The sequence below is a fragment of the Cytobacillus sp. IB215316 genome (genome assembly GCF_033963865.1).
Taxonomy (GTDB): Bacteria; Bacillota; Bacilli; order Bacillales; family SM2101; genus Nanhaiella; species Nanhaiella sioensis.
In genome coordinates, this window is sequence record NZ_JAXBMC010000015.1 from 1 (window position 1) to 57,671 (window position 57,671).

General features: G+C 35.0%; 62 protein-coding genes, 1 pseudogene and 1 riboswitch (1 of these 64 running past the window's edge). Of the genes and pseudogenes, 48 read left to right on the top strand and 15 right to left on the bottom strand.

The genetic code is table 11. The features are described from left to right. Positions 1-592 precede the first annotated feature (592 nt). The 3 genes from SLH48_RS18295 to SLH48_RS18305 all read left to right on the top strand — a co-directional run bounded on the left by SLH48_RS18295 (position 593) and on the right by SLH48_RS18305 (position 4,553). Positions 593-2,089: a Vps62-related protein gene (locus SLH48_RS18295; protein WP_320259328.1), complete on the top strand. Its 1,497-nt coding sequence runs from the start codon at positions 593-595 to the stop codon at positions 2,087-2,089. 304 nt (positions 2,090-2,393) lie between these two features. Further along, positions 2,394-2,855, top strand: coding sequence for a MarR family winged helix-turn-helix transcriptional regulator (locus SLH48_RS18300; RefSeq protein ID WP_214484406.1), 462 nt, complete (start codon positions 2,394-2,396; stop codon positions 2,853-2,855). 447 nt (positions 2,856-3,302) lie between these two features. After that, a complete protein-coding gene (locus tag SLH48_RS18305; protein WP_320259329.1) occupies positions 3,303-4,553 on the top strand; it encodes an MFS transporter in 1,251 nt (416 codons plus the stop codon). Positions 4,554-4,660: 107 nt separating this feature from the next. Here the strand turns inward: SLH48_RS18305 and SLH48_RS18310 are convergent, their stop codons facing one another. The 3 genes from SLH48_RS18310 to SLH48_RS18320 all read right to left on the bottom strand — a co-directional run bounded on the left by SLH48_RS18310 (position 4,661) and on the right by SLH48_RS18320 (position 8,274). Continuing rightward, positions 4,661-5,227 (bottom strand): histidine phosphatase family protein, encoded by a 567-nt coding sequence (locus SLH48_RS18310; RefSeq protein ID WP_320259330.1) that lies wholly within the window; start codon positions 5,225-5,227, stop codon positions 4,661-4,663. Positions 5,228-5,634: 407 nt separating this feature from the next. Then, positions 5,635-6,927, bottom strand: coding sequence for an MFS transporter (locus SLH48_RS18315; protein WP_320259331.1), 1,293 nt, complete (start codon positions 6,925-6,927; stop codon positions 5,635-5,637). Between the two features lie 99 nt (positions 6,928-7,026). Continuing rightward, on the bottom strand, positions 7,027-8,274 hold the full coding sequence (locus SLH48_RS18320; RefSeq protein ID WP_320259332.1) for a MerR family transcriptional regulator: 1,248 nt from the start codon (positions 8,272-8,274) through the stop codon (positions 7,027-7,029). A 150-nt stretch (positions 8,275-8,424) separates the two neighbouring features. Further along, positions 8,425-8,625, top strand: a riboswitch (cobalamin riboswitch). Between the two features lie 228 nt (positions 8,626-8,853). On the opposite strand from SLH48_RS18320, the gene SLH48_RS18325 reads away from it, so the two are divergent. From SLH48_RS18325 to SLH48_RS18415, 19 genes are all read left to right on the top strand, one after another. Continuing rightward, positions 8,854-9,627 (top strand): energy-coupling factor ABC transporter permease, encoded by a 774-nt coding sequence (locus tag SLH48_RS18325; RefSeq protein ID WP_320259333.1) that lies wholly within the window; start codon positions 8,854-8,856, stop codon positions 9,625-9,627. Between the two features lie 234 nt (positions 9,628-9,861). Then, positions 9,862-10,167 carry an energy-coupling factor ABC transporter substrate-binding protein gene (locus SLH48_RS18330; protein ID WP_320259334.1) on the top strand — a complete coding sequence of 102 codons (306 nt, stop codon included), beginning with the start codon at positions 9,862-9,864 and terminating at the stop codon, positions 10,165-10,167. Continuing rightward, positions 10,154-10,930, top strand: coding sequence for a cobalt ECF transporter T component CbiQ (gene cbiQ, locus SLH48_RS18335; RefSeq protein ID WP_320259335.1), 777 nt, complete (start codon positions 10,154-10,156; stop codon positions 10,928-10,930). The genes SLH48_RS18330 and cbiQ overlap by 14 nt, the downstream gene beginning before the upstream one ends. A 15-nt stretch (positions 10,931-10,945) precedes the next feature. Further along, a complete protein-coding gene (locus SLH48_RS18340) occupies positions 10,946-11,779 on the top strand; it encodes an energy-coupling factor ABC transporter ATP-binding protein (RefSeq protein ID WP_320259336.1) in 834 nt (277 codons plus the stop codon). Positions 11,780-11,801: 22 nt separating this feature from the next. Beyond that, positions 11,802-12,182, top strand: a complete 381-nt coding sequence (locus SLH48_RS18345; RefSeq protein WP_320259392.1) for a (2Fe-2S) ferredoxin domain-containing protein — start codon at positions 11,802-11,804, stop codon at positions 12,180-12,182. 23 nt (positions 12,183-12,205) lie between these two features. Next, positions 12,206-13,795, top strand: a complete 1,590-nt coding sequence (gene cobJ, locus SLH48_RS18350; RefSeq protein ID WP_320259337.1) for a precorrin-3B C(17)-methyltransferase — start codon at positions 12,206-12,208, stop codon at positions 13,793-13,795. Between the two features lie 14 nt (positions 13,796-13,809). Continuing rightward, on the top strand, positions 13,810-14,703 hold the full coding sequence (locus SLH48_RS18355) for a sirohydrochlorin chelatase (protein ID WP_320259338.1): 894 nt from the start codon (positions 13,810-13,812) through the stop codon (positions 14,701-14,703). Continuing rightward, positions 14,700-15,473, top strand: a complete 774-nt coding sequence (gene cobK, locus SLH48_RS18360) for a precorrin-6A reductase (protein ID WP_320259339.1) — start codon at positions 14,700-14,702, stop codon at positions 15,471-15,473. Before SLH48_RS18355 ends, cobK begins: the two co-directional genes overlap by 4 nt. Positions 15,474-15,486: 13 nt before the next feature. Next, a complete protein-coding gene (locus SLH48_RS18365) occupies positions 15,487-16,134 on the top strand; it encodes a precorrin-8X methylmutase (protein ID WP_214484393.1) in 648 nt (215 codons plus the stop codon). A gap of 2 nt (positions 16,135-16,136) precedes the next feature. Beyond that, a complete protein-coding gene (locus SLH48_RS18370) occupies positions 16,137-17,249 on the top strand; it encodes a cobalt-precorrin-5B (C(1))-methyltransferase (RefSeq protein ID WP_320259340.1) in 1,113 nt (370 codons plus the stop codon). Continuing rightward, on the top strand, positions 17,233-18,450 hold the full coding sequence (gene cbiE / locus SLH48_RS18375) for a precorrin-6y C5,15-methyltransferase (decarboxylating) subunit CbiE (protein ID WP_320259341.1): 1,218 nt from the start codon (positions 17,233-17,235) through the stop codon (positions 18,448-18,450). The genes SLH48_RS18370 and cbiE overlap by 17 nt, the downstream gene beginning before the upstream one ends. 7 nt (positions 18,451-18,457) lie before the next feature. Next, entirely contained in the window at positions 18,458-19,159 is a 702-nt protein-coding gene (gene cobI, locus SLH48_RS18380; RefSeq protein WP_320259342.1) for a precorrin-2 C(20)-methyltransferase, read from the top strand. Continuing rightward, positions 19,156-19,929, top strand: coding sequence for a precorrin-4 C(11)-methyltransferase (gene cobM, locus SLH48_RS18385; protein WP_320259343.1), 774 nt, complete (start codon positions 19,156-19,158; stop codon positions 19,927-19,929). Before cobI ends, cobM begins: the two co-directional genes overlap by 4 nt. Continuing rightward, complete coding sequence (locus tag SLH48_RS18390) at positions 19,926-21,050, top strand: cobalt-precorrin 5A hydrolase (RefSeq protein WP_320259344.1); 1,125 nt, start codon at positions 19,926-19,928, stop codon at positions 21,048-21,050. The genes cobM and SLH48_RS18390 overlap by 4 nt, the downstream gene beginning before the upstream one ends. Before the next feature lie 230 nt (positions 21,051-21,280). Next, complete coding sequence (locus SLH48_RS18395; protein ID WP_320259345.1) at positions 21,281-21,454, top strand: hypothetical protein; 174 nt, start codon at positions 21,281-21,283, stop codon at positions 21,452-21,454. Positions 21,455-21,718: 264 nt separating this feature from the next. After that, positions 21,719-23,089, top strand: a complete 1,371-nt coding sequence (locus tag SLH48_RS18400; RefSeq protein WP_320259346.1) for a cobyrinate a,c-diamide synthase — start codon at positions 21,719-21,721, stop codon at positions 23,087-23,089. 314 nt (positions 23,090-23,403) lie between these two features. Next, positions 23,404-24,447, top strand: coding sequence for a nicotinate-nucleotide--dimethylbenzimidazole phosphoribosyltransferase (gene cobT / locus SLH48_RS18405; protein ID WP_320259347.1), 1,044 nt, complete (start codon positions 23,404-23,406; stop codon positions 24,445-24,447). Between the two features lie 141 nt (positions 24,448-24,588). Next, positions 24,589-25,344: a uroporphyrinogen-III C-methyltransferase gene (cobA, locus tag SLH48_RS18410; RefSeq protein WP_320259348.1), complete on the top strand. Its 756-nt coding sequence runs from the start codon at positions 24,589-24,591 to the stop codon at positions 25,342-25,344. Between the two features lie 831 nt (positions 25,345-26,175). Then, positions 26,176-27,342, top strand: a complete 1,167-nt coding sequence (locus tag SLH48_RS18415) for an ABC transporter permease subunit (RefSeq protein ID WP_320259349.1) — start codon at positions 26,176-26,178, stop codon at positions 27,340-27,342. A 95-nt stretch (positions 27,343-27,437) separates the two neighbouring features. On the opposite strand, the gene SLH48_RS18420 is transcribed toward SLH48_RS18415, so the two are convergent. After that, positions 27,438-28,421 (bottom strand): methyl-accepting chemotaxis protein, encoded by a 984-nt coding sequence (locus tag SLH48_RS18420; RefSeq protein WP_320259350.1) that lies wholly within the window; start codon positions 28,419-28,421, stop codon positions 27,438-27,440. Between the two features lie 169 nt (positions 28,422-28,590). Between SLH48_RS18420 and SLH48_RS18425 the strand changes: the two genes are divergently transcribed. Continuing rightward, positions 28,591-28,719, top strand: a complete 129-nt coding sequence (locus tag SLH48_RS18425) for a hypothetical protein (protein ID WP_320259351.1) — start codon at positions 28,591-28,593, stop codon at positions 28,717-28,719. Between the two features lie 408 nt (positions 28,720-29,127). On the opposite strand, the gene SLH48_RS18430 is transcribed toward SLH48_RS18425, so the two are convergent. Both SLH48_RS18430 and SLH48_RS18435 read right to left on the bottom strand, forming a co-directional pair. Further along, a complete protein-coding gene (locus SLH48_RS18430; RefSeq protein WP_320259352.1) occupies positions 29,128-29,784 on the bottom strand; it encodes a Type 1 glutamine amidotransferase-like domain-containing protein in 657 nt (218 codons plus the stop codon). A gap of 309 nt (positions 29,785-30,093) precedes the next feature. Then, a complete protein-coding gene (locus tag SLH48_RS18435; protein ID WP_320259353.1) occupies positions 30,094-31,035 on the bottom strand; it encodes a YafY family protein in 942 nt (313 codons plus the stop codon). Between the two features lie 110 nt (positions 31,036-31,145). On the opposite strand from SLH48_RS18435, the gene SLH48_RS18440 reads away from it, so the two are divergent. The 10 genes and pseudogenes from SLH48_RS18440 (at position 31,146) to arsC (ending at position 39,547) form a co-directional block, all read left to right on the top strand. Continuing rightward, positions 31,146-31,484: an SH3 domain-containing protein gene (locus SLH48_RS18440; RefSeq protein WP_320259354.1), complete on the top strand. Its 339-nt coding sequence runs from the start codon at positions 31,146-31,148 to the stop codon at positions 31,482-31,484. A 514-nt stretch (positions 31,485-31,998) separates the two neighbouring features. Beyond that, on the top strand, positions 31,999-32,499 hold the full coding sequence (locus SLH48_RS18445) for a GyrI-like domain-containing protein (RefSeq protein WP_320259355.1): 501 nt from the start codon (positions 31,999-32,001) through the stop codon (positions 32,497-32,499). A 495-nt stretch (positions 32,500-32,994) separates the two neighbouring features. After that, on the top strand, positions 32,995-33,471 hold the full coding sequence (locus SLH48_RS18450) for a DinB family protein (RefSeq protein WP_320259356.1): 477 nt from the start codon (positions 32,995-32,997) through the stop codon (positions 33,469-33,471). Positions 33,472-33,557: 86 nt separating this feature from the next. Then, complete coding sequence (locus SLH48_RS18455) at positions 33,558-34,046, top strand: GyrI-like domain-containing protein (RefSeq protein ID WP_320259357.1); 489 nt, start codon at positions 33,558-33,560, stop codon at positions 34,044-34,046. Positions 34,047-34,517: 471 nt separating this feature from the next. Beyond that, positions 34,518-35,276 carry a methyltransferase domain-containing protein gene (locus SLH48_RS18460; protein WP_320259358.1) on the top strand — a complete coding sequence of 253 codons (759 nt, stop codon included), beginning with the start codon at positions 34,518-34,520 and terminating at the stop codon, positions 35,274-35,276. A gap of 153 nt (positions 35,277-35,429) precedes the next feature. Further along, on the top strand, positions 35,430-36,131 hold the full coding sequence (locus tag SLH48_RS18465) for an SMI1/KNR4 family protein (RefSeq protein ID WP_320259359.1): 702 nt from the start codon (positions 35,430-35,432) through the stop codon (positions 36,129-36,131). A gap of 24 nt (positions 36,132-36,155) precedes the next feature. After that, positions 36,156-36,643 (top strand): annotated as a pseudogene (locus SLH48_RS18470) (GNAT family N-acetyltransferase). Positions 36,644-38,060: 1,417 nt separating this feature from the next. Further along, on the top strand, positions 38,061-38,444 hold the full coding sequence (locus SLH48_RS18475) for a metalloregulator ArsR/SmtB family transcription factor (RefSeq protein ID WP_320259360.1): 384 nt from the start codon (positions 38,061-38,063) through the stop codon (positions 38,442-38,444). Between the two features lie 30 nt (positions 38,445-38,474). Further along, the gene (locus SLH48_RS18480; protein WP_214484792.1) at positions 38,475-39,113 is read left to right on the top strand and encodes an aquaporin; all 639 of its coding nucleotides are present in this window, start codon (positions 38,475-38,477) and stop codon (positions 39,111-39,113) included. A gap of 14 nt (positions 39,114-39,127) precedes the next feature. Beyond that, on the top strand, positions 39,128-39,547 hold the full coding sequence (gene arsC / locus SLH48_RS18485; protein ID WP_320210911.1) for an arsenate reductase (thioredoxin): 420 nt from the start codon (positions 39,128-39,130) through the stop codon (positions 39,545-39,547). 28 nt (positions 39,548-39,575) lie between these two features. Here arsC and SLH48_RS18490 read toward each other — a convergent pair whose 3' ends face one another. Further along, entirely contained in the window at positions 39,576-40,778 is a 1,203-nt protein-coding gene (locus SLH48_RS18490; RefSeq protein ID WP_320259361.1) for a cytochrome P450, read from the bottom strand. 213 nt (positions 40,779-40,991) lie between these two features. On the opposite strand from SLH48_RS18490, the gene SLH48_RS18495 reads away from it, so the two are divergent. Together SLH48_RS18495 and SLH48_RS18500 are read left to right on the top strand one after the other, a co-directional pair. After that, positions 40,992-41,405, top strand: coding sequence for a MarR family winged helix-turn-helix transcriptional regulator (locus tag SLH48_RS18495; protein ID WP_320259362.1), 414 nt, complete (start codon positions 40,992-40,994; stop codon positions 41,403-41,405). Further along, positions 41,396-41,731 (top strand): DUF3147 family protein, encoded by a 336-nt coding sequence (locus tag SLH48_RS18500; protein WP_320259363.1) that lies wholly within the window; start codon positions 41,396-41,398, stop codon positions 41,729-41,731. The genes SLH48_RS18495 and SLH48_RS18500 overlap by 10 nt, the downstream gene beginning before the upstream one ends. Before the next feature lie 188 nt (positions 41,732-41,919). Here SLH48_RS18500 and SLH48_RS18505 read toward each other — a convergent pair whose 3' ends face one another. After that, complete coding sequence (locus SLH48_RS18505) at positions 41,920-42,597, bottom strand: hypothetical protein (protein ID WP_320259364.1); 678 nt, start codon at positions 42,595-42,597, stop codon at positions 41,920-41,922. Between the two features lie 202 nt (positions 42,598-42,799). Between SLH48_RS18505 and SLH48_RS18510 the strand changes: the two genes are divergently transcribed. From SLH48_RS18510 to SLH48_RS18520, 3 genes are all read left to right on the top strand, one after another. Next, positions 42,800-43,054: a DUF1871 family protein gene (locus SLH48_RS18510; protein WP_320259365.1), complete on the top strand. Its 255-nt coding sequence runs from the start codon at positions 42,800-42,802 to the stop codon at positions 43,052-43,054. Between the two features lie 233 nt (positions 43,055-43,287). Further along, positions 43,288-44,049 carry a hypothetical protein gene (locus SLH48_RS18515; protein ID WP_320259366.1) on the top strand — a complete coding sequence of 254 codons (762 nt, stop codon included), beginning with the start codon at positions 43,288-43,290 and terminating at the stop codon, positions 44,047-44,049. A 40-nt stretch (positions 44,050-44,089) separates the two neighbouring features. Further along, positions 44,090-44,893 (top strand): hypothetical protein, encoded by an 804-nt coding sequence (locus tag SLH48_RS18520; RefSeq protein ID WP_320259367.1) that lies wholly within the window; start codon positions 44,090-44,092, stop codon positions 44,891-44,893. An 83-nt stretch (positions 44,894-44,976) separates the two neighbouring features. Here SLH48_RS18520 and SLH48_RS18525 read toward each other — a convergent pair whose 3' ends face one another. The 4 genes from SLH48_RS18525 to SLH48_RS18540 all read right to left on the bottom strand — a co-directional run bounded on the left by SLH48_RS18525 (position 44,977) and on the right by SLH48_RS18540 (position 47,160). Next, positions 44,977-45,600, bottom strand: a complete 624-nt coding sequence (locus tag SLH48_RS18525; protein ID WP_320259368.1) for a nitroreductase family protein — start codon at positions 45,598-45,600, stop codon at positions 44,977-44,979. A 144-nt stretch (positions 45,601-45,744) separates the two neighbouring features. Beyond that, the gene (locus SLH48_RS18530; protein ID WP_320259369.1) at positions 45,745-46,230 is read right to left on the bottom strand and encodes a Crp/Fnr family transcriptional regulator; all 486 of its coding nucleotides are present in this window, start codon (positions 46,228-46,230) and stop codon (positions 45,745-45,747) included. Positions 46,231-46,302: 72 nt separating this feature from the next. Further along, complete coding sequence (locus SLH48_RS18535) at positions 46,303-46,728, bottom strand: RrF2 family transcriptional regulator (protein ID WP_214484412.1); 426 nt, start codon at positions 46,726-46,728, stop codon at positions 46,303-46,305. A 66-nt stretch (positions 46,729-46,794) separates the two neighbouring features. Continuing rightward, positions 46,795-47,160: an IDEAL domain-containing protein gene (locus SLH48_RS18540; protein WP_320259370.1), complete on the bottom strand. Its 366-nt coding sequence runs from the start codon at positions 47,158-47,160 to the stop codon at positions 46,795-46,797. A gap of 368 nt (positions 47,161-47,528) precedes the next feature. Here SLH48_RS18540 and SLH48_RS18545 point away from each other — a divergent pair, with 368 nt between their 5' ends. From SLH48_RS18545 to SLH48_RS18565, 5 genes are all read left to right on the top strand, one after another. Continuing rightward, positions 47,529-48,767 (top strand): aminopeptidase, encoded by a 1,239-nt coding sequence (locus SLH48_RS18545; protein ID WP_214484414.1) that lies wholly within the window; start codon positions 47,529-47,531, stop codon positions 48,765-48,767. Positions 48,768-48,782: 15 nt separating this feature from the next. After that, a complete protein-coding gene (locus SLH48_RS18550) occupies positions 48,783-49,238 on the top strand; it encodes a DUF4275 family protein (protein WP_320259371.1) in 456 nt (151 codons plus the stop codon). Between the two features lie 153 nt (positions 49,239-49,391). Further along, on the top strand, positions 49,392-49,799 hold the full coding sequence (locus SLH48_RS18555) for a GNAT family N-acetyltransferase (RefSeq protein WP_320259372.1): 408 nt from the start codon (positions 49,392-49,394) through the stop codon (positions 49,797-49,799). 227 nt (positions 49,800-50,026) lie between these two features. Further along, positions 50,027-50,209: a hypothetical protein gene (locus tag SLH48_RS18560; RefSeq protein WP_320259373.1), complete on the top strand. Its 183-nt coding sequence runs from the start codon at positions 50,027-50,029 to the stop codon at positions 50,207-50,209. Positions 50,210-50,235: 26 nt separating this feature from the next. Then, the gene (locus SLH48_RS18565; protein WP_320259374.1) at positions 50,236-50,475 is read left to right on the top strand and encodes a GNAT family N-acetyltransferase; all 240 of its coding nucleotides are present in this window, start codon (positions 50,236-50,238) and stop codon (positions 50,473-50,475) included. Between the two features lie 155 nt (positions 50,476-50,630). Here SLH48_RS18565 and SLH48_RS18570 read toward each other — a convergent pair whose 3' ends face one another. The 3 genes from SLH48_RS18570 to SLH48_RS18580 are packed head-to-tail and all read right to left on the bottom strand — an operon-like array spanning position 50,631 to position 52,221. Next, the gene (locus SLH48_RS18570; RefSeq protein WP_320259375.1) at positions 50,631-51,062 is read right to left on the bottom strand and encodes a DMT family transporter; all 432 of its coding nucleotides are present in this window, start codon (positions 51,060-51,062) and stop codon (positions 50,631-50,633) included. A gap of 15 nt (positions 51,063-51,077) precedes the next feature. Then, entirely contained in the window at positions 51,078-51,776 is a 699-nt protein-coding gene (locus SLH48_RS18575; protein ID WP_320259376.1) for a Crp/Fnr family transcriptional regulator, read from the bottom strand. A 19-nt stretch (positions 51,777-51,795) separates the two neighbouring features. Then, positions 51,796-52,221, bottom strand: coding sequence for a DMT family transporter (locus tag SLH48_RS18580; RefSeq protein ID WP_214484420.1), 426 nt, complete (start codon positions 52,219-52,221; stop codon positions 51,796-51,798). A gap of 336 nt (positions 52,222-52,557) precedes the next feature. Between SLH48_RS18580 and SLH48_RS18585 the strand changes: the two genes are divergently transcribed. The 5 genes from SLH48_RS18585 to SLH48_RS18605 all read left to right on the top strand — a co-directional run. Beyond that, the gene (locus tag SLH48_RS18585) at positions 52,558-53,133 is read left to right on the top strand and encodes a metalloregulator ArsR/SmtB family transcription factor (protein ID WP_214484421.1); all 576 of its coding nucleotides are present in this window, start codon (positions 52,558-52,560) and stop codon (positions 53,131-53,133) included. 500 nt (positions 53,134-53,633) lie between these two features. After that, positions 53,634-54,209, top strand: a complete 576-nt coding sequence (locus SLH48_RS18590; protein ID WP_214484422.1) for a hypothetical protein — start codon at positions 53,634-53,636, stop codon at positions 54,207-54,209. Between the two features lie 671 nt (positions 54,210-54,880). After that, entirely contained in the window at positions 54,881-55,858 is a 978-nt protein-coding gene (locus SLH48_RS18595; RefSeq protein ID WP_214484443.1) for a tripartite tricarboxylate transporter substrate binding protein, read from the top strand. A 188-nt stretch (positions 55,859-56,046) separates the two neighbouring features. After that, positions 56,047-56,505, top strand: a complete 459-nt coding sequence (locus SLH48_RS18600; protein ID WP_214484423.1) for a tripartite tricarboxylate transporter TctB family protein — start codon at positions 56,047-56,049, stop codon at positions 56,503-56,505. Between the two features lie 18 nt (positions 56,506-56,523). Next, on the top strand, positions 56,524-57,671 hold the 5' portion of the coding sequence (locus tag SLH48_RS18605) for a tripartite tricarboxylate transporter permease (RefSeq protein ID WP_320259377.1). The gene runs 358 nt beyond the window's last position; only the first 1,148 of its 1,506 coding nucleotides appear in the window; it begins with the start codon at positions 56,524-56,526; its stop codon lies off the right edge, out of view.

The following is a 57,671-nucleotide window of genomic DNA, read 5'->3' on the forward strand; positions in this document are numbered from 1 at the left end:
ATTAGCACCTTGGGTAGCAGGAGCAGCTATGGCATTTAGCTCAGTATCAGTTGTGACAAACTCACTTCGCTTGAAGAGAGTCAAAATCTAACGATACTTATGTGGAGATTTTGTTTAGTATTTATTGATGAGATCTTTAGCGTTATCCAATAAGATTCTATGTTGTTACTAAACTATGTTCACATGATATCTAGTGTCGTGCATCTTTCCTACCTTAAAGGACGAGGCTTGGATAAAACCATAATAATAACAACAAAGTTTAAGAAAGAAGCTTTAATTAAAGAAATTCTGGCTATGGAGCTACCGCTACCTACCAATAATCAATGATATTGTAACCTCGTCATCAGCTAATGACGAGGTTTATTGTGTTAGTCAAAATATATAGGAAAAATAAATATGTTGATTTACAACTATAAAAAAGCTCGAGTGGCTAAGGAATATTCAGAATATATTGTCGAAATAGGGTGATAGATGTCATTCTGTAAGTTTGATAAAAGATAAAATTCTTGTAGTATACAAGAAACTAGAATTGCTAGCGATCATAGTCAATAGCATGGTCTAGAAAAATATGTGAAAAGGGAGTGGAAGTGAAATGGTCAATAAAAGTAAAAAAACCTTCATTATTATGTTAATTGTTCTACTGTTCTCTCCTTTTGTAACCTTCAATACTGCCAATGCAGCAGAATCTGATCAATACCTTAAGATGGACCCTAGTATCTTTGTTAGAATGGGTAACTTACAAACAGCAAAAGCGTATGTCCAAGTTCTAGAATATGAAGATTATATAGGTTTAAACTACCGCTTTTTTTATCCATATAATGGTAGTATAGGAGGGCTAGGTATTATTCCAAGTGGTGCTCATGCTGGTGACTGGGAAGGGGTAAAGATACTGGTTAATAAAGACACAAGCGAAATTGAAAGTATACTTCCTTCAGCTCATGATAATGAACATGATTGGACTGACTCATCTAAGTTTGAATTTCAAAATGGTCCTACTCACCCTGTTATATATTCTGCTGAGCAAAGTCATGCAAACTATTGGACTGAAGGGAAGCATAGTAGATTAAGTGGGTTTGGAAATGATTATACAAATAGAGGACATAAATGGGATATCGCTGACGATAACTTTATTATTTTCAATCAACAAAATACGCCATGGATGGATTTTAAAGGAAGATGGGGTGAAAGTGGAACGTCTGATGCCGTGGATCTGTGCAATCTTTCGTGCCCAGATAGTCCAAAAGGGCCAGGAGTGTCAAAAGGGTGGTTTAGGGATGTGACAGGTGCAAGTCATAATAATGATATTACGGACTTAGGAGCGAATCCAGAAAAATTACAAAAAGCAGAAGAATATGCTGAAAAATACGCTCCTACAGTTTATTTGCATAGTAATGAACTATACTTTCCTTCAACAGTAGAATGGCTTCTTCCTCAAGTGCAATTAAAAGAAAACGGAGAAGTACTATTGGACAAAGGACAAGTTACACCATGGACTATCGTCGGCAAAGAACCACCTGCAGCAATGATTACGGATTTATCTCATACTACTAGTATGATGAAGCTGAATTTTGCAGTAAGCATAAGCGGTGGCGATACTGTGACCTTAAGACGTGAAAAATTATATGAAGATGGGATATGGCGTTATACTGATTATGACGTGACTGGTAAATCAACTTGGGAAAGAGAATCTGTATGGGATACGCAATACAGAATGAAACTAACGATTACAAATTCAGTGGGTAGTGAGAAATATGCTTCGCCTTGGAGCTATTATCTAATGCCAAAACCAGTTGAAATTAAGGGGATCTATAGTAGCGGTAATCTAATGATTGTTGATTTACTCGCAAATGTTGACGATGTAGGTGGCCCAGAGTATGTTTATTTACGACGTGAGAAGTTATATCCAAATGGACAATGGGGTTACACGGATTATAAACTTTTAAACCCGACTGATTGGAATGATGTTTGGACAAAAGAAGCGGATTTTGACACAGAATATCGAGTTAAAATGCTTGTTAAATGGGGGATAACTCAAGACCAAATTACTTATGAATCAGACTATGTTTACTTTACAATGCCTTCAGAATAAGTTCATACTAAGTAAAGAGCGTAAAACCGTAGATAATGCTCATCTACGGTTTTTCCATGTATAAAAAAGATTAACTTCAATTTTATTTTAATTTAATTAATATTTAAGGTTGCTTAATTATTTGTGTTAGTTTATAATAAAGGTGAAATTAAAAAGATCTTTTCGTAAGCTTTATCGCTATTGATAGTAAATTAGCATTGTAAACAATGAGGCTATTTGAGAGACCATGCACTCTTTATGGATGAAAAGAGTCTTAGTACGAAAACAACAATAAAAGTCAATTTCAAACTTCAAAGGTGATTATATGGATGACATTACTGCTATTTATTATAAAAAATTGAAACACTCTTCAGATGCTTTAAATACTATATTTTTGGAAGAATATCATGGATTTGCTAATAAAGAATTTCTAAATTTAACTACAAAGCAAAGTATCTTATTGGAACTGTTAAACGCAAATTCACTAACAAACAATGAGATTTCAAACCATTTTTCCATCACACCTAGTGCCGCAACTCAACTCGTAAGTAAACTTGAGAAAAAAGGCTTTTTGAAAAGAGAGATCAATGTTAATAACCGAAGAGAAATCATTGTCCATCTTGACGAGAAAGGAAAAGAATACAATCAAATAATGGCTAATTTCGAGTTATATATCATCAAAAAATATTATTCAAAACTAAATGAAAATGATTTAGAAAATTTAGTTGATTTACAACAGAAGCTTTACAATATTGCTACAGAAATTCAACAAAAAGAAAAATATTAACTATATATTTTTATATTATAGTTAAGTATAATTAAATATTTATATAATTTAAATTTTAAGTTACTTAGGCTTTTTGCCCGTCGATTGTTGTTTTTGGTGATTTGGCTCATATATAACTAAGTATTTGACCTGTAAATATTGTGATTTGACCCATATAACTAAGTAATTGACCCGTAAAAATTGTAATTTGACCCATAAATGTGGTAAGGAAAAAACACGTGCAAACTAGAGTTCCTGGCATCTTTCTTCTGTAACATGATGACTCACTTATAAAGCCACTTCTTATAGTACATAAGTGGTCATAATAGCAACAAGTCTTACAAAAATAGCCTTTAGTTTCAATAAATGTTGGTCAGAAATTAATAATTTACAATTTTTTTCATTAAAATTTAAGTATACTTAAATTTTAATATAATTAAACAATTAAATTATAGGAGGTTTTTATTTATGAAGTTATTATCAAATAGAGTTTTCCAAATCATTCTTTTCACGGATTTAATTCAGCAATGTGCTATTTGGATTAGAAACATTGCATTATTGTTTTTTGTAATGGAATTAACTGATAATAATGCAATTTATGTTTCATTGCTAACTGTGATTGAATACACCCCGATTTTTCTTTTTTCTTTTGTTGGAGGAGCGTTAGCAGACAGGTGGAATCCTAAAAAGACAATGATCTTAGGGGATTTCGCTAGCGCTTTATCCATATGCATCATCATCTTATTTGTGAATAACGGAAATTGGCAGGTTATTTTTCTAGCTACACTTGTCTCTAGTGTTGTTAGCCAAATATCACAGCCTTCATCTTCCATAATATTCAAAAAACATATTCCAGAAGATATGGTTGCTCCTGCAATAGGAATTATTCAAAGCTTGCAAGCACTATTTTTAATCATTGGTCCAATTATCGGAACGTTAATCTACAGTTGGTTTGGCATTACCGCTTCCTTAGTAAGTATCACGATTGCATTTTTCATTTCGTCTATCACATTATTGTTCCTACCAACACCGCATAAAGAGCACTCACATAGCTCTTCTAGGTTTATTAAAGAATTGAAAGATGGAGTTCGATACGTAAAGAACTCAAGAAATTTAAGTATTATTGCAATTGCTTTTGTTTTCATTGGATTAGGAGCAGGTATTGTTCAACCGTTGGACATTTTCATTGTTATTGATCGTTTAGGCCTGGATAAAGAGAGTATTCAATGGCTTTATATGCTAGCCGGCATAGGAATGTTTGTTGGAAGTATTATGGCTGCTATATTAGGCAACAAGTTTAAGGTGAAAAGGGTAATTGTCGGAGGGTTATGTTTCTTGTCTTTCTCACTTATCATAGAGGTTTTGTCTGTATGGTTTGTATTAACAGCGACAATGAATTTTATAACAGGCTTAATATTAGCCATGTGGCAAACGATGCTTGGAATGCTCATCATTAAAATGATAGATGAAAAGTATATAGGGAGAACAAATGGAATATTAACTCCATTATTTATTGGAGGAATGCTAGTGGGATCGGCTGTTGCTGGACCTTTGGTCACTTACACATCATTAATCGTTACTTATTTTACAGCTGCAATCATCATAATAGTCGGTGCTATGGTTAGCATTAAGCTTAATTTAACGAACTTATCTGTTAATCAGCCAAATGAATCTAAAGAATTACCTTATGAAACTAAAATTAGTAATGAGTTCAATTAACAAATGCTCATGTTTTAGTAAATAACCGTAGATACAAATGCATCTACGGTTTTCATCTCTTTTGATACAACGGGTGAGGCAGCGAGTCTATTTAATGAGGGATCCTGTTAATGATTTTGAGAACTCCACAATCTATAGACATCTACTAACTCATGTCCATCAAAGGATAATTTATAAATATCTGGCATGGTGAGTTGTTTCCAAAAGGCAAAATCAAATTGTGGGTCAAAGTAATTCATGATTAATACCATAATATTGCCATGTGTACCGACGACTATATTTTTACCTTCATATTTTGATAATATCTCTTTAGTTACCTTTACACCTCGTGCCTGAGCAATTATATTTGATTCCCCACCTTTGAATGAAAGCTGCTCATTTTCCCAAACGGCTGTTATAGCCTGTAGGAAGTTATCAACTGGTCCGTCAGACAATAATCTCTCCATAAAGTCGTCTTTTAGTACTATCTCCATATCTCTAAGCTGGGCAATACCGTCAACTGTTTGTATCGCTCTTTTGTAAGGGCTAGATATGACGATATCGATTTTTTCGTCTTTAAGAATGGATGTTACGTTAGTTGCGTCAAATAGACCTTGTTTAGACAGAGGCCTACTTAATTCATCAGGTGTATAAGTAGCATGAGCATGGCGCACAAAAAATAAGTTTGTTTTCATATAATCACCTTTATTTATGTTTGATATTGTTTTTTCCACAGCTCGTTTCTTTTCTTACTAAGATATAAACACGGATAAAGCAGTTAGTTTAACCTTTTCTTCTTCTAAGACTATTAAAACCATATTCAACATATGCAACATATCAGTTACTCGAATTTAAGTGAAATAAAGCAACAAAGATAACAAAAGGCTGTTTTAGTATAGTTTGCTGTTATATCAATATTTTTTAGAAGAAAAGATGCCCCGAAGCTTGAGTTGTCCTCATGTGTATTTGTTAATAGGAAAAATAACCGAAAACAGCCTAACAAAAAGTGCCTATTAAATTAGCATTCCTTTGCTGCTAAAATGCAAATAGCTATTCCTTAGCTGATATGCAGTAACTTAATCGCATACAGCTTCAAAACTTATTAAGGTGCTTCCGCATTTTGTGTATGGTGTCTCAACGATATTGATCTTATTTCTTTCGTGAAATACATATATAAACTTATGCTTAACAGTGTTGATCCTCCGACTAATGGTAGCCAATAAGGTGAGATGATGTTTAGAAGTGTTCCTGACAGAATCATAGCAATCGGTACAATGGCCTTAACAATAGTTAAGCCAGTACTTATAACTCTTCCTCTTAACTGATCAGGAACCATTTGTTGAATAAACGTCATGATAGGGATATCCACAAATGATGAAGAAATCCCAAAGCCTATATTTAATACACAATAAAATATTGTGTAAAAAATAGGGTGATAAGTTTGGTTAAAGAGCAATGGTCCACTAATGAGGATTGTTAAACTGGAGATGATCATAGTCATAAGTATTAAAAACTTATGATAATGTAACTTTGAAATAAATTTTCCAATGAAAATAGATCCAATTAGCATACCAATTGGAAATGCCGCTTCAATGATTCCGAATGCAGTAGAATGAAGCTTTAAAACATTTGTAATAATAAACGGAACTGGAATGGTTGATGATAAAGTAATAAAAAAGTTAACAAGTATTGACAGAACGATAATGCCTCGTAATTTTTTTTGAGAAATAATATAAGAAAAACCTTCCTTTAGCTCTATGAAAAAGTGGTCTTTTTCTTTGTTAGGAGAATTTTTTTCGTTGAATCGGAAATTAATAAAGCACTCACTTATACTTGAAATGATAAAGGAGATAGCATTTATTAATATAAAGGTTTTTATATTAACAAAAGCAAATACCATTCCTCCTATAATTGGTCCTAAAGTAAAAGAAATTGAAAAAATTATTCTTGTGATCGCGTTGATCTTCATCAAGTTATTTTCATGAACAATATTTGGTTTAGATGATTCGATGCTCACACTAGCAAATGTACTGAAGACATTTAAAATAAATGTAATTGCATAAATCCAATATAAATGGAGTTCATGAAGGCTAATTACATATAAAATAAGAAGCACCACGCCACTTAATACATCACTAAAAACTAGTATGAATTTACGGTTCAGACGGTCTGTGATAACTCCAGCTACAGGTCCTAAAATAATGGTCGGTATAATAGATAATATTAAGTTTGTTGCAAATGAAAGCCCCGAACCTGTTACTGTCAAAACATATAAACTGATAGCAAATGAGTAAACGAAAGATCCAAATAACGAGACAATGCTTCCAAATGAAAGTAAGATCAAATTTTTTACATCAGATTTTGGATCAAACATTTGACTTAATTTATTCCTCAATATTTCCCCCTCCTTTATAGTAATCCTAATTCATCGGGAAAGGGCAATAGCAAGGTAGTATTTACGTTTTTTTTACGATGAAATTTACAAAAGGTCGGGTTAACCCAACCTTTTTCCATAATAAAGATAAGTATACATCTTCTCGCCATCTAGTAATTGCAATTCATACTTTCCAGGGGATTGATCAACTGGAATAGAGACCATATCGTCGACAAGGTCATAGCGTAAAGTTTTTAATTTCTCTTTGATGTTATTAAGTTGAAAGTTTTGTCTATAAGACGGATTGATTTCATTTTTTATATGATAGTTTTCATACGTCAAATATGCACCGATTAAATTACTTTCTTCTTTTAAATAAAGCTGTACTTCCTCTATTAAAAAGTTTTCATGTTGAAAGCTATGCTCTGAACTGCCTGTATCAATTAAAAAATCGACTGCTTCTTTTTTTAATGGAATATGTAGGAAATCAGAACAAATAAATAAGATATTTTTCTGTTCTTCATAAGTTTCTAAAATGCTTTTTAATACGTAATGTCGTTGGTAATCATGATCAACAGCAATATAGAGGCAATCTTTAGGCAAGGAGTTATAGATATGCCTTAATGAGAAACCAATTCCGGTACCAAGATGGAGCAATATTTTATGCGTTAATTGTTCAAAATTAACCCTTTTATAAAACCAGTCAACAGCCTGATATAGATGATCTAAATATTTTTCATCTGTTTCCTTAATGTAATCTGATATAAAATAGTTGAATTCATTCATCATATGACTTGGACTTTTAACGTGGTGAGCATGATGAATGGTTTGTGGGGTGAAGAGAATTCCGTCTTTAATAAAGTGTTGATGCTCACAGTTACATTGAAGAACACCATGTAAGATTTGATTGTTAACGATGTCTCCATTTTTAATGCTTAAAGCAGCGCCGCATTTTTTACATTCTAAAAGTGGGAGCACTGATAAGCTCATACCCATTTTAAGCTGTTTAGGTTTATTCGTTGTATTTAAATGGGTAAGTTCATTTTGCAAATTTTGTCTCGTTTCTTCGTATTCGACTATTTTATGTTCTATCGTATGTAGCTTTTCTACAAAAATCTCTTTGTAAAATTCGTTATTTTCTAGTGCGGATAATTTGCCAAGTCTTTTATATTGAAAGATTGTTTTTATTTCACTTAACGAAAAGCCGAGGTTTTTTAAGTAAATAATATCCTTTACATCTCTGTGGCACTGTTCATCAAATTGATACTGTCCGGATGCTTTCTCAGGTGTTATTAAGCCAAGGTCTATGTAGTGTCTAGTTGTATTTATGCTTATTTTATTTTCTTTAGAAAATTGTCCTATTTTCATAGTTAGTCACCTTAACTTTGTTTTATTAGAAATCAAATTAATATTTATTATATTATACACGTACTATTAGAAATTTCCTTTCACAAATATACATGATATGAAAAAAGCTAGACTCATAATTTAATTTAGAATATACTGAATTATAACAACTGAATGATGAAATAAACAGGTGTTGTGCATAAGTAAAAGCTGTGTACAACTTAAAAGGGAAGTTCGGTGTAAAGCCGACGCGGTTCCCGCCACTGTAAGTCTGAGCAACCTGCATATGTGTCACTGTTTCGTAAAGAAATGGGAAGGCGCAGGAAGTGTTGAAGATAAGTCAGGAGACCTGCCTGTTTAAGTAACACGATTGTAACCTACGGGAATATAGGGAGGTGTTGTTAAGAATTAGTATGTAAACATATAGTTAATACTGACTTTTTCTGAGCACTCGATCCTTTATGGTTTGAGTGCTCTTTTTATTTTACATAAAGGCTCTTTCGGAATCTTCTAATTTTGTGTAGTAACCACGAGCTATATTCGTGTGTATATCAATATATTTGGAATTAGCCTTTATAAACATGGGGGAGAGCTTCACTGATGAAAAGAAAACATGCTTGGCTATTCGTAACAATTATTATTGGTTTGACTAGTTATTTTTGGCTGAATTCATTTCGGCCAGTATATGCGATGCACATAATGGAGGGCTTCCTGCCGGTTGGGTGGGCTATTTTTTGGTGGGTTTTAACCATTCCATTTTTGGCTGTTGGGATGTACTCCATCCGAAAAAAAGTGAAAGAAAACCCTGAGGTGAAGACGATGCTTGGGCTATCAGGGGCGTTTGCATTTGTGTTGTCAGCATTAAAAATCCCTTCTGTAACTGGAAGTAGTTCACATCCGACTGGTGTTGGGCTAGGTACTGTGCTTTTTGGTCCAACAGTCATGAGTGTACTAGGGACGATTGTATTAATGTTTCAATCATTATTGCTCGCTCATGGCGGTATCACAACACTCGGTGCAAATGCATTTTCAATGGCTGTTGTAGGACCAATGGTTACATATTTCGTATTTAAAGCAGGCTTAAGAGTAAATTTCTCTTTTGCAGTCTCAGTTTTTTTAGCAGCCATGTTAGGAGATCTCAGTACTTATACTGTGACAGCTTTTCAATTAGCTCTGGCATTTCCGACTGAGGTTGGAGGAGTTGTAGCATCATTTATCAAATTTGCTGGGATTTTCTCTTTCACACAAATTCCTTTAGCAGTGAGTGAGGGGCTATTAACAGTAGTAGTTATGAACTTGCTTGCAAAATACAATGTTCGAGAATTACAGCTATTAAATGTTCCAGTAGTTAGAATGAGTTCAAAAAAAGCTTAGAACAATAAGGTAGTATGTTTGAGCAAAAAGAGAAGTAACTCAATTAGTTATACTACAGCCATTTTTTCAGTTTTTTTAACTTACATTTGAGTAACTGATGTGTATGAAATGATTTTTATAGACTTTAACAAAGAAAAGATGCCCTGAACTAGTTATATTCTTGTTTAGCTTTTATTACGAAAAGCAACTATTAATGCGAAAACAGCTATTTGAAACAAGGAGGTATGTTAATTAATGAAAAATCTGATTTTGATAGTGTTGGTCATCTTGTTGGCTATTGTTCCTTTAGTAACACAGCAGGCTGCTGAATTTGGTGGGGCAGATGGACAAGCTGAAGAAGCGATTGGTGAAATAGCACCTAATTATGAGCCTTGGTTCAACGTATTATGGGAGCCACCAAGCGGTGAGATAGAAAGCTTGCTATTTTCCTTACAAGCGGCCATAGGTGCAATTATAATCGGCTATGTTATCGGCTATGGTAGAGCACGAAAAAAATTCTCCACTGAATCTTCTAGTGAGGTGAAGCATGCTTCGGATTGACCAGCTTGCTTATTTGAATCAGCTACGACATGTTCACCCTATTGAGAAAGCAGTTTTCACATTTTTATTTTTGTTTTTCTGTCTTATTACAAAAAGTGAAGTTATTGCTGTTATAACTTTGTTAATCATGAGCATGGCAATAGTTTTTGGTGCGAAAATCTCAGTACGTGATTATATAAAACTACTTTTATTACCATCATTTTTTTTGGTTTCAAGTATTATACCTATTCTTATTTCGGTTGCACCGTATGACTACAAAGTAATTGATTCTTTATGGTCAATGACTTTTGGTACGTGGCAGTTGTATATATCTACAGATAATATATCAATCGTTACAAGCTTATTTTTTACCGTTTTCTCAACTGTAAGTTGCATGTATTTCTTAATATTATCTACGCCGCTTCATGATATTTTATGGCTTCTACAGAAAATGAAACTACCAACACTATTTATTGAACTCGTTGCATTCACATATAGATTTATTTTTGTACTCTTAGATAAAGCTCAAGAAGTCTATATCGCACAAGCTTCTAGACTTGGCTATCAACATTACCGTCTATCAATTTATTCTTTAGGTCAGCTAGTGGTAGGGGTGTTTGTAAAGTCTATGAAGTACGCAAAAGAACTACAAATAGCTGTAGATACACGTGGTGGACAAGATGGTAATTATGAAATTGAAAGCAGCTATAAATATCATCCACTGAACTGGGGGATCGTAGCGATATCAATGCTGACGCTTACATTTGTAGCATCAGCTATGTAAAAGGAGTTCTGTTTAATGAGTACACCAATTATAGAGCTTGAAAACATTATATACCAATATCCTGATGGGACTGATGCTATAAACAATATTTCTCTATCTATTGAACAAGGAAAGAAAATTGCTTTGTTAGGAAATAACGGGGCTGGAAAGTCAACATTGTTTTTACATTTCAATGGGATTTTACAACCCACGAGTGGTTCCATCTGTTTTCAAGGTGAAACGTTACGGTACAAGCGCAAAGAGATAAAGAGATTACGTCAACAGGTAGGGATTGTATATCAGGATTCTGACTCTCAATTATTCTCATCTAGTGTTTATCAAGATATAAAATATGGACCTAAAAATATGGGGCTTTCTGAGAGCGAAGTGGAGCTAGCTGTGGACAAGGCAATGGTGTTAACGGAAACGACTGCATTAAAAGAAAAGCCACCTCATTTTTTAAGCATTGGCCAAAAAAAACGAGTTGCCATTGCGGGAATTGTGGCCATGGAGCCGAAGCTCATGGTATTAGATGAACCGACAGCAGGGCTAGATCCATACTATGCTAAGAAAATTATGAATGTATTACATGATATTCAAACAGAGAACAAAACAATGATTGTGTCTACACATGATGTGAATTTAGCTTATGAATGGGCTGATGAGATCATTGTAATGAATGAAGGGAGGATCATAGCCCATGACAAACCTGATCAAGTATTTCGAGACGATGCGATTTTACAAAAAAGTCACTTAGAGAAACCGTGGATCATTGATGTCTTCGAACAATTAAGAGTGAAAGATCGATTTAATTCATGCACCATTCCAAAAACAAAAAATGAAATAATGAAGCTTTTAGCAGAAATATAGTTATTGAAGGGAGAGGATGAAATTGACGACATGGAATTTACAAGGGACGAAACATCACGTGTTGATATGTAATGGTTCAAGCTGTATGAGAAAAGGTGGTGAAGAAGCTACAGTAGCTATTCGTGAAGAAATTGAAAGACTAGGTCTCGATTCAACTGTTCATACGACAAGAACGAGGTGTAATGGTAGATGTAAGGACGCGTGTGTAGCAATCGTCTATCCAGAGGGTACGTGGTATGAGAAGGTTACACCAGAACTAGGTCGCCAGATTGTTTCCGAACACCTTGCAGAAGGACAGCCCCTTACACATGCGATGAGCTATACAACAACAAATACGGGGATGCAGTTACAAGGTGATCGTCCACTTGGGATTTCGAAAGAAAAAGCAGTGGTAAATAAGTAAATGAATAATAAGGAGGGGTTAGCATGAAGGGAAAATTACTCATTGTCGGTTTCGGGCCAGGTAGTGAAGACCATATAACTAACAGGGCCAAGGAAGCCATTGCTGAAAGTGATTGTATTATTGGTTATAAAACATATGTAGATCTTATTTCAGGTCTTATAACAGATCAAGAAATAGTAAGCACAGGCATGTCAGAAGAAGTAAGCCGTGCACAAGCAGCGGTTAAGTTAGCGGAAGAAGGAAAATATGTGGCTGTAATTTCAAGCGGAGATGCTGGAGTATATGGCATGGCTGGCTTAGTATACGAGGTGTTAATTGAAAAAGGATGGTCAGAACTTGATGGAGTTGAGGTAGAGGTTGTTCCAGGGATTTCTGCAATTAATTCATGCGCGTCGTTGCTAGGTGCTCCTATTATGCATGATGCTTGTACGATTAGCTTAAGTGATCATTTGACTCCTTGGGAGCTTATCGAAAGAAGAATTGAAGCAGCAGGTCAGGCTGATTTCGTCATCGCTCTTTACAATCCAAAGAGTGGGAAGCGAACGAGACAAATTGTTGAAGCGCAACAAATTCTATTAAAATACCGTTCTCAAGACACACCAGTTGGTTTAGTAAAAAGTGCATACAGAGATCGACAGCATGTCGTTATGACGACCTTACAGGAGATGCTTGATCACGATATTGGTATGTTAACAACTGTGATTATTGGGAATTCCACTACGTTTATGTATGATAACAAAATGATTACGCCAAGAGGTTACCAAAGAAAATACACATTGCAAACACAAGAGCAGAGATTGAAGCCACATGAACGGCTAAAAAGAGAGAACGAGCCTTGGGCATTGCACGGAGGTAAGGAAGAGTCTCCTTCAGCTTTAGATATGGCAAATAAGGCAATTGCGATGGTTGATCAAGACAAAGGGGTAACGAATGAGAGGTCAACATATGTAGGAACAAATATTGAGTCAATTTTTGAAGTAGCTGTCAGTCCAGGTGTCGTTAACAAAAAGTTTACGCCGCAGCAAATGCTTGTTCTTGCAGATGTCGTTGGTGATAAAGGAACGATGGAGTATACAATCAATCACCAGATTTTACTTCATATTCCTACTTCAAGCCCTGAAACAGTCACAAATAAACTAACGGATGTTGGTTTTTTACTTGCACCGGTTGGTGATGTAGCGACTATGAAGGCATGTGATTTTTGTGATGGAGAGAAATTTGATTCCATACCGCAGGCTGAGGAAATACAAGCATTAATAGGTGGTATTGATGTTCCAAAGGAGCTTCATATCGGTTTTAACGGCTGTGCGATGGCTTGCTATGGTGCAGTGAATGATGATATTGGCATCGTATTTCGCAAAGGCAAATTCGATCTCTTTCTCGGGGCGAAAACCGTTGGTAGAACTGCTCATGCTGGACAACTAGTCGCAGAAGGGATTGAACCTGAACGTCTGGTTCCATTAATACAAAATATCGTAGGAGAGTATAAGGAGAAGGGGCATCCGAACGAGCGTTTTCACAAATATTATAAACGTGTAAAGGAAATACAGGGTTACCAGTATAAAGATGTGTCACCAGATCTATCAATTGAACCGGTACCGTGTGCTGATTAAAAGGAGGAATATCAATGAAGGCAGTGTTATTTGTTGGTCATGGAAGTAGAGATCCAGAAGGAAATGAACAAGTATTAAAGTTTATAGAAAATATGAAACCTAGTATAGATGATAGTTTATTAGTAGAAGCGTGTTTTCTAGAGTTTGAGTTACCAAATATACTTCAAGGGCTGGAAGCTTGTGTGAACAAAGGGGCATCGCATATTGTTGTCATTCCAATTATGCTACTTCCAGCGGGTCATTCAAAGATTCATATCCCTGCAGCAATTGATGAGGCAAAAGAGAAGTACCCTCATATTGCTTTTACATACGGTAGGCCGATAGGAGTTCATGATTTAGCACTAGACATCTGTACTAATAGATTGGTAGAGGCTGGAGAGAAGATAGATGATCCTAAAGAGCATACAGCAGTAATTTTGTTAGGTCGAGGAGGAAGCGACCCTGATGCGAATAGTGATTTGTATAAAATTACAAGACTGCTGTGGGAACGACTTAAATATAAGATTGTAGAACCTGCTTTTATGGGCGTCACTGATCCTCTTATTCGTGAAAGTATTGAACGATGTATAAAGCTAGGAGCCAAAAGAGTTGTTGTCGTACCATACTTTTTATTTACAGGTATATTAATTAAACGTCTTGAGCGGTTGATGGCAGATTTTCAAACAGAATTCCCATCGGTAGAATTTGTGTTAGCAGAATATTTTGGGTTTCATCCAAAACTTGAATTGATTTTGCATGACCGCATAGCTGAGGCGTTAAAAGATGAAGTTAAGATGAATTGCGATACGTGTCTGTATCGTTTAGAGGCGATGGAACATATTGATCATCACCACCATCACGATCATGATCATGATCACGGTCACCACCATCATCACCATCATGACGTGAAAACGGAGCATGTTAAATGATTTTATGTTTAGCCGGTACTAGTGACGCAAGAGAACTTGCGATATCTATGAAGAATGACGGATACTCCCTGCTTACAACGGTTGTCACAGATAGTGCAGCGATAGAGTTAAGAAAAGCTGGACTTCCTATAAAGGTCGGGAGGTTATCTGCAGAAGAGATGGTAGAAGTTATTCAACAACAAAACATTGAAACGATTGTGGATGCTAGTCATCCATTTGCAGAGGAAGCATCTAGAAATGCTATACAAGCAGCTAGAGCTGCGAATATCCCGTATATAAGGTATGAGAGGCAGCCAGAGCTTGTTAAGCGAGAAGAAGTCATCTCAGTCGAGAGCTATGAACAAGCAGCTGAGGTTGCTGCTAGCAAGGGTGGCGTGATTATGCTCACGACGGGGAGTAAAACATTACAAGTTTTTTCTCAAAAGCTATTAAATTTACCAAATACTCGCTTGATTGCTAGAATGCTACCGCGCAAAGATAATATGGAAAAGTGTGAGCAGCTTGGTATTCCTCAGAAGAATATTGTCGCCATTCAAGGTCCGTTCACGAAAGAGTTTGATATAGCGCTTTACAAACAATACGGTGTTACATTGATGATTACGAAAGAGAGTGGAAAGGTTGGGTCTGTTGATGAAAAGCTAGCTGCAGCTGCTGAGCTAGATATAGAAACAATCGTGATCAAACGACCAAGCATTGAGTACGGCCTTACTTTTTCATCTTTTGATGAAGTATTAAGGCAACTAAAAGAAATGGAAGTGCAGAACATATAAGGAGGACGATTTAATGGATTTTCGCACTGAATTTAAACCGGAAACTGTTCAGCCACAGCAAATCGAAGGAAGAAGCTTTGAAATGATCGATGAGGAGGTAGGGGAGCACCCGTTTTCCGAAGAGCAATACCCTGTCGTTCAACGTGTCATTCATGCTTCGGCTGACTTTGAACTAGGGAAAAGTCTTGTGTTTCATAAAGATGCTATTGGAGCAGGTATTCAAGCCATTCGGAGCGGTAAGAAAATTGTTGCTGATGTACAAATGGTACAAGTGGGTATTAGCAAGCCGCGCGTAGAAAAATATGGCTGCGATATTAACGTATATATATCAGATGCTGACGTGATGGAAGAAGCAAAAAGGCTTAACACAACACGGGCAATTATTTCTATGCGCAAAGCAATTAAAGAAGCTGACGGAGGCATTTATGCCATTGGAAATGCGCCAACAGCGCTATTAGAGCTTATTCGCCTAATAAAAGAAGGCGAGGCGAAACCGGGGTTAATTATCGGTTTACCAGTAGGCTTTGTTTCAGCTGCTGAATCAAAGGAGGAGCTGGCTAAGTTGGATGTTCCATTTATTACGAACATAGGTCGGAAAGGTGGAAGTACCGTAACAGTTGCAGCATTAAACGCAATTTCAATTCTTGCTGATAGAGGATAAGTATGAAAGACCAGAAACAGTCTACGGAAAAAAAATTACGACAAGGTTATACGACTGGATCGTGTGCTACAGCAGCTACGAAAGCAGCACTCACAGCATTAATTACGAAGGAAGAGCAAACCGATGCAACGATTTATCTTCCGGTCGGAAATTTTGTTACCTTCCAAATGGAGCATTGTGATTTTCATGAGAACGGCGTAACTGTAGGTGTGATTAAGGATGCTGGTGATGATCCAGATGCAACTCATGGTGCCTTAATACAAGCAACAGTGAGCTGGAAAAATACTGCTGGCATTGAGTTGGACGGTGGAGCAGGCGTTGGTAGAGCAACAAAACCAGGGTTACCTATCGAAGTTGGAGAAGCGGCAATTAACCCTGTTCCAAGAAAAATGATCCGATCCACAGCTGAAGAAGTGTTAACCCAATTTCGCATTCACCAAGGAATAAAGGTCGTTATATCAGTACCTGATGGTGTTGAAATAGCCAAAAAAACACTTAATGGAAGACTTGGAATTTTAGGTGGTATCTCTATTTTAGGTACAAGAGGGATCGTTGTACCGTTTTCTACTGCTGCTTATAAAGCGAGTATCGTACAAGCGATAAAAGTAGCTCGTGCAAGCGATTGTGAGCATGTTGCAATTACAACAGGCGGGCGTAGTGAAAAATATGCGATGCAACAGCTTCCTAATTTATCAGATGAGGCTTTTATTGAAATGGGTGATTTTGTCGGTTTTACCCTTAAGCAGTGTAAACGTCTGGGGATTAAGAAGATCTCTATGGTTGGCATGATGGGAAAATTCTCAAAAGTCGCCCAAGGAGTGATGATGGTTCATTCGAAAAGTGCACCTGTTGATTTTGGCTTTTTAGCACAAGTTGCATCCGAGGTGGGTGTGAAAGGGAAATTAATTGAAGAAATTGAACATGCAAACACCGCTTCACAAGTTGGGGATATGATGGTCGCGAATGGGTTTCATAGTTTTTTCGAAGTTCTTTGTAATTATTGTTGTCAGCAAGCTCTTCAAGAAATGTCCGGTGGAGTAGATGTCGATACGACTTTGTATACATTAAAGGGTGATCTGTTAGGAAGGGCGGAATGTTATGACGAGAGCGATTAAGATGATTGGTATAGGGGATGAAGGGAAACAAAGTCTCCTTTCTACATATGAACAATGGGTTTATGAAAGTGAAGTGCTTGTGGGCGGAGAAAGGCAGCTCGCATTTTTTCCTGATTACTGTGGAGAAAAGGTAGTGATTAAGGGAAGGTTACGTTCACTTGTTGAACGCCTTGAAAGTGAATCAAGACGTATCGTTATACTCGCCTCGGGTGATCCGTTATTTTATGGTATCGGCAGTTATTTGGCAAAGAAACTTCAGCTAGAAATTTATCCATATGTTAGTTCAGTGCAGCTTGCATTTGCGAGAATGGGTGAGAGCTGGCAGGATGCATATATAACAAGCTTACATGGAAGAAAGATGCAAGGTCTAGCACAAAAAATAGACGGCAAAGACAAAGTAGCTATTTTGACAGATGAAACAAATACGCCTTCAGCCATAGCTACGTACCTACTTTTTTACAACATGGTAGAGTATCGTGCTTTTGTAGCTGAAAACCTTGGTGGAGAGTCGGAAAGGTGTGGCTGGTATGATCTTCATGAGCTCCATAACATCGTGGACAATGTTTTTTCACCTCTTAATATTGTCATTCTGAAAAAGGTGGCAGAAAGCCCCGCTTGGAGCTTAGGAATTAATGATAATGAGTTTGTCCAACGAAAGCCCGAAAAAGGGTTAATTACGAAAAAGGAAATTAGAACGCTAAGTGTAAGTGCACTACAGCTTAAACTAGATAGTGTCGTTTGGGATATTGGGACTTGTACTGGGTCAGTTGCTATCGAAGCTGCGAGAATTGCTCGAGAAGGGCAAGTGTTTGCGCTTGAGAAAAATGAAGCTGATATTGAAAATTGTTTGTTGAATATACGTAAATTCCGTACAGATATAACAGTAGTAAACGCAAAAGCACCTGATGGCCTCGATTCTTTCCCTGATCCTGACGCTGTTTTTATTGGAGGGACAGCTGGTGGCATGCGTAACATCCTACAAATTTGTTGTAATAAATTACGAGAAGATGGAAGAATTGTGCTTAATGCTGTGACAATTGAGAACTTATCAGAAGCAAATGCCTTGTTTAACGAATATGGCTTTCATACTGAAATTATTTTGGCACAAGTCTCAAGGAGCAAGCCGATTTTGAACTTAACGAGATTCGACGCATTAAATCCAATATATATAATTACGGCTACAAAGAAGAAAGGGGCTTAAAGCTTATATGACTGGAACATTATACGGACTAGGAGTAGGGCCAGGTGACCCTGAGTTGATTACGGTAAAAGCTTTTCGTACTTTGCAGGAATCGCCAGTAATCGCTTATCCAAAGAAACGCAAAGGAAGTAAAAGCTATGCTCATCAAATTATCGATGTGTATGTGAATCCGAACGAAAAGGAAATGCTTGGGTTAGTGTTTCCTATGACAAAGGATAAGAGCATTTTAGAGCGTGAATGGAATTTAACAGCGGAAAAGGTATGGGAAAAGCTACAACAAGGAAAAGACGTCGCTTTTGTAACAGAAGGAGATCCGCTTTTATACAGTACTTTCATTCAAATGTTGAATGTGATGAAGAAACGATATCCAGAAGTAAAAGTTCATACGGTACCTGGTATTTCATCAATTAATGGTGCAGCTTCTAGGATTGGTATTCCATTAGCTGAAGGAGATGATCATGTAGCAATCATCCCTGCTAGAGATGACTATGAAGCGATGAAAAAAGTGATTGAAGAAAATGATTGTGTCATATTTATTAAGGTTGCAAAAGTGATAGACCTTATGATCAACGTGTTAAAGGAATTGCAACTGTTAGATAAAGCTTCAGTGGTGACGAAGGTAACCTCAAATGAAGAAATTATTTGGAATGTAGAAGAACTCGAAGGTGTAGATCTTGAGTATTTAACGTTAATGGTGGTGAGAAAATGAAGCTATATATCGTTGGAGCAGGACCTGGTGCGAGTGATTTAATAACTGTCAGAGGCTTAAGGCTACTTCAAGAGGCAGATGTTGTTTTGTATGCTGATTCGCTAGTTAGTGAAGAGTTAATAAAGGAATCGAAGCCTACAGCAGAAGTGCTCAAAACAGCTGGTATGCATTTAGAAGAAATGGTAGATATCATGGTAAGCAGGTTGAAGCAAGGAAAAAAAGTAGTAAGGGTTCACACTGGAGATCCAGCCGTTTACGGAGCGATAATGGAACAAATTTCACTTTTAAAAAGTGAGGGAGTGGAAATAGAAATCGTTCCTGGTGTAAGCTCTGTTTTTGCAGCTGCTGCTGAATTAGGTGCCGAGTTGACAATACCGGATTTAACACAAACGGTTATTTTAACTAGGGCAGAAGGAAGGACACCTGTACCTGACCGTGAAAAATTACAAGATTTAGCTCGCCATCATTGCACGATTGCCTTCTTTTTAAGCGCAACATTAACTAAAAAGGTTATAAATGAACTAATAGAAGCTGGCTGGAGCAAAGCGACACCTGTTGCTGTAGTATACAAAGCAACATGGCCTGATCAAAAGATTGTTCGATCAACGCTGGAGCATCTTGATGAAGATATGAAAAAGAATGGTATAAGAAAACAAGCGATGATTTTAGCAGGCTGGGCACTCGATGAGCATATACATGAAAAAGACTACCGATCAAAGCTATATGACAAAGAATTTTTCCACGGATTTCGCCCGGGGGTGAAATCGTGATTTTGTCGTTAGCGGAAGACAAGCTTCCAGTTATTAAGCATGTGAATACATATGCTGTTGTTGCTATAACAAAGCATGGGGTTGATCTAGCTAGAAAGCTCGCTTCTTCATTCTCAAATACGGATGTTTACTATATGAGTAAATTTGCAAAAGGGGACGAGGAGCAGCTAAACATTCAAATGTTTCAAGGTAGCGTAAGGCTGCTTCTTCCCTCACTATTTCAAGTTTATCAAGGAATTATCATGATTATTTCATTAGGTGCTGTCGTGCGAATGATTGCCCCACTTTTGAAGGATAAAAAAACAGACCCGGGTGTTGTTGTCATCGATGATAAGGGTGAGCACGTGATCAGTGTGTTATCAGGTCATTTAGGTGGTGCAAATGAATTAACGAAAGAGGTAGCTGCTGTGCTTCAAGCTACACCAGTAATTACAACAGCTTCAGATGTTCAGCAAACAATTCCAGTTGACTTATTTGGAAAGCGGTTTGGTTGGCAATGGGAATCAGCAGAAAAGCTCACACCTGTAAGTGCTTCTGTTGTAAATGAAGAACAAGTAGCAGTTGTGCAAGAATCAGGTGAAAAGAATTGGTGGAACTACGACAAGCCCATACCCAATCATATTTCTATTTATTCGGACATAGCTCAAGCCTTAGCGAGTAATCCAGCAGCAGCCCTTGTCATTACTCATCGGCTGCTCACAACTAAAGAGCAGGCAATTTTAAAAAATGGCGTATTGTATCGCCCTAAAGTTGTTGTCTTAGGGATGGGATGTAATCGAGGGACTAGCTATGATGAAATAGAGCAAGTAATAGATGATACATTAGTAGAATTACAGATTTCAAAACAAAGTGTCAAAGCAATTACCACAATTGATTTAAAAAAAGATGAAGTAGGCTTGTTGGAGGTTGCTGAAAAAAACCATTGGGATTTTACCTATTATACAGCTGGGCAGTTGAATAATGTATCAATCGAACAGCCATCAAATACAGTATTTAAATATACTGGCGCATACGGCGTTAGTGAACCTGCAGCGAAGCTGTATAGCGGAGCCGAGGAGCTACTATTAGTAAAGAAAAAATCAGGAAATGTGACGATATCAGTCGCAATTATTCCACATTGATTAATATGATGGCTAGTAATCTCGTTTTCCTAGCTTGTGAGTAGAATCATTAGGTTAAGACAGTAAAACCAAGAGTTCGGACAGTAAATAGAATTAATTGGTTAGTAAAGCAAGAAGTTTGGATAGTAAATAGAGTTAATTGGATAGTAAAGTAAGAAGTTTGGATAGTAAATAGAGTTAATTGGATAGTAAAGCAAGAAGTTTGGACAATAAATAGAGGTAATTTGATAGTGAAGCAAGAAGTTCGGATAGTAAACAGAGTTAATTGGATAGTAAAGCAAGAAGTTCGGATAGTAAATAGAGTTATTTGGATAGTAAAGCAAGAAGTTCGGGTAATAAATAGAGTTTGGATAGTAAAGCAAGAAGTTTGGACAGTAAATAGAGTTATTTGGATAGTAAAGTAAGAAGTTCGGATAGTAAATAGAGTTAATTGGATAGTAAAGCAAGAAGTTTGGACAGTAAATAGAGTTAATTGGATAGTAAAGCAAGAAGTTCGGACAGTAAATAGAGTTAATTGGATAGTAAAGCAAGAAGTTTGGACAATAAATAGAGTTAATTTGATAGTGAAGCAGAAGTTCTGACAGATACATTCTTCCACAGTTGCTCACAGAATGTGGGCAACTGTGGAATCGGGGTGCCTTTTGCATTTCTTATAAGGAGGCTACAAAATGAGCAAAAGATTTGTCATTGCTGGAACAGGAAGTGGAGTTGGTAAAACGACCTTAACGATTGGTTTGATGGCTGCCTTTCAGCAAAGAGGATTGAATGTACAAGGTTTTAAGTGTGGACCTGATTACATCGATCCTACGTATCATACCGCTGTTACAGGCAGACCATCAAGAAATTTAGATAGTTGGATGCTTTCTCATGAAGTCGTTCGTGAAATATTCAGTCGTGGGAGTGATGACGCTGATATCTCAATTATTGAAGGTGTAATGGGTTTTTACGATGGCAAAAATCCACAAACGAATGCAGGGAGTACGGCAGAAATAAGTGTGATTACAAATTCACCAGTTATACTCGTTGTCAATTGTGCGAGTATGGCTAGAAGTGCGGCAGCTATTGTGAAAGGTTTTCAAGTTCTTTCTCCAGAGCCGAATATTGTAGGTGTTATTGCGAATAGAGTAGGTAGCGAAGGTCATTATAAACTTGTGAAAACGGCGATAGAGCAAGAGTGTCATATTCCAGTGGTTGGCTATTTAAAAAGAGAGGATAATATTGAAATTCCAGAGAGACATTTAGGGTTAGTGCCGTCCATAGAAAGGGGAGAGCTGGATCATTTTTTCGCAACCTTAGGGCATCTTGTGTCAGAGACAATAGACCTTGATCTACTGTATGAGCTTGCTGAATCAAAAGGAATTGATCATCACCCGACTGGAATATTTGATATACAGCATACCCAAAGTGTTAAGATTGCCGTTGCGAAGGATGAAGCTTTTAATTTTTATTATCAAGAAAATTTAGATATTTTAAAAGCCTATGGAGCTGAGCTCGTCTTTTTTTCTCCGTTAAGAGGTGACCACTTACCTGAAGGGGTTTCTGGTTTATACATTGGAGGAGGCTTTCCTGAAGAATTTGCTAAGCAATTATCAGAACAAGCTGCAGTCAAAGATTCGATCAAACGTGCGATAACTAGTGGGATACCAACATTAGCAGAATGTGGTGGATTTATGTTTTTAACAGACATGATAGAATCTACAGAAGATGAGCGTTTTGAAATGGTCGGTATTATCCCTGGCAAAGTAAAAATGCAGCAAAAGCTTGCAGCACTTGGCTACCGTGAAATAAGTGGTGCACCAGGTAATTACCTATTACCAAATCACTTACATGCAAAAGGCCATGAGTTTCATTACTCGACCTTTTCATCAGCCACTAATGTACAATATGCCTATGAAACAAAGGGTATGCGAGGAGTGAAAAAGGAAGGCTTTATGAATAGTAATGTTGTAGCAGGCTATACTCATTTTCACTTTGCTTCATGTCCAGAAATGGTTCATAATTGGGTGACTAAATGTCGACAATGGGAGAAAGATAATTAGTCATACTATGGCAACAATAAGCAACATTAATTATGTGAAGAAAATCACAAAAAATACAAGTATGCTTTTTGATAGATAGAGGTTTGTCGTACAAGATGTCACTCTCATTTAGCTATTCAAATGTAAAAGGCTGTTTTCGCATTAATTGAGTTTTTTCGTAACACGTATACATCTTATCATTCGTGGCATCATTTGTTGTTATATAATAATGTCAACTAATGAAAAGTTATTTTACTGGTATTTTAATTTTGTCACAATAGCTCAGTTTACGAAAAGAGCTTTACATATAAACAATTCAAGGAGGTTTCATTATTATGTCTATTCATGTGACGATTCCACCATTAGAGAAGCAAAAAGGAACAGAAGTAAGTAGGTATGTTGATACATTAACAAAACCTCAAGGTAGTCTTGGTAGATTAGAAGAAATAGCGATTGCACTTGCTGAAATGACAGGAGAATCTTTTCCAACGGTAATGCCCCCTGGTGTGATCGTCTTTGCAGCAGACCATGGGATTGCCAAGGAGGGTGTATCTGCGTTTCCTCAAGAAGTAACATCTCAAATGGTTTACAATTTTCTAACAGGTGGAGCGGCTATAAATGTCTTTAGTAGACAAATAGGAGCAAAGTTTAAAATTATAGATATAGGAGTAGCAAATGATATTAATGGTGAAGGGTTAGTAAATAGAAAAATAAAGTATGGCACAGCGAATTTCCTACAGCAGGATGCAATGAGTCGTTCGGAAGCCGAGCAAGCTGTCAAGGTTGGCTATGAAGAGGCTGAGAAGTTTATAAAGGATGGGGTAAAATGTCTCATCTTAGGTGAAATGGGTATAGGAAATACAACAACAAGCAGTGCAATATTGGCTGTATTATCGGATGAGAATGTAGCTGAAATTGTCGGTCATGGTACGGGTATTTCAGATGATGGGAAAATTAAAAAAATTGAGGCAATTAAGCAAGCAATAGTGAAACGAAACCCAAATTCAACTGAAGTATATGATATACTGTCTAAAATAGGTGGATTAGAGATTGCTGGAATGACTGGTGCCATGCTTGCAGCTGCTCATTATCGAGTTCCAATTCTAGTTGATGGCTTTATTTGTACGATTGCAGCATGTCTTGCTAAAGTAATTGATCCTGTAGTTGTGGATTATATGATAGTTGGACATCAATCGGTTGAGCCTGGGCACAAAATTGCAATTGAGCTTTTAGGAAAAAAACCTTTGGTAAATCTTGGGCTTCGATTGGGTGAAGGAAGTGGAGCAGCAGTTGCATTTCCAATCGTAAAATCTGCCACACTAATGTTAAAAGAAATGGCCACCTTTACTCAAGCAGGTGTGTCTAATAAAGAAGAGTAAAGCTAACATAGTGGTACTATGTGAAGAATGACAATGGGGAGTCATGTGGAGGTCTGCTGCACATGAATGTAAGGTTCCACACAAAATGAGGTGTGAGTCTTAACCCCTTTATACAATATTTAAGATAAAGGGGAGACATCTATGAAAAAGGGAAAAGTGTATATAGTAGGAGCTGGTCCAGGAGACCCTAAACTTATTACTTTACGTGGATTAGAGTGTATTCAAGAGGCAGATGTGATTGCTTATGATCGCTTAATTAGTAATGAGCTTTTAAAGCATGCAAAAGATGGAGCAGAATTGATTTTTTGCGGCAAGCTTCCTGGCAAGCATGAACTAATTCAAGAGCAAATAAATGAACTTCTCGTTGAAAAAGCACTTGAAGGGAAAGTTGTAACTCGTTTGAAAGGCGGAGATCCTTTCGTCTTTGGTAGGGGTGGAGAAGAGGCAGAAGTGTTAGCCACAAATGACATTCCTTACGAGGTAGTTCCAGGGATTACATCTGGTATTGCGGCACCTGCTTATGCTGGAATTCCTGTTACTCACAGAGATCATGCATCATCATTTGCGATTGTAACTGGCCATGGTCGAGAAAGCAAAGGACAAGACATGATTAACTGGCAGGCGCTTGCTCAAGGAATTGATACGATTGCATTTTATATGGGTGTAGGTAATCTTAAACATATTTGTACACAATTAATAAATAACGGGAAAGATCCTTCAACACCGGTTGCCATGATTGAATGGGGAACAACAGCGGAACAAAGAACAGTAACTGGAGAATTACATTCGATTTTTGAAATCTCTCAAAAAGAGAATATTACTCACCCAGCTGTTGTACTCGTTGGTAATGTCGTTGGTATGAGAGAAAAAATTAAGTGGTTTGAAGCTATTAAATAATAGTGTTGTCTGCAGTCACTAGCTTTGTATATAACTTCTTGTGAATACAGTAATAAATACAAATTTTCATATGTAGTTAGAAGCCCCATAAACAGTCGTTTATGGGGCTTCGTATGTTCATTAAAAAAGTTTTAAGTTATGTTTAAAACTTTTATGCTGTCGATTTCGTTTAAGTTTATAGGTAAATACTAGTGATAAGTGAGGGTGTGAAAATTAGCGTGAAAATGAATAAAAAGTCTTTTATATATATTAGCATTGTCTTAATAGTAATATTTTTTAGCTACTCTGTTTACACGAATGAAAATAACAATCAAACGTTAGTACAAGAATGTAAAGATAGGGGGATGTATCCTGAATATGAAAGAGGTTTTTTAACTTTTTCTTCAGCTGTTTCTTGTTTAGATAGGCTATCAAAATAAACTATAAATATTTGAAGTATTTCTATCGTAAAAACATATAATAAGAAGGCCAATTTCTCATTTAAATCTTGAGAGGTTGGTCTTTTGTTTTTACTTAATTATTTGCAGAACTTACATTATTTATTTCAAATAATAATTAACATCCTATTATTTACAATTATCTTTTTAAAACTTTTTTTATTATCATTTCGTTTAACTAACCGAGGTAACAAATACGAAGGACTAGTATACTACTAAAGTCATTTTTATCTGCACTGCAACATTGGTCAATATAAAGTTTGAAAGGTGTTCCACTTGAATTTAACAATTGAAAATATCATAAACATGTTTGGAGATCAGTAAATGATGTTTCATTTGAGTTATTAACACCGAACCTTGAAAATTTCTATTTATTCGAACAGGAGGCAGTATGATGAAACAACTAGTGAAATTTGAATTATATAAAATATTTAGACAAAAAGGGATATACATTTCGATGATACTTATGCTTCTCCTATTTGGTATGATCATGTTTAACGAATCCAGAATCCCAAATAATTTAGATACTTCTGCTGTAGATATTAAGGAGGAACTGCAAGTAGTTGCAAAAAAGTGGGAGGGAAAGATAACAGAACAGAAGATAGAAGATGCCTCGGAAATTTCACAATCTCTTGAGGCCAAAGTACAGCAAAAATATGATGAAAATTACAGTGGAGTAATGACGGAATTAACATCAGAAGAAGTTGCTGAATACTTTATCTTAAATAGAATAAGTATTGCAAGATCATATTTAGAAGATTATAAGATCACTCTAAAAGAATTCGATGATAAATTAAATACATTAAATAAAGGTGATTTTACTTATAAGGAAGCATTGTTAGAAAAGGAAATGTTAGAAAATTTGGTTGTAGATACTTTTAACTATAATGAAGGACCAAAAAATACAATTGGTTTCGCCAGTGATTATGCAGCTTATTTTACAGGATTAATTATGTTAGTTGGACTAGCTTCAGTTTTTGTAAATGAAACAAGTACTGGAATGGACCAATTGATATACAGCACACGCCATGGACGCAAAATAATTGTTACAGCAAAAATAATTGCTGCAACGGTTTTGATCTTAGTTATTACAATGTCATGGGTTATTTTTGATGTATTAATGAACACATACATTTATGGAACTAGTGGATGGACTTCATCTATACAAAATTTAGGATATCCACAATCACCTTATAGCCTAACGGGTCTAGAGTATTTTGGTATTCAAATCGGTGCTCACATACTCTCTGCATTTGCTTTTATGGCTTTCATATTCGCGGTGTCTGCAGTATCGAAAAGTGTACTCGTATCTTTTATTATTAGTGCAATAGTCTTCATCTTGCCATCTATCTCTATGCCGACTCCATTATGGGAATATGTGATGAAGTATAGCTTTGGAAGTTTTATGTCTGCTTCAGAATTTATAAACCCATTTCATGCAATAAATGTTGTAGGAGTTCCAATATTAGATCCCGTTGTTCACTATCCACTCGTTGCACTTCTAGGAATCATTTTCACTATTGTAGTTTACAACACGATTCGAAGAAAACAAGTTGCATAAGGAAATGGTCACAAAATAATGATTATGTAACTGGAAAACCAGCTAATGATTACGAGATTAGCTGGTTTTAGTTGTCCAATAATGAATGGGATAAGCTATTCTCCCTTAACATGATTGGTATCTTCTTGTGCTTTATGGATAATTCCGCTAATGCCAGCTGCAAGTTTTGAATCAACTATTTCAGCATCTTCAATATGCATGAGAATCGTTTCATTAATTTCATCAAAAACAAACTTAGTGTCATTTATTTGCTGAATGACCTCTTTAGAAAAGGCTGTTTGTTCATTAATTGCTTGAAGTACGTTATTGACTTCTTCTTGTTCTTGTTCCATTATTAGTAAATTATTATTTATCTTTGAAGTTGTTTCAGCACTTAGTTCAATTCCTTTATCAACTAAAGAGGAGCTCTTTGTCGTTTCATTTAAAGCACTACTTATCTCGCCTTGTATATGACTCGTAAGTTCAGCAATGTTTTTAGTACTTAACGCTGTGCTTTCAGCTAGTTTTCTAACTTCTTCTGCCACGACAGCGAAGCCTTTACCTTGTTCACCAGCACGTGCTGCTTCTATAGATGCATTTAACGCAAGTAGATTTGTTTGATCGGCAATATCGTTTATGACATTGACGATATTTTCAATTTCTTTAGATCGAATACCAAGCTGTGTCATACTCTCAGAAGCATTATTCGTCTGTTCTCCCAATTGTTTAATTAGAGCTTCTACTTCAATTACTGAATCCCTACCTATTTTTGACTGCTCGACCATTTTGGTTGTTGAGGCGATAAGTGATTCGCCTTTATCGATAACAGATGTAGAGATGTCGTTGGATTGAATGCTTAAATTTTGAACTTGTTCAAAACGGCTTTTTATTGTTTTTACTAAAGAATCTAATACCTGATGTTGATCATTCACCACTTGATGTTGATCAACCGTCGCAACCAAGTCTGTTTGTAATTGTGCTAGAAACTCATTTGTCATCAATTCTTGTTGTTGTTTTTCTAATTCTAGCATTCTTACTTTTTCTTCAAGTTCATCTATGTGTTTTTGTAAATCTTTCGTCTTCTTCGTTTTTATTAACATATCGGTGTGCCTCCTGAGCTTTTTTCCTACTAAGTTATATTTTGTCATATTATGTGTGATTTTGTCGAGATTAAGAGAACATGTAATTTTAATTTAAATGATTTTGCATGAAGGGAATTTTTATAAATTGGAGAAAATGTCATAAAGAAGTAGTGATTAATAAGCTAACATGAAAATTGAACTTGTAAAACATTTTATGAAAGAGCAAGAGGATTCAGGTTCACCATCAATCGAGTTTACGGTAATTATTACAGTCAATGCTAGTGAGGACAACGAAATAATCAAGCTAATTGAATGATGTAATTAGCTAATAAGCTTATAATGATATGAATTAAAACAGAGAGTAGCAAATTCACTAGGGGAGCTGTGGTGGAACTCTTTAGAGTCAAGAAGGGGTTTGGCAACCTGGTTAGAGGAATAATAGGGTTTATCGATGAGTTTAGCACATACCGATTTGGAGGCTAACGATCACTCAAAAGTGAACTTTGGCAAAGAGTTTAATTCTAATGAAGTGATGAGAGCTAAACTCTTGATCTTCCCCTGCATACCTTTAGGGAGATTTTTTATAGTTAAAACAAATCTCGTAAACTTATTTTTTATTAAAAATGGACGATTGATGAGTTTTACATGAGCTCAATAATTGTAAAGGTAGCAAGATGCCAAGAACGCTAGTCGTATACTATACCTTAGAATAAAAAAGCAACAATTAATTTGAACTGATTTTTATGGAGTGTACTGAATTTCCTATATTTGTTAAATGATCTTCATTCTTAAATACAACACATGCATTTTCGTCAATCCCATAGCCAAATGGAATGGAAGTCTGATTCAAAGCACTATGCAAATATGGTTCCTGCTTGTCCTCTGTATAATGTACACCGATAAGGATATTGGAAAGTAGACCAATACCTTTAATCATTTCAATCTCCTTAGTTTTAGATTCGTTAGGTGAGATAAAACTTTCTGTTAATGAAATGAGTGCACCAGCAGAACAGGCTGCGACAGGAAAGCCATTGTAATAATGTTCTTTTATTAGCTGTTTTATTGGTGACTTTGTATATTGTTTATGGTATTCGTATGTACTTCCACCACCTATGAAAATCCCCGTAGATTGAGCTAATGTATTTGTAGCTTGATCGTAAGCTAGTTGATTATTTTCGTCTGGCATAATGACAGAATAGCTATTAATACCTAACTCCTCCCAAGTCTGAACGTAGAACGGTAAGTATTCTTTCCACTTAGGAGAATAAGTGATCAATAATGCAATATGAGCTTTTTTGCCCCCGCATTTTTGAACAAACGTTTGATTAGCTTGTAATAATGAAGGGTTTCCACCAAATAAAAATAAATATCTGTCTTTCATTATATTTTCACTCCGAGCTGGGTGTATTTTTTACTAGGCTACTTACGTAAATTTTGTTGCGTAAACAACCTTTTACTAAGGCTCTTTTCGTAGACTTTGTTGCTATTTAAGACAGCTTTTGCAATCGACCTTATTTTAAATGAGAAAAGGTGCCACGAAAGCTTAGCTTATACGTATTTATATCTAAGTACGAACAGTCTTTATTAAATAAGATATTTTTTTTCTGTAGAGAAAAATATCAATTAAACATCCGAATAAATGTTGCTTCATCTATCGTAACATAGCCATATCATCCTATGGCTACTGACTCTAAAGGTATATGTCGTTTAAATCGCTAAGGATTTTTTTCATTTCTATCATTAGTTGCTCTGGTCCTTCAACTCGCGCGTGTTTACCTAGACTAATAAAAAAAGAAGCGTAATATTCTAGATCAGGTTTGGTGATTTGAGTATATAAGCGACCGATGCCATCTTGTTCTACGACAATACTCTGTTCTAAGAATGGGTCGTTTTTACAAATTTTCACACCTTCACGACTGAGCTTTACTTTGAGTGAAACCTTTTCAGGCTCTTTCCCCATATATGACCAATTGTGAATGTTGAACTTACTTAAGTTCACACCCTCATGTTCTTCAACGATGGTTGCATTTATAATGCGATCAGCTCTAAATAAGCGTGTATCTTCTCTCTTGAAGCAATAGGCAGGACAGTACCAATGCCCGTTTTGTGAAAAAACACCAACTGGCTGAATTGTTCTAGTTGATTTTCCTTTAATTGAATCATAGGTAATTTGAACAACCTGTTGATTAATGGAAGCATCTAGTAGTAATTGTAAGCAAGGAGATGACTGCTGTCTTTGTTGTGTATAAAAGACAAAACGTTGTTCCATTTCCTCAATTCGTTTTTTAACATCACTCGTTAAGTAATGATGAAACTTTTTTAATGCAGATTTAGCATCTGTTTCAAAGGGAAGATCGTTATAGTATTGGAGTGACTGGTTTGCAAAGAACATTGCAATCGCTTCATTTTCTGTAAAGGCAATTGGAGGAAGAATGCGTTCTTTGATAATTTTGTATCCTCCTCCTGCACCAACTTCTGAATATAGTGGGACACCTAGCTCTTGTAGATCAAGTAAGTCCCGTTGAATTGTACGAAGTGATACGCCAAATTCATCTGCTAACTCCTTTGCAGTAAATACCCGCTTGGAGTTAATGACCATCATTAATTCCACTAACCTCTTCGATTTATTCATTTAATACAGCCCCCTGATTAGTCCCACCTTTATATGCTTAATATATCATATTAATACGTCAATAATTGTCGTAATTATAAGTTAAGATCTAAATGAAGGGAGATAAATATATGTATTATATAGTAGCAAGGAGTCATAAAACGAATTATCCCAAGCCTATTACTTTGATGAAGGGTCAGGAAATTATTGTAAGTGAAAAAAGAGAGGGATATTGGATCTATTGTAAAACTACAGACGAGGCAATGGAAGGATGGGTCCCAGAAAGCCTTATTAAAATTGATGGAAACACAGCATTTGCCTCGGAAAATTATACAGCAAGGGAACTAAATATAGACGTAAATGAAAAGGTTATTGGAATAAAGGAACTTTATGGCTGGTTATGGTGCCGTAACGTTAGCAATAATGAAGAGGGTTGGGTGCCAATTGATCATCTAAAACCAATAGTTTAAAAAACTATTAATCTGTTGGGTTCGTACAAAGTACTACTCTCATATTAATTTTCACATAAGTCGTGGCATCTTTTCATCTTAAAAACGAGAAAATCGAGATTAGTTAGTGAACATAGTAGCAAAGTTAAGTAAACAACTTCTTAAAAGCTTGTTATTAATAATGGGTCTAAAGTTAAAATCCTTATATGTCTTTCTGCACATAGTCACAACGTGCCTTCTGTGGAGTGTCTCCAGTGTTTGTCTCGGATAACTTAAATGAGGGGTCTTTGCTTACGGCTGAAGATGAATAAGGGAATTAATCTTAATGTTAATATTTATTGTTTTTTCACGTTATTTTGAGTAACTGATATGTATTATGTAATTAGTCTTTGGAGAAAAAGGTGCCCTAAATATTAGCTTGCCATTTTTAGAGATATGAAGCTAATAAAAAATTTGGAAAAATATAATAAATACGACATTAGATGTCGCTATTATTAACTAAGATGAAAGTGTAAAAGAAAAGGAGGAATAAATAATGAATAATAAAACGAATGAAATGAAGCTTGAACCGACAATTAAAGAGATGGACGAGATGGTGGTTGTTGGACTAGAATGTCGTACTTCAATGACTGAAATGCAAAAAAATAATCCGATTCATGGTTTATGGATGGATTTTATGTCTTTGGAAAATAGTATTCCTTTCCGAAAAGACAATAATGTGACGTATGGCTTTTGCTATGATGAAAATAAAGAAACAGGTGAATTTGTTTACGCTGCCGCTGTTGAAGTAGAAAAGGTGGATCAATTGTCAGATAAGCTAGTGACAAAAACAATTCCTGCGCAACGTTATTTAGTCTTTACTCATAAAGGGCTAATTAGTGAGCTTGGTAAAACATTTGGCTATATTTTTGAAGCTTGGCTGCCGCAATCTAATTATGAAGTCGTTAGCTCAGCTTCATTTGAGTTATATGGTGAGAGATTTCTTGGGCCGGATAATGATCAATCGGAGACAGATATTTACATCCCGATAAAATAGCAACATTTGTATGAAGTAATGATCATGAAAAAATATATGTTGTTTATCTTACTAATAAACAAGTAGAGCTGATGATTGCACAGCTCATCATTGCCCATGTTGACTATTTAAAGAAGCTAAAAATAGATGGAGTCTTATTATTTTGTGGTCCTCGTATTGATGTTACTGCTTTAATGGTTATTAAAGCTCGCTTCAAATAGCAAAAAAATATATAGAAGAAGACCCGTTTTCAAAAGAAGATTACTATTTGAAGTTAATGAGGCAAATGCGCACAATAACTTTCTGTTAAATAATGTGCTGGCATATTTGTCTTCAAAGAGATCGGGATCAAGTACATTTGATATCGATGAATCAGCTGAAGGTTTGTCATTGTCAATATCAATTATAGAGTTAAGGGGCTTTAAGCCCTTAATAGCCGAAGATCTACAACAAGGGTGACTCACATAAAGATAACTAATTTGAGTCACCCTTATGCTATGAAAGGAAGGTAATAATATGAAAACAGAAATCATCAATGAGCGCATCAACAGTTTTGAAGAATTTATTCATTTTGTAGAGTCCTTACGGAATATGGAGAATGAGAAGTGGGAGCTGCCGATTGCTGAGGGAAAGTGGACTGTGAGAGACATCATTGCTCATATTATGCTTTGGGACAAATATTTTCTTGAGAATGCTATAAGTAAGATAAAATTACAACAACCTTTAACTAGTCGTCATGTTAATTTTGATGAATTTAATAATAATGCGGTTCAATATGGGAAGACAAAAGATAAAGATACACTTATTAGTGAGACAATAAGTTATCGTCGAGAAATTATTGATCATTTAACTTCCGTACCACGTGAAAACTATGAAAACAAGTATGTAGATGAAGACGGGAATCATTTTACTATCAAAAGCTATCTCGATGGCTTTATCCCCCATGATAGCCACCATAAATCTCAAATTGAACAATATTTAAATAAACCATAATTAATATCTCTGTATATATGAGGTCATACTGTAAAACACCTATTGTTAGATCACACTTATACTATTTAGATAGAGGAGGCTTTTTCGTGTCTAACACACTTACAAAAAGTAATGTTATAGCAAGAGAAGGTTTTGATTTCGTAGGCAATTGTACAAGAACAACTAATAAAGTTGAAATGACAGCAGATAGACGTATCCCTAAACTATGGGACGATTTTTACAAAAATGAAGTTTTAGAAGCTATTACTCATAAGAAGAATTCGAATGTATTAGCAATCTATACTGATTACGAGACAAATGAACATGGTGCTTATACATTTGCATTAGGAGCAGAAGTCAGGGACAACAATCTAGTGCCGAATGGGATGGAATCAATACAAATTCCTGATCAAAAATATATTGTATTTACAACTCGAAAAGGTCCTTTACCGGGAGTAATCATAGAGGCTTGGGAGGAAATTTGGAAATGGTCGGAGCGGCGTGAAAGAGCTTATGGAGCTGACTTTGAACTATACGACGAAAGAGCAATGGACCCAAATGATGGTCAGGTTGATATTTATATATCTGTGAAATGAACTACAAAACACTTAACTAGTATTGAAGAGGGAAACTAAAAGCTTACGTAACTAGCAGTTAAGAAGTTGCTCTTTATAAAATAAGATCTGTAACTACATTCCCACGTTCTCAACTTTAGCTTGGTCTTCATAGCTTTGGTGAGCGTGGGTGAAATCCTACAACACACCTTCATAGCTTCAGTTCTGAATGAGTAATCTGTAATTATAGGCTGAAGTAAATATTTATTCTCCTTTTATACATCTGTGCACTCCGTATTGTTTCCGATTTAAAGTGAGGTTAAAATGACAAAAAAATGATAAAATATGGTAACCAAATATATATAGGAATTTATTAGTACTAGTATTTTCAAACGAGAGGTATAGATAATGATATTGTTAGAACATGAAATATAACAACTTTGTTGCTTTCCTAGAGGACCTCCTCCCTAAATTGTAATACTGTTAAATTTCGAAAATTTAGGAGGAGAAATAATGGTGGCAGTAAAATTTGAAGAATATATAAACGACGTGAATGAGAATTTTTCGGGTTGGGATTTTTCCTTTATAACTGGAACTGGACGAATGAAAAGCAATCTACTTTCCTGGTCTTATGGAAGCATGGCTAGACAATTAATAAAGCATGCAAATTCTATGTTAGATATGGGCACAGGTGGCGGAGAATTTTTGTCAAAGCTTCAACCATTTCCGGAGACAGTTTATGCTACAGAAGGGTACAAACCAAATATTCCGATCGCAAAAAAACATTTAGAGCCTATAGGAGTTAAAGTGGTTTCAGTTGAAGAAGATTCCAATTTGCCATTTAACGATAATCAGTTTAATGTCATTTTAAATCAACATGAATCTTATGGTCCTGAAGAAGTTAGAAGAATAATAAATTCTAATGGGGTATTTTTAACTCAACAAGTCGGTGGCTTGGATTGTTTAGGGATTAATGAAGCACTAGGGTCTTCGGTAAATAATGAATTTAAAGACTGGAATCTGACTACGGCAATGAGTGACTTGGTGAACAATCATTTTGAAATTTTGTATTGTAAAGAAGAATTTCCAACACAGCGTTTTTTTGATATAGGTGCCCTTATGTATTACTTAAAAGCAGTACCATGGCAAGTACCAGATTTTAGTGTGGAACAATACTATGAAAATTTATACACCATTCATAAACATATACAATCTGAAAGTTTTTTTGATGTAAACCAGCATAGATTTGTCATTAAAGCTCTTGCAAAATAAAAAATAAAGTTCAATAGTATATATGCTGTTACACAAGGTCTTCTCATAAGAAGACCTTGTTATATATTCAGAAACTCCTTCAACAAAGGGTAGTGTACAGGGAGCATAATAAATAAAGGAATGTAATAATCATTCTACAGAGGAAGGTAATGAATGTTAACTAGAGATTATAAAGTATGGAAGGCTGATCTTGAGAATTTTTTGCTAAGATTAACTGGAGGGCAGCATCAAAACTATTTAGAAATTGTACATCCAGCTACAGAAGATGAAATAAAGACTATAGAGCAACAATTGGGGAAACTTATTCCACTGGATTTTCGGCATGTATTGCTTCATTTTTCTAAACACCTTCACTTTTATTGGTTTTTGAATAATATAACCTATCCAATGACACAACAATCAAATTACATTGATAAGACCTTCTTTAATATGGGAAATGTAGACCAACGTATTATTGATTGTGGAGGGATATTTGACAATCCATTGTGGTCCGTACAGAATCTTTTAAGCTATGAAAATGACAGAGAGACATACGAATTTTTAGATGACGATGATGCATTCGAAAAAAAATATTGGGAAAATTGTTTACTGTTTACATCGTTCGGAAATGGTAGTTACTTAGGAATTGATCTAAAGTACAATGTTGGTGAAATCATCTATTTAACGACTAGTTATCATATGCATGGCTTAAGGTTAGGTGGAAATTTCTATACGTTTTTTAATAACTGGATAAAATTAGGTTGTTCTGGGCATTGGGGAGAAGATTTTTACTTATTTAGTACAAAAGATAAGCCATATGTAAATGAACAATCTGTAAATGCTACTGGATGGAAAAAATGGATAGGTATCATTTAAGAAGCTATTAAGGAGTTGAGCTAAATTGCAGTATCGTTAGATCCGGTTTTGCAAGAACAAAAGCACGTATTAAAAAATCTGTATACCTTCATGATTTATCAAAATTTACTTCTAGTTTAGATATTACTAGTGACGGAATATTTGAGATGGAGGAATTCAATATATTTTGGGATATAGATGGTTTTTCTCCATTTTTTATAAAACAAGGTGAAATGATTATTGGTTTCGTTTTACTTTTAGAGAGACCTTTTTTAAAAGGGCAATATGATTACTGTATTAATGACATCTTTATACTTAATAAATATAGGGGAAAAGGAAATGGAAATGGAATAAATGTAGTAAAAGAGCTTTTTGAGCAGAAGAAAGGGAAGTATTATGTAATTGAGCTTGTTCACAATGAATCAGCTGTATCTTTTTGGAAGGGTATTTATAACAAGATGAATATTAAATATGAAAACAGCAGAGATTTGATAGATGATGAGGAATGTTTTGTTCAAACTTTTCAAGTTTAAGAAAATACTTGTTAAGTTCAGATAGGGCTAAAGTCTTGAAAAAATTATTATTAATATTTTCAGAATATAAATTTTTTATGGTTATAAACTTAATTTTGGTATTTTACTACTTAAATAGTAGTGTTTTTTTGTTTATATTGACGAAATTTTTGCATTTTTATAAAATTTATTCATAAGTTTATACATTTCGGCCGAGATGTATTTTTATTTTTTTATGGAGATAATGGTTCTGAAGTTGCAGCAATATCAGCAGCATTTGATGCAGTAGGAGTACAATAATTATAAGTTGAGGCTCATTTCGAAAACTTCGTTGCTATTGTCAGTAATAAAAACGGTTTAAACGATTGACATCGTTTTTCTGCAGAAAAGGTGCCACGAACGTTAGTTGTTTAGGTGTTCTTTCTTAATTATGAAAAACAACAATCAATGCGAAAACAGCCTTAGAGAAAGAAAGGTTCCCAAAACGTTCATAGCTCTTATTACAAGGTTGTCTTTGTGTTTTTCGTACAAATAAGTAAACAGAGATCAAGCTATTGTTTCTTGCATCTAGTTTTCTATATATGATGATAATCACATAAGACTTCTTTTTTACTGGAGTAATTTTGTATTAATAACAACAAAGTTTACAAAAAGCAACTCTACGCGAAAACAGCCTTGTGTATTTAGCTCAAACTGTCTAAATTATACTATTTATGAAACGTATGTCAATATTTAGTCATCAACTAACTATTAGTATTAAACATGACTATATGAAATCGGAATCAGATAAATTGTAATTTAACTCTTAATGAATATATGCCTACGATAAATTAAAATTAATTTTACAAAATTAAAACTGTCAAAGTTACTTAGCAAATGCATGAATGCATTTATGGAAGAGGTGAAATCGTTAATAGTGGGTGACAATATAGAAACAAGTACATATACATAACAATGGCAAAGGGTTAATTAAGGGAGGACAAATGTAGAGATATACAATATATATCAAAATGCAGTGGTGTAAGCTTGTACATGAGTATTTGAGTAATATGGAAAAGTATATTAGCAAATTTTTTTAGAATTTTTTCGTAAACTATGTTGCCTTTTTCACTAAAATGGATAATATGATAATTTTTTTGCGAAATCAATAACTGGTAGAAAAGATGCCACAAACGTTATATATATACGAGTTTATAACTAAGAACGAAAAGTAACATTCAATGCGAAAACACCCCTAATTTATGATAAAGCTATGTAATTTTATGAAGGGTTATATGAAATAATGAGTTGACGTATTTATATAAGCATTCTATTATATAAGCATATATTTATATTCTTATGATAACTAAGTTATGAAACTGAAAAAGTGATACACTTTGAATGATCTAGCGAACAACAAATCGTTTAAACAAGAAAAAGTTCATACGTATTTCTCAGAATGAAAATAAAGCAACCTTTACTAAAGGGGGAGGACAAAATAGAATTACCTCATATTGAAATTGAGCATATGGCTAAGCAGATGAAATTGTTAGGTGATAAGACCCGCTTATCAATCATTGCACTTCTTTATCATGATGAATTTTGCGTATGTGAATTCGTAGATATTTTTGGAATGAGTCAGCCCGCAGTTAGTCAGCATTTGAGGAAATTAAAAGATAGTGGCCTTGTGAAAGAAAATCGAAAAAGTCAATGGATGATTTATTCTTTAAATACTGATAGTCAATACTATCCATTGATTCAAGATATGATGAAGTTCTTGCCCGATCAACTCGAAAAAATTAAAGAGCTTGAAAACAAGGGGTTACGCATATCATGTAAGTAGCCAAAAATGCATAGTAAAGGTAGTTGAAATATGAGAAAGAAGTTAATTTCAGAGTATTTAGGGACGTATTTTTTAGTATTCGCTGGGACAGGTGCCATCATCATTAATAGCATTACAAATAGCTTGACACATATAGGCATTGCGATTACGTTTGGGCTAGTAGTGATGGCATTAATTTATACGTTTGGGCACGTTTCTGGAGCACATTTTAATCCTGCTGTTACTGCTGCATTTATAGTTAATGGTGATATTGACTTACGAGAAGGGTTATACTATATCATTATTCAATTTCTCGCTGGGATCAGTGCGAGTGCATCGCTCTTATTGTTATTTGGGGATGTGGCTAATTTAGGTGCCACGCTTCCACATGGTTCAGCAACGCAATCTTTCTTATTAGAAATTATTTTAACCTTTTTTCTTATGATGGTTATCTTTGGATCTGCAATACATGGCAAGGCTGTCAAATCCTTTGCAGGTATTGCGATTGGAGCGACTGTTGGACTCGAGGCGATGTTTGCAGGTCCTATTAGTGGAGCCTCGATGAACCCTGCACGCTCTCTCGGTCCTGCATTAATTTCGGGAACATTTGATCATCTATGGGTTTATATCATTGCTACCACAATTGGAGCAATCGCTGCTGCAGTAGTATACAAAACAATTCACGAATAAAAGGAGATAATACAATGACTAAAAAAAAGATCTACTTCTTATGTACTGGTAATTCATGTCGTAGCCAAATGGCTGAAGGTTGGGGTAAAAAATATTTAAGTGACGAATGGGATGTATATAGCGCTGGCCTTGAAGCACACGGTTTAAATCCAAATGCGGTGAAGGCGATGAATGAAGTTGGGATAGATATTTCTGAACAAACATCTGATGTCATCGATACAGAGATTTTACATTCCGCTGATTTAGTCGTTACACTATGTGGTCATGCTGATGAGCATTGTCCAGTTACACCTCCTCAAGTAAAACGTGTTCACTGGGGCTTTGATGACCCTGCAAAAGCGGAAGGGTCAGAAGCAGAACGATGGGCATTTTTCCAACGTGTCCGTGATGAAATAGGTGAAAGAATAAAACAATTCTCAGATGAAGGAAGATAAAAAAGCAGAGGGTCAGTCACCCACCACTTTAAAGCGGTGGGCGACTGACCCCTATTTTTAATTTCTTTAAGCCATATACGACGGGACTATTTATAGGTTCTATTGCCATATCATCTACAAAATTCATTTCTGGAAAGTGCCTAATTAGTTTAGTTAAAGCTATTCTTGCTTCCATACGTGCAAGAGGTGCACCTAAACAAAAGTGTATGCCTTTTCCAAATGCTAGATGAGGGTTTGATGAACGGTCTAGTAGGAACTGGTCAGCTTGAGGAAATTTAGTTTCATCTCGATTGGCTGAACCAATATGTGCGACAACATAATCACCTGCTTTTAACAATTGTCCATGAAGTTCGATGTCTTGTTTAACGATCCGTTCCATTGCTTGAACAGGGGATCTGTATCTTAACACTTCTTCTATCGCAGGTACGAGCAATTGCTCATTTTGTTTTAGTTGTTCAAAAATAGTTTGATCGTCAAGAAAACAATAAACTGCATTTGTAATAAGGTTCGTTGTAGTCTCATTTCCAGCAACGAGCAATAATATACAAAAACCAATCAATTCATTTTGTGTTAATTTCTTGCCATCAACTTCAGCTTGAAGAAGTATTGAAATAATGTCATCTGAGAAATTGTTTCGTTTATGGTTAATCATTTCTGCGAAGAAGCTCGTAAGGTCATTTATAGTTGAGGCATATTTTTCTTGCGCTGCCTTAATGGCTTCCTCTGACGTATCAGAAACCCCTTCAACGATATTATCCGACCATTCTTTAAATAAATGTAGTTCTTCAGTAGGAACACCCAGTATATTTGCAATAATAATAACAGGCAAAGGCATCGAAAATTCGTTGACGAGGTCAAAAGAATGCTTTCCATGTAAGTCTTCAATTAGCATATTTGAAATCCGTTCAATTTTCGACTCCCATGATTGCATTGCTTTAGGAGTGAATGACTTATTAACTAAATCTCTCATTTGTTTATGTCTAGGTGGATCGATAAAAAGTATACTTTCTCCGAAAGGGTCATTATCCTGCCCCTGATATCGAGCAGAAGAAAAATATTTATAATTACTTAATATAAAGCTTACATCATCATATTTAAACGCATCCCAATAGTTATACTCTGTATGTAAATGAATAGGATGATCTTTCCTCATTTTTTTGTACCATTCAAATGGCTCCCATTTTGTATACATCAAATGCTCAGTATCATTATTACCAATAACATTATCCAACTCGACACGCACCCTTCACTTTAAAATGGAAAATCTAAATATAATTATTCAAGTTAGAACTGTTATATACCTTCCTTCAAACAGTAATTTTTCAAGGGCGATATTAATTAGAAAATAATCATCGTTAAATATGGAAGTTGACAAATTACATTGCATTATATATCGTAATATACAGATATATCGTATAATAAGATATTATAGAGGTGAACCTAAATGGATGAAGTAAAACGAGTGAATGATGCTTGGACAGATATATATTATTATTTGCATATGACACATAAGGAATCGATCTCCCATCAAGCAATACGCATACTTCAGCATCTTGAGAAGAAGGGGAATTTGACAATAGGGGACATTTCAAAATATATGGAAATTAGTCATAATACTGCATCCGAGCATGTGAAGAGGCTAATTCATAAAGGGTATGTGAACAAAAAGAGAGATAATAACGATGAGCGTAGGGTGTATGTATTTCTTTCGAAACTAGGTCTGGATATTATTCATAAACATTCAAGACTGGATGAAGAAAAATTGACAGCTATCTTTTCATCTATTTCTCCAGAGCAGCTACAAGTGGTTGATCAAGCTTTTACGATATTGCGGGAGGAGGCAGCTAAATGTACGTGATGGTAAAAATTCTAGTTTCTGCATTAATTATTGGTATTGTGACAGAAGTAGCGCGCAAATATCCATCGTATGGAGGTATTATCGCTGCGTTACCTCTCGTAAGTTTACTTAGCTTAATATGGTTATCATTCCAAGGTGAATCGTTAGTGAACTTAAGCAAATTTACAACAGGTGTACTAATCGGCATACCAGCTACAGTTGTTTTATTAGTAATTGTTGGGATATGTTTAAAATTAGCAATGCCACTAGTGTTTTCAATTGGGTTAGGGGTTCTTGGCTGGGCTGGCTTCTTATTTGTACAACAGCTTGTTATGAAAGTAGTTTGAACACATTTTATGAATCCAAACAAAGCCAAAGATAACATACCTTTGGCTTTCTTGAAGTTCTTTCCGTACTAACAAATAAGCATGTATCCTAGGCTTCGGGGCATTTTTTCTTTCCTTCAATTTTGTAGGGACTATAGCAACAAAGTGTACGGAAAGAACGTTCCAATTAGTTAATTAGGAATTTTTAATTAAAGACTATCACTATTTGAGTTTATACTATTTAAGATGTCCTCTTTTAATAGTTCTTTAACCTCTTCAAGTGTTTTACCTTCTGTATCGATACCATGCTTTTCAGCTCGGTCATACAATCTATCTTGACGCTGTTCGAGCAATAAATCAACTATTTCTTCAGTTTTTTTACCTGTCGTATCTATGTCTAGTTCTGATGCACGCTCAAGTATTTTAGCTTCTTTCTCTTCATCAGTTAGAGTGTTCCATTTTTCAGCAAATTGTTCCTTGTTCATTCTTTTGCCATGTGCTTTCCCACTACGTTCACCACTAGGAGCCTGGTCTTTGAGTAACTCTTTTACTTCATCAGCAGTTTTACCTTCTGTGTCAATTCCTTGTTCTTCTGCACGGTCAAATAGGCGCTGTTGGCGTTGTTCGTTAATTGAATCTATCACCTCATCAACAGTTTTTCCATCCGTATCAATCCCAAGCTCTGCTGCTCTTTCAAAAATCCTAGTTTCTTTTTCTTCATCAGATAGTTGACTCCATTTTTCAACGAAACTATCTTTATTCATCACTTGGTTTTGATTTTGTCCTCTTTGAAATAAACCACCGTTCTCATTAGCAAATGCATGACTAGCTCCTAGTCCACCTAAAGTTAACGCACCAGCAAGTGCAAATAATCCAATTTTTTTCACTTCTTTTCCTCCTCAAACGAGATGTAATTATTGTTTCTACACTTATAGAATAGACAAGAATGATGTGTAAACTATGATAATTTTATGTTAAATTGTGTGATTAACTCGTTAGTGCACACAACAAGTATTATGAGGAAAATTGATATAAATTCATAACCACGTTATTATTATAGTTAAATATGTAAGATAAAAGGTGAGGAGCATGGAGAATACGAATATTAAGCTAATGTTAAAATTACAAAGCTGGGATCCATTAGGTTATGGTATTGGCTTTTATGAAACTGAAAATATAGATGTGCTACAAGCCATACATGAGTTAAATGACAAAATTGTTTTGGCGAAACGCATTCAATCAATTTATGAAAATTCCTTTGAGGAGTTAATTCCGCTTATTGAATGTGAAATCATGGCGCAGGAGCTTTTGCAGATTGCTAACACAGAAATTTGTGATTTGTAAATGGAATAATCATTGAATACACAAGGGATTTAATATTAATAAGCTTTTAAACCTATTCTATTTCAGAGTAGGTTTTTTTGCTTTATACGATGGTAGTTATATAGCCTTCATTTAAAATATTTTTTAAATAACTGAATAAATTGAAAAATTTGTTAAGTTATATGCAACCGACAAAAACATATAAGTCAAAATGAACTACTATAGTAGGGTCACCGAAGAAAGGTGGTGAAAACGTGGACTATCGTATTGTTTCTTCTATAGTGTTCCTAATATCCTTATTTCTCGTCATACCTACATACGTGTATGGGGCAAGCAATGGTAATGCTAACAAAGACCATAAAGTAGAGAGTGAAATAAAAATAACCAGCAAGAATAAAAATAACAACAAAGAAAAAGGAACGTATAACAGTCAGGCGCAAAAAGAAGTTTCAAAAACTAAGAAAAATGAAAAACAGAATCAAGCTAAGGATGATCATAAAAACATTCAGTCAACCAAGAAGACTAATAATGGTAAAAAATCTTTTAAGAATACCAAAGTTCTAGACAAGCAAAAGACCAAGGCTAACCAACTGAAAAAGATAAAGGGTAGTCCATCTGATCAAGTTGTAAACCTTAGTGATGATGGACAGAAAGCCATTCAATTTAGGCAATCTATTATTAGGTCGACTAAAACTGAACAAAATATGCAAGAAAGAACAAAGTCAAGTACAACTAACTATAACTCAAGATCTGAAGAACAAAGTAAGAGAGAAATGCTACTAGGCTATATCTATGTTGTGGTGAATATTAACAACTTGCACAGTTCACCTAGCTCTTCTACTGATGGAGGAGGGCAAGGCTCTAACTTAAATCATCAATTACATGCGCTCGAATTAAATCAGCATAGATGGAAAATTTCACAGCAGACGGATTGTGTTTCAAATATCCAAATGCTGAGAAATCAATGGATAAATGCGCCTCCTCCTCAACCGCCGGATTTATCTTCTTCTTGCTAATTATCAAAATAAATTCTAAAAGAAGAAGGAGAGAATATTAATGAAAAAGGTTGTTAAATCATTTGTTGTAGCGGGAGCAATTTCAGTGAGTCTATTAGTTGGAGCAGGTATGAGTGAAGCTTCAGAACAACAAGAAATAAGTGATATCCAAAGTGTTCAAAAATATGATGAGCGTGATGATATTGAGGAAGTAAAGACGAAGGAAAAAAACAATCCTTCTAAAGAAAATAAAGCAAACTCAAAAGCAAGTGAAAGAGCTAGTGAGAGAGCCAAAGAAAGGGCTTCAGAAAATTCAGCAGTGCATGCATCAATTGAGGAACATATTGAAAGTGATGATATCATAACAAAGCCTCAAAAAGATGAAGATAGTATAAGTGATGATGATTCTGAGGATCAAGAAGTAAATCGTGAAGAAGATAGTCAGGATAATGAAAATGCTGAAGAAGTAGACGAAGAATTAATCCCTGATAAAAAGACAAATCCATCTTCACAGAATAAAGTAAATTCAAAGGCCAGTATTAGAGCTAATCAACAAGCTAAAATACATGCGTCAGTTAACTCTGCGGTACATGCTACAATAGAAGAAGTGACGAATGATGAAGCTGAAGAAAAGCTTAATGAACTAGCATTAGAAGAAGATGCTGAACAAGAAGTTACTGATGGAGAAAAGATAGATGAAGAAAATGTAGTAATAAATCACGTTGACAAAAAAACAAATCCATCTTTGGAGAATAAAGAAAACTCAAAAGCGAGTCATTCAGCAAGTGATTCAGCTAAAGAACATGCTGCAACAAACTCAGCCGTACATTTCATGTCATTAAAAGAAGAGGAAGAAATTGAGTAAATACATTTATGAAAGTTCTATATGAAGGCTGAATAAATGAAAAAAAACAACGCTTGGTTATCCAGGCGTTGTTTTTAAGTTAATTAAAGAATAACATCTTTTAAAGGGAAGCGAGGTGTCGGATGAGCTGGTGCAGCTGCTTTACCTATAGAAATAAGCATCACAGGAATGTAGCGCTCAGGAACATTAAATTCTTCAACAAATTTTACTGAATCGTAACCACCCATTGGAACAGTGTCATATCCAAGTGACTTAGCAGCTAACATTAATTGCATCGCAGCTAATGATCCATTACGAATTGCTTCATCACGTGCTGCGTTCGGAATGCTAGCATATGCACCGTTAATTTGAGCGATTAATGTATTTTTAGCTTCTTCAGGCATAAAGCCTTTTTTAACTGCTTCACCATAGACGATTTCTGCATTTTCATTCGCTTGTAAATCACCTAAAACTGCAACCGTTACACTGCTGTCAACAACTTGTTCTTGATTATAAGCGATTGGAAGAAGGCGTTGTTTATCTTCTTCTTTGTCAATAACGATAAATTTCCAATGTTGTAAGTTCCATGAAGATGGTGCTGTTACTGTTAAGTTAAGAATTTCTTCTAGGTCTTCCTTAGGCATTACATGTCCCTTTTCATATTTACGTACTGATGTGCGTGCTTTCATCACTTCTGATGCAGACATATCTTTTTTTGTAGTTGTCATGAGTTAAATTCTCCTAACCTATATTTAATGTAATTTTTTTTGTTACAATTAACTGTCAAAAAAGTTTAATCATTGGTGACAATTAATATTATACTGTAATTCTAGATGTTACAGTTAGAAAAGTCAATAAAAACTATTTAATATTTATAAACATTCTTCGTAACGCATATCCACTTGTTTTTTCGATCTGTATGATTGTATTGATGTTTTCAATTTTTGTAACAAATTTGTAGGCTGTGAAATTTGTTTGTCTAAATATTGATTAGACAACTCTTCAACAATATTTAAAGCAAGCTTAGGGTTATTTCCCATTAATTGAGCATAATTATAAGCATCAATTTGAAAGTACTCAGCATTAGACAAAGCTTTGGCACTTATATGCTTTGAAGAAAAAATTGATCGGTCACCAAAAAATTCGCCTTCATGAACTATTTTCTCAGTACCTTTTTCAGCATCTGTTAAAAGGATCGTTCCTTTTACTAAAAATAACACAGAATTGATAGGTGCTTGAGGACTATATATTACCGTTCCATGTTCTACATGATGGTTTTGTCCGTATGCTTGTAATTTATTTTGATCTTGAAAAATTTGTTCATTAGTAGTTGTATAAGACACAACGTTCATATTCATATGATCCCTCCTGAACTGTAATTGTTTTTGTTACATTTAGACCAAATGCTTGGTCGAAACCAAGTCATTTGCTTATATATTTTGTGCATCTTTTTCTTTAATTTGAACTAATATATCAGCAATTGTAAATTGCCCTAAGAAATTACCTAAATGCTCTTCAGCGTCTTGGAAGATGGAAAAAAGCACATGCTTCATGTTTGCACCAATAATACATTGTTCATTTGCTTGGGAGCATTTTGGCTGTAGAGTTCCTTCAGAAGTTATAGAATAAATTTCTTTTAATGTTACTTCACTAGGTTCACAAGCAAGTATAAAGCCTCCACCTGCACCCTCTTTTGATTTAATATAGCCATTTTTTTTGAGTAAACTGAGCATCTTACGTATTCTCACTGGATGAACTGAAGCGCTCTCGGCTAAATAGTCACTAGTAGCCATTTTGCCAGGTAATAACGCAAGATATGTGAGGCTATGCACGGCAAGTGAAAATTCACTGTTCATTTTTGTTTTTCTCCCTCCCTTAACTACATGTCAAAAAGGCAATTTCACCTTATTGTATGAACAAAGTTATTGACGGTTAAGTTCTCTATCGCTTACAGCTGTTGGAGCATTCTTTACGCCAACTAGTTCTTTGTTATTGGTGCGAATAGCATTTAGTTTTTTTGTTAGCTTCATGAAAGTTTCTTCATCACGTTCAATAAGTGCGATGTCAATTAAGTTTAACAGATAACCCTCTTGTTGTAAGTCTGAGTGTTGAATAATTGAAATAGTAGTTATTGGCATTTTAATGGATTGTCCTTCAAGTTCATGATTATCACTCTGAACAATACGAACGATTCCAGTTTGTCCTTCTAAAGATTCAATAAAACCATGAAATAGTTCATCATTCCGACTTGTACCTTTCACCCAATCACCGATAAGTAAAGGCTTCATATTTATTCCCTCCTTTGTAATTAATGCTCTTTAACTTAGTTGCAGTTGCTAAAGTGGCGCAGATCAAAGTAGTATTATACGATTTCATCAGCTTTTATTTTATGTGAAGTTTTTCTTGTACGAAAACAAATTAATAATAATAATTACTGTAATTATAAATGTTACAGTAGTGTTCGTCAAGAACTTGGTTTCTATTGGAAGAAGATTAGGTTATTGTATATAATAGGTAGAACATTTTTAATACTGAAAACAGTTATATGATTGAGTTGTTCAAATTTATTGTTAAGTGGAATTTAACTATTATGCGATAATAAATAGTGGTTTCATTAAACTTATGACATGGATATATGGGGATTATTTAGGAGGTAATGACTTTGATAAATTTTGATATGAAATTAGAGAAATACGCTGAGACTGTAGTACAAGTCGGTTTAAATGTTCAAAAGGGTCAAACTGTTTATATTAACACACCTATAGAGGCAACAGATTTCGTTCATAAAGTGGTGAAGCAAGCTTATAAAGCTGGAGCAAAGGATGTATTAGTCGAATACATAGATAGCCAACTAGATCTACTTAAATATGAACTAGCACCTGAAGAAGGGTTAAAGAGTTTTCCACAATGGAAAGTGAAGGGCTTATTAGATATGGCTGAGGATAATGTAGCGTATTTAAACGTTTATGCTCAAAACCCAGAACTTTTGAAGGATATTGATCCAAATCGTGTAGCGGTGGCAACAAAGGCTGCAAGAACAGCTATGAAAGAGTTTCAAGGTTATATAGGTGGGGGAAGAATAAGCTGGGCAATTGTATCAGTGCCTACACCTGAATGGGCGCAGATGATATTTCCGAACTTAAATAAAGAAGAAGCTGTTGAACAGCTTTGGGATCAAATTTTTGCAGTTACACGTATTAATAATGAAGAACCAGTTGAAATGTGGAAGGATCATATTAGCTCCTTAAATGAACGTGCGAATTATTTAAATAAGAAAAAATACAAAAAATTACATTACAGCGGGCCTGGTACCAATTTAACGATTGAATTACCAGATGCACATCAATGGTTATGTGCAAAATTCACAAACGACAAAGGAACAAATTTTGTTCCTAATTTACCTACGGAAGAAGTATTTACTATTCCTGTGAAAACGGGCGTGAATGGGAAGGTGTCGAGTACGAAGCCTCTTCATTATAATGGTACAATTATTAATAATTTTAGTCTGACATTCAAAGATGGGAAGGTTGTAGATTTTGCTGCAGAGGAAGGCTTTGAGGCATTGAAAGGTCTTTTAGAAACAGATGAAGGTGCTTCATACCTTGGGGAAGTAGCGTTAGTACCACATCGTTCACCAATATCTAATTCGAATCTAGTTTTCTATAACACTTTGTATGATGAAAATGCATCTTGTCACCTTGCATTAGGTAATGCATTGCCTATTTGTATTAAAAACGGAAAACAAATGAGTAAGGAAGAGTTACTACAAATCGGGTTTAACGACAGTATCACACATGTAGACTTTATGATTGGATCTGATAAACTTCATATAGACGGTGAAACTGCTGAAGGACTAGTTGAGCCGATTTTCCTTGATGGAAACTGGGTTATTTAACAGCTTGGAGGTAGTATGAGTTTAGAACAGTTTTTACATCGCAAAGTTAATGAATTGTTAATAAACCTTAAGAGTAAGCATATTAAAGTACAAGAAATACATGGTAAAGGGTCTTATTTACGTAGCAAGTGGGAGAAGACATTTGCGAATCATCTGAATGATAGTGAAAAAGTGAAGATATACCTAAACAGTATCGGAGGTTTTTTATGGCATCTTTTTAGCTTTAAGAAGGTGTCGTTTTTACAAGGAGAAGAAGCCGACCTTGTATTTAATAATGAACCTAAAGGGACATGTTATATATTTTATCAGCACATAGATTTGGTGTTACTCATAGAAAATGCTGCTCACATATGTGCGGATGATTTTAAAGATGAACAGGATGTTTATATAGTAGATGAACATTTTAGTTGGACATATGTTGTTACACATGAAAAAGGGGAATTAGGTCCGTATTTTAGTAGAAAAGAGTAACATAAAAGTAACAAAGAGGATTTTTGAATACATCATAGAATAAAGTATGTGCATGCATTTATCAAGCAGGAGGTTTTATCGTTGTTATTATATTTTTAATACCCATCTGTTAACAAATATTTTACTAATATGACAGATAGGGAGCTGGAAATTTTGAAATATACATTGTCACTTGATGGAGTTACTCATGAAATGCTGGAAGGTTTTTTTGTAGATTGGCCGAATCCGCCTAGTCCAGAAACACATTTAAGGTTGTTGTCAAATAGCTATAAAGTTATCATTGCGATAGATGAAACAAATAATCAAGTTGTTGGATTTATTACAGCTATAAGTGATGGCGTTCTTTCTGCTTACATTCCTTTACTAGAAGTGTTGCCGGCATACAAAAACAAAGGAGTTGGAAAGGAATTAGTCACGAGAATGCTACAAGAGCTTAATGACATGTACATGATAGACGTGATGTGTGATGAGGACCTTCAGCCTTACTATGAAAAGTTTGGCATGATAAGGTCTAGTGGTTTGATAATAAGAAACTATAATAAGCAATCAGGTAGAGGTTAATAAATTACATATGTTAAATAGAAAGAGGTTGGATGCTTATCCAGTCTCTTTTGTAAATTAGTGCTATTCATTGATTGAAAGGATCTTCGTTTACAGTTAAGGAGATATAACAGGCTATTTGCTTAATTAAAATGATAAGCCACTTTTTATGGTCCCAATTTGGTGATAATAGAGAAAATTTTACGAAAAGAGCCTTACAATAACATGACTATTGAGGTGTGATTTATATGGGTGATGAAGTTTGCATAAGACCAATAAAACGTGAAGAATTACAATCATTATTACATTTGTATACACATTTAAATTCAGATGATCCAGAACTATCTGCTACCGATATAGCACCTTTATGGAAACAAATTTGCTGTAACCCTTATACATACTATATCGTTGCAGAAAAAATGGTCAGCTAGTTGCATCATGTGTACTTAACATTATAATGAATTTGACGAGGAGCGCACGTCCTTATGGCTTAATAGAAAATGTGGTTACTCACAGTAATTATAGACGTAAAGGGTATGGAACGGAGGTATTGCAGGCAGCGTTGGACATTGCATGGGAACAAAACTGTTATAAAGTGATGCTCCTTACCGGCTCCAAAAAAGAAGAGACATTATCTTTTTACGAACGTGCAGGGTTTAAAAAAGGGATAAAAACTGGTTTTATCGCTACTCCTTGAAAACATCGCAAGATATCATTTTTAGCTTCATTTGTTGGAAATACAGACCTGAAATACATAATCCTCTAGTTTTCTTGCCTCAAAGCATATTTATGTAACTAGAAGGCTAAAATGAGCCTTCATGTATACAGTTGTATTTGAACTGCTTAATAAAATCATCGTTTTAGTTTAAAAAGGATGATCCCTGATAGAATAATACATATGCCGACTACTTTATTCCATGTAATCGCAATTGTATTAAACCCAAACCAACCGAAGGTATCAATGAGAAGCGCTACAGTAAACTGAGATACTAAAACAACAGAAACAGCATAGGCTGGCCCAATATGTCGAATACCTTTCATAATACAAAATACAATTCCTACGCCAATTACTCCGCTAAAGAGATAGAGTTTGTTTATATTTTCCAATTGGAATAAACTAGTATCATTATTCAAATAAAAGATGGGTAATGAGGCAATGAAGCCTAATCCTAGAACGAGTGTAGTCGTTGCCCAAGAACCTACACGTTCACTAACTCTTGCATTAAATACGGTTTGAATGCTAATCAATATACCTGTAATGATTGATAATATAACGCCTTGCATATTATTCCTCCCTAGTTATTCGTAAATATTTCCTTCTGCTCGTTCACGTAATAGATTAAGGTTTGTTACGTAAATTGCACCTTTTCTACGCTCTATCACACCTTCTTCATCTAGTTTTTGAATGACACGATTTAAATGTCGATAGCTCGTCCCAATTAAATCAGCTAGCTCAGTCAAGTTCGATGTTCTCATTTCTTGATGAAATAATGAACCCTCTTCATCAGATGAAATCGATAGTAAATAGCTTGCAAGCCGCACTTCGACAGAGTAAAGTATATTTAAACTAGATGTTTGGGATTCAGTAAAAAATTTATGGGTCATTATTTCAAGTAAAAATTTCACAAAAGTGACTCTGTTCTCCTCTTTATTTCTAATTTGCTCATACGATACCCCGATTAAATAGCCATCAGAAGCAGCTTCAACCGTATAAATCACTTTGTTTTTTTTAATAAATTCTATATCTCCAATGATTGCTATAGGTTTTTTGAAGCGTACTATCCTTGTCTTTCCTTCAGGAGAAATCGTATATATTTTAATTTTGCCTTTTACTAGAAAATACATATGATTTAATGTATCTCCTCTTGTGCATAAAGTCTCTCCTTTAACGATACGATGTAATGTCATCTTCTTTTGGGTTTCCTGTGAAAAAACGGAATCCAACTGATGGTAATTAAGATATTGTATTAGTAAACTTGGATTATTAACCTTGTCCATCATGTATCACCAATCTTCATTAAATTTTAAAGACAATCACTCCACAAAACATTAAAGCAATTCCAAGCAATTTTGACCAAGTGATGCGCTGTTTTTGCTCTTCAAACAAACCTTTAGTCTCAATAATGAATGCTGAAAATAACTGAGCTATTAATAATACTGCAACAGCAAAGGTAGGACCTATAAGGTTGATTGCGGTCATTTGTCCGAATACGATCATAACCCCAAATGTTCCACCTAGAAGGTAAAGGAATGGGGTCTTTTGAAATCCACCTCTTTGTCCATCTCTCACAAACAAATAAATGACGAATGAAATGATAAATCCAATCAAATGAATGAGTGAGGTCGTATGCCATGGTCCCAAATCATCACTTAACCGGGCATTAAAAGCACCTTGTAAAGTTATAAAAATTCCTGCTGCTAGAGAATATAGCAAACCTTTCATGATATCCCTTCCTCTCAAATTCGTTATAAATTAATTAAAATATAAAAGTGAAGTAAGAAGAAAGGACATATGTCCTTATTTTAGTCATTTTCTTTAATTCATAATATAGGGAAGTAATTTATTGATTTGTTAATAAATTACTTCTTTAAATTAGTAATCGTATCTACGTCGCGCTGTTGTCCTTTAGGAATTACAACATCGTTTCCAAAAGCGCCTAACAATTAGGATTGATGAGGTGAGAATAGCTAAAAAATTAATTCTGAATTGACAGGGCTTTATAATTAGATTAATATCAAATTAGATGTATATCTAATTGAAGTGGATGGAGGATAAATCGTGCAATTAGAAAAAATTGTTCAGTTTCATAAAGTTCTTGGTGATCCGACAAGAATTCGTATTTTAGTGTTGTTGGCACAAGGGCCGTTACATGGTCAAGCAATAGCGGGAAAGTTAGGATTAAGGCCACCGACGATTACTCATCATGTTACTAAATTAAGAGATCTAGGACTCATTAAAGAAAAAAGGGAGAAAAATACGATTTATTTTTACTTAAATAAGAAAGATCTAGAACATAAATCGCTAGCGCTAATAAATGTTATTAACCATAAGGGAGAAGTAGGTATGAGTCGTGATACAAATAATCAAGCAATACTAAACAACTTTGTTACGAGTGATGGGAAATTAAAAACGATACCTGCACAAAGAAAGAAGAAGTTAATTATCTTAGAATATATTATTAAAGGGCTAGAGCAGGGACGAAAGTACACCGAAAGAGAGATTAATGACCATATTAAACAATTTCATGATGATTATGCCACTTTACGTAGAGAGCTTATTATGGGACATTATATGTATAGGGAAAAAGGAATTTATGAATTAAATCCCCAAGAGATGTGGGCAAAAATTGATTAGATTGAATGGCTCTTTTCGTAAATTATGTTGAAATTGTTATAAAAATTGTATAGAATAACTAAATTTTATGGTGTTTCATAATAAAAAAACTAGAAAAGATGCCCCGAAGTGTATAGGAATAATACGTGCTTATAACATAGAGCGAAAAGCAACATTTTATGCGAAAGCAGCATTTAACTAAGGCTCTTTTCGTAAACTATGTTGAAATTGTTATAAAAATTGTATAGAATAACTAAATTTTATGGTGTTTCATAATAAAAAAAGTAGAAAATTGCCCCAAAGTGTATAGGAATAATACGTGCTTATAGCAAAGAATGAAAAACAGCAATCAATGTGAAGACAGCCTAGTGTAAAGAGACGTTTATTGATTATAGAGGGGGATGTTTTATACGACACTCCTTTGGCTGTTGTAAGAGGTGAGGAAAGTGGAAGTGTCCCAGCTTTATGTGATCATTATAATGATGGTCATTGTAAGTTTCATTCTCATTGGGGGAGTAGTCTTGGAGGTTATTAGTACGCGAAAAAATTATGGCGTCGTAATGGACTCTAAGATTTTATTTCTCATGAATGTAGTTGTAACCATTCTATTTCCATTTATTTTCCAAAAATTCGGCAATATTATGGAGAATATAAGTTTTTATCTAATTTTTGTTTTCTCCATTTTCGTCATCCTTTTTTTGAGATTTTATTATGGTGGAAGAAGTATATCAGTTTATGAGATTACACAGCAAGAGGTAAAAGCTATCATTAAAGAAGTGTTAGATCATTTGCAAATCGTATATGAAGAGAAGGAAGATGATGTGAATGATAAGTACATATTTGACTTAGTCAATGACCGAGCGAAGGTAGTGATGAGTTGGCATCCCCTAAGAGGTCATAAAAGGACGACGATAAATATATCTATTAAGCGGTGGTGGAGAATATCTCGTCATGAAGAGGTATTGCAAGACATGCTTCTAAAATTAAAGGCAAACAGACAAAAAAAGTGGTATTGGGAAAAGCATACTCTCATCTTTATCGTATTGTTAATCTATATTGTTTTTATAATTAATATTATTGCTAAAATCAACTCATGAAATTAAATTTGGCTACCAACCAATGTATTTATATGAACCGATACGGTTTTTGGATCAAGAATCGTATAGATGACTAGCGCAAAGAGCTTTATCAAATTTAGCAATTCAAACACCCCTCATACATAAATTTTAACTAGTATATGAATGTAAGGTTTATTTTGCTTGTGTATAAACAACATCTCAATGAAAATCATATGGAATATATGACGTATGAAATATAGGAATTTAAGATCTAGCTCTATAGTAATTCGGGATAAAAGCATGAATGGGGTTAGGAGCAAGGCTATAATACAAAAATGCTTTTATAATATTGGAATATACATAAAATTAGAAGTAAACTGAATGAATTATGGTGAATATGTATGAAATAATCCACATAAGTAAGCTAAAAAAATCTAGATCTAAAAATAGGGTTGCGTCTAAGTCGAATATTCGACTTAGACGCAACCCTTATTTATTCCTCATTAGTTTATTTTAATTGTACTTTAGCACCTTTATTAAAATTATTATTACATGATATACCATGAATTTTATGAACAATATTGCCTAAATAAAGCAAAAAGTTGTTATTTTTATAATATTCACAAAATAATACTCTTGCTTTTATAATTGAAAGCGTTATCAAACATAGGATAAGGGGGGATTTTGTGGTGAAAAGATTGTTGGCTTTGATGTTCTGTACATTTATATTACTGTTGGGTGCTTGTAGTAGTAATGCAAATAATGATGCGTCTACAGGTGAATGGCAACCAACTAAACCGATTGAAGTTATTGCTCCAGGTGGTGCTGGTGGTGGATGGGATACTACTGCACGTACTGTCTCAAAAGTTCTAGAACAAGAAGGGTTAGTAAGTGAACGTATGGCAGTTGTGAATAAACCTGGTGGTGGAGGTGCAGTGGGGTGGGCGTATGTAAACAAGAAAAAGGATGATAATCATACAATTTTCGTTACGTCACCACCTATTTTGTTTGTCCCATTAAATGGTCAATCAGATGTAGGTCATAATGATTTTACTCCCATTGCTGGGGTGATTGCTGATTTTGCAGCTTTTATTGTTCACGCAGATTCACCTTTTAATAATATGAATGACCTAGTGAAAGCCTTAAAGGCAGATCCCCAATCAATTTCTGTAGTTGGTGATTCTGCTCCAGGAAGCATGGATCATTTGCAGTTTGTAAAAGCTGTAAAGGCTGCTGGTGTTGATATAAAGCAATTAAAATATGTATCTGCACAGGATGGTAGTGGAATGAGCATGTTGCTTGGTAATAAGGTTGATGTGTATTCTACTGGATTGGCTGAAGCAACTGAACAAGCGAAAGCAGGAAAGGTCAAAGTATTGGCGATAACGGCTCCAGAGCGTCTTGAAGGGGAGATTGTTTCGGAATTCCCTACATTAAAAGATCAAGGAATAGATGATGAGTTTGTAGTTTGGCGTGGCTTTATGGGAACACCTGATATGGACCCTATAGCAACAAAATATTATGAAACAGCTATTAAAAATATGATGGAGACTGAGGCTTGGAAGGAGCAAAGAGATAATTTTGGCTGGAAAGATAATTTTATGAGCGGTAAAGAATTTAAAGTATTTCTAGATAAAGAATATGAAACGATGGAAAAGCTTATGAAAGAAATTGGTCTTGCTAATTAGTAGTTGCAAGGGATTGTTTTAAAGGTCAGAATCTTAAATGTTAAAGAAAAAAATGTTGATATATCAACTTTCATTAACGTGGAGAGGGGTGTCTCTAAGCCGAAAAAATTCGACTTATCGGACAGCCCCTTTAATATAAATTATTTAAACATTCGGTTGCTCATTTCTTATAAAAGTAGGTGTTTTATGTGTTCAAGACAATGGATCGTAAACTTTCATTGATATGTATTGCAATTGCTACTTGCTATTTGTTTTTAAGCTACCGGCTTCCAGAATATCCGTACGCTATCATGGATGCTGATGTCATTCCAAAAGGACTAGGGTTTTTGCTTGTCATTCTTGCTTTCTTGCTTTTTCTTCAAAATAAGCAAGAGACGGAACAAGAGCGGGAAAAGAGGAATGTTGATCCAAAGGAAATTCGCATGCTACTTGTTGTTCTTATCATCATAATTATTTATATTTTTTTACTCGAGATAATTGGATTTGTTATTAATACGTTTTTATTTTTGCTAGTACTCATACGGTTATTAGGATATAAAAAATGGTTAAGTAATACGCTTGTCTCAATCATTTTACCTATAGTCATTTATTTTGCATTTAATTACCTGCTCAAAATTTACTTACCTCAAGGAATCTTACCATTCTAGTGAGAGGAGATAATGTTTATGGAAGGTTTAGATAGCTTATTATATGGATTTGATGTAGCACTCTCATGGACGAATATACTATATGCATTTGTTGGTGTATTAGCAGGGACGATTATTGGTATGTTACCAGGATTAGGTCCTATTAGCGCCATTGCAATAATGATTCCTCTTAGTTATGGTATGGAAGCTGCATCTGCCTTAATATTGATGGCTGGCGTGTATTATGGAGCTGTATTTGGTGGCTCAACATCATCAATATTATTAAATGCCCCTGGCGTATCTGGAACAGTCGCAACATCTTTTGATGGTTACCCACTCGCAAAGCAAGGAAAAGCAGGAAAAGCCTTAGCAATTGCTGCAATTTCTTCTTTTTCAGGGGGGACGATGGGCGTTATTGCTTTAATGTTAATTGCTCCATTAATGGCACGTGTAGCAATTACTTTCGGACCAACTGAATATTTTGCATTAATGTTATTAGGATTGACAGCCATCTCAAGTTTATCAGAAGGATCAACAATTAAGGCATTAATTTCCGCAACAGTAGGGATGATGGTGGCTACGGTCGGCATGGAGCAACAAACCGGAACACAGCGCTTTACTTTTGATAGTATAAATCTAATAGAAGGGATCGGTTTTCTTATTATAGCTTTAGGATTATTTGCTCTATCTGAAGTTTGTTCTTTAATTTTGTCACGACATCAAAAATCAAATGAAAAAACGAGTGTCGGAAAATTAACGATAACAAAACAAGAGGCAAAAGAAATCTCGGGGCCAATTGCAAGACATTCTATACTTGGCTTTTTACTCGGAGTATTACCTGGCGCGGGGGCTACAATTGCTTCGTTCATGTCTTATATTACTGAGAAACGGATAGCGAAGAATCCCTCTTCCTTTGGCAAAGGGAACTTGAAAGGGATAGCTGCTCCTGAAACTTCTAACAATGCAGCAACGAGTGGTGCATTCGTTCCATTGCTAACGTTAGGAATCCCTGGGTCAGGTACAACAGCTGTTTTACTTGGGGCACTTATGGTAGTTGGTGTCCAGCCTGGTCCACTAATGCTACAAGATCATCCCGATGTCTTTTGGGGAGTTATAGCTAGTATGTATATTGGTAATATCTTTTTATTAGTATTAAATTTACCGTTAATTCCTTTTATCGCGAAAAT

What these genes read in the sequence shown, in the direction of transcription:
- SLH48_RS18295 (WP_320259328.1), top strand. Translation starts at nt 593, where the DNA reads ATGGTCAATAAAAGTAAAAAAACCTTCATTATTATGTTAATTGTTCTA.
- SLH48_RS18300 (WP_214484406.1), top strand. Translation starts at nt 2,394, where the DNA reads ATGGATGACATTACTGCTATTTATTATAAAAAATTGAAACACTCTTCA.
- SLH48_RS18305 (WP_320259329.1), top strand. Translation starts at nt 3,303, where the DNA reads ATGAAGTTATTATCAAATAGAGTTTTCCAAATCATTCTTTTCACGGAT.
- SLH48_RS18310 (WP_320259330.1), bottom strand. Translation starts at nt 5,227, where the DNA reads ATGAAAACAAACTTATTTTTTGTGCGCCATGCTCATGCTACTTATACA.
- SLH48_RS18320 (WP_320259332.1), bottom strand. Translation starts at nt 8,274, where the DNA reads ATGAAAATAGGACAATTTTCTAAAGAAAATAAAATAAGCATAAATACA.
- SLH48_RS18325 (WP_320259333.1), top strand. Translation starts at nt 8,854, where the DNA reads ATGAAAAGAAAACATGCTTGGCTATTCGTAACAATTATTATTGGTTTG.
- SLH48_RS18330 (WP_320259334.1), top strand. Translation starts at nt 9,862, where the DNA reads ATGAAAAATCTGATTTTGATAGTGTTGGTCATCTTGTTGGCTATTGTT.
- cbiQ (WP_320259335.1), top strand. Translation starts at nt 10,154, where the DNA reads ATGCTTCGGATTGACCAGCTTGCTTATTTGAATCAGCTACGACATGTT.
- SLH48_RS18340 (WP_320259336.1), top strand. Translation starts at nt 10,946, where the DNA reads ATGAGTACACCAATTATAGAGCTTGAAAACATTATATACCAATATCCT.
- cobJ (WP_320259337.1), top strand. Translation starts at nt 12,206, where the DNA reads ATGAAGGGAAAATTACTCATTGTCGGTTTCGGGCCAGGTAGTGAAGAC.
- SLH48_RS18355 (WP_320259338.1), top strand. Translation starts at nt 13,810, where the DNA reads ATGAAGGCAGTGTTATTTGTTGGTCATGGAAGTAGAGATCCAGAAGGA.
- cobK (WP_320259339.1), top strand. Translation starts at nt 14,700, where the DNA reads ATGATTTTATGTTTAGCCGGTACTAGTGACGCAAGAGAACTTGCGATA.
- SLH48_RS18365 (WP_214484393.1), top strand. Translation starts at nt 15,487, where the DNA reads ATGGATTTTCGCACTGAATTTAAACCGGAAACTGTTCAGCCACAGCAA.
- SLH48_RS18370 (WP_320259340.1), top strand. Translation starts at nt 16,137, where the DNA reads ATGAAAGACCAGAAACAGTCTACGGAAAAAAAATTACGACAAGGTTAT.
- cbiE (WP_320259341.1), top strand. Translation starts at nt 17,233, where the DNA reads ATGACGAGAGCGATTAAGATGATTGGTATAGGGGATGAAGGGAAACAA.
- cobI (WP_320259342.1), top strand. Translation starts at nt 18,458, where the DNA reads ATGACTGGAACATTATACGGACTAGGAGTAGGGCCAGGTGACCCTGAG.
- cobM (WP_320259343.1), top strand. Translation starts at nt 19,156, where the DNA reads ATGAAGCTATATATCGTTGGAGCAGGACCTGGTGCGAGTGATTTAATA.
- SLH48_RS18400 (WP_320259346.1), top strand. Translation starts at nt 21,719, where the DNA reads ATGAGCAAAAGATTTGTCATTGCTGGAACAGGAAGTGGAGTTGGTAAA.
- cobT (WP_320259347.1), top strand. Translation starts at nt 23,404, where the DNA reads ATGTCTATTCATGTGACGATTCCACCATTAGAGAAGCAAAAAGGAACA.
- cobA (WP_320259348.1), top strand. Translation starts at nt 24,589, where the DNA reads ATGAAAAAGGGAAAAGTGTATATAGTAGGAGCTGGTCCAGGAGACCCT.
- SLH48_RS18415 (WP_320259349.1), top strand. Translation starts at nt 26,176, where the DNA reads ATGAAACAACTAGTGAAATTTGAATTATATAAAATATTTAGACAAAAA.
- SLH48_RS18420 (WP_320259350.1), bottom strand. Translation starts at nt 28,421, where the DNA reads ATGTTAATAAAAACGAAGAAGACGAAAGATTTACAAAAACACATAGAT.
- SLH48_RS18425 (WP_320259351.1), top strand. Translation starts at nt 28,591, where the DNA reads ATGAAAATTGAACTTGTAAAACATTTTATGAAAGAGCAAGAGGATTCA.
- SLH48_RS18430 (WP_320259352.1), bottom strand. Translation starts at nt 29,784, where the DNA reads ATGAAAGACAGATATTTATTTTTATTTGGTGGAAACCCTTCATTATTA.
- SLH48_RS18435 (WP_320259353.1), bottom strand. Translation starts at nt 31,035, where the DNA reads ATGAATAAATCGAAGAGGTTAGTGGAATTAATGATGGTCATTAACTCC.
- SLH48_RS18440 (WP_320259354.1), top strand. Translation starts at nt 31,146, where the DNA reads ATGTATTATATAGTAGCAAGGAGTCATAAAACGAATTATCCCAAGCCT.
- SLH48_RS18445 (WP_320259355.1), top strand. Translation starts at nt 31,999, where the DNA reads ATGAATAATAAAACGAATGAAATGAAGCTTGAACCGACAATTAAAGAG.
- SLH48_RS18450 (WP_320259356.1), top strand. Translation starts at nt 32,995, where the DNA reads ATGAAAACAGAAATCATCAATGAGCGCATCAACAGTTTTGAAGAATTT.
- SLH48_RS18460 (WP_320259358.1), top strand. Translation starts at nt 34,518, where the DNA reads ATGGTGGCAGTAAAATTTGAAGAATATATAAACGACGTGAATGAGAAT.
- SLH48_RS18465 (WP_320259359.1), top strand. Translation starts at nt 35,430, where the DNA reads ATGTTAACTAGAGATTATAAAGTATGGAAGGCTGATCTTGAGAATTTT.
- SLH48_RS18475 (WP_320259360.1), top strand. Translation starts at nt 38,061, where the DNA reads ATGAAAATAAAGCAACCTTTACTAAAGGGGGAGGACAAAATAGAATTA.
- SLH48_RS18480 (WP_214484792.1), top strand. Translation starts at nt 38,475, where the DNA reads ATGAGAAAGAAGTTAATTTCAGAGTATTTAGGGACGTATTTTTTAGTA.
- arsC (WP_320210911.1), top strand. Translation starts at nt 39,128, where the DNA reads ATGACTAAAAAAAAGATCTACTTCTTATGTACTGGTAATTCATGTCGT.
- SLH48_RS18495 (WP_320259362.1), top strand. Translation starts at nt 40,992, where the DNA reads ATGGATGAAGTAAAACGAGTGAATGATGCTTGGACAGATATATATTAT.
- SLH48_RS18500 (WP_320259363.1), top strand. Translation starts at nt 41,396, where the DNA reads ATGTACGTGATGGTAAAAATTCTAGTTTCTGCATTAATTATTGGTATT.
- SLH48_RS18510 (WP_320259365.1), top strand. Translation starts at nt 42,800, where the DNA reads ATGGAGAATACGAATATTAAGCTAATGTTAAAATTACAAAGCTGGGAT.
- SLH48_RS18520 (WP_320259367.1), top strand. Translation starts at nt 44,090, where the DNA reads ATGAAAAAGGTTGTTAAATCATTTGTTGTAGCGGGAGCAATTTCAGTG.
- SLH48_RS18525 (WP_320259368.1), bottom strand. Translation starts at nt 45,600, where the DNA reads ATGACAACTACAAAAAAAGATATGTCTGCATCAGAAGTGATGAAAGCA.
- SLH48_RS18530 (WP_320259369.1), bottom strand. Translation starts at nt 46,230, where the DNA reads ATGAATATGAACGTTGTGTCTTATACAACTACTAATGAACAAATTTTT.
- SLH48_RS18535 (WP_214484412.1), bottom strand. Translation starts at nt 46,728, where the DNA reads ATGAACAGTGAATTTTCACTTGCCGTGCATAGCCTCACATATCTTGCG.
- SLH48_RS18540 (WP_320259370.1), bottom strand. Translation starts at nt 47,160, where the DNA reads ATGAAGCCTTTACTTATCGGTGATTGGGTGAAAGGTACAAGTCGGAAT.
- SLH48_RS18545 (WP_214484414.1), top strand. Translation starts at nt 47,529, where the DNA reads ATGACTTTGATAAATTTTGATATGAAATTAGAGAAATACGCTGAGACT.
- SLH48_RS18550 (WP_320259371.1), top strand. Translation starts at nt 48,783, where the DNA reads ATGAGTTTAGAACAGTTTTTACATCGCAAAGTTAATGAATTGTTAATA.
- SLH48_RS18560 (WP_320259373.1), top strand. Translation starts at nt 50,027, where the DNA reads ATGGGTGATGAAGTTTGCATAAGACCAATAAAACGTGAAGAATTACAA.
- SLH48_RS18565 (WP_320259374.1), top strand. Translation starts at nt 50,236, where the DNA reads ATGAATTTGACGAGGAGCGCACGTCCTTATGGCTTAATAGAAAATGTG.
- SLH48_RS18570 (WP_320259375.1), bottom strand. Translation starts at nt 51,062, where the DNA reads ATGCAAGGCGTTATATTATCAATCATTACAGGTATATTGATTAGCATT.
- SLH48_RS18575 (WP_320259376.1), bottom strand. Translation starts at nt 51,776, where the DNA reads ATGGACAAGGTTAATAATCCAAGTTTACTAATACAATATCTTAATTAC.
- SLH48_RS18580 (WP_214484420.1), bottom strand. Translation starts at nt 52,221, where the DNA reads ATGAAAGGTTTGCTATATTCTCTAGCAGCAGGAATTTTTATAACTTTA.
- SLH48_RS18595 (WP_214484443.1), top strand. Translation starts at nt 54,881, where the DNA reads ATGTTCTGTACATTTATATTACTGTTGGGTGCTTGTAGTAGTAATGCA.